This is a genomic window from Brevibacillus sp. AG162, from assembly GCF_006715575.1.
In the GTDB taxonomy this organism is placed as follows: Bacteria; Bacillota; Bacilli; order Brevibacillales; family Brevibacillaceae; genus Brevibacillus; species Brevibacillus brevis.
In genome coordinates this window covers 1-41,804 of record NZ_VFNO01000008.1, presented here as the reverse complement: position 1 = coordinate 41,804, position 41,804 = coordinate 1, and the positions used below count along the sequence as shown (strand labels likewise).

Genomic DNA, 41,804 nt, shown 5'->3' with positions numbered 1-41,804 from the left:
CAACGGGTGAGACAGGAGCCACCGGAATTACTGGAGTAACAGGAGAGACGGGAGCCACTGGAACAACCGGAGAGGCCGGAGCCACTGGAGTAACCGGAGAGACAGGAACAACTGGAACAATTGGAACAACTGGATCAACCGGAGCAACGGGAGAGACTGGAGCGACAGGAACAACCGGAGAGACCGGAGCCACTGGAGTAACCGGAGAGACAGGAACAACCGGAACAACCGGAACAACCGGAACAACCGGAACAACCGGAACAACCGGAACAACTGATCAACCGGAGCAACGGGAGAGACTGGAGCGACAGGAATTACCGGAGCCACCGGAGAGACCGGATCAACGGGAGTCACTGGAACAACCGGAACAACGGGAACAACCGGAGCCACTGGAACAACCGGAGAGACGGGAGCCACTGGAGTAACCGGAGAGACCGGAGCTACTGGAACAACCGGAGAGACTGGGGCCACTGGATCAACCGGAGCCACCGGAATTACCGGAGTAACCGGAGCGACAGGATCAACTGGAACAACGGGCGAGACTGGAGCCACCGGAATTACTGGAGTAACCGGAGAGACGGGAGCAACGGGAGCGACAGGAGCCACCGGAATTACTGGAGCAACGGGAGAGACTGGAGCGACAGGAGAGACTGGAGCCACCGGAGCCACCGGAGAGACCGGATCAACGGGAGCCACTGGAACAACAGGAGAGACAGGAACAACGGGAGAGACTGGACCAACTGGACCAACCGGAGCCATCGGAATTACCGGAGCCACCGGAGAGACGGGAGCCACTGGAACAACCGGAGAGACGGGAGCCACTGGAACAACCGGAGAGACGGGAGCTACTGGAACAACCGGAGAAACGGGAGAGGCCGGATTAACCGGAGCAACAGGAGAGATCGGGGCCACTGGATCAACCGGAGCCACCGGAATTACCGGAGTAACCGGAGAGACAGGATCAACTGGAACAACGGGCGAGATTGGAGCCACCGGAGAGACGGGAGCCACTGGAACAACCGGAGCCACTGGAACAACAGGAGAGATCGGGGCCACTGGATTAACCGGAGCCACCGGAATTACCGGAGAGACCGGATCAACTGGAACAACGGGCGAGACTGGAGCCACAGGAGAGACTGGAGCCACGGGAGAGACTGGAGCCACGGGAGAGACCGGGGCAACGGGAGCGACAGGAACAACCGGAACAACCGGAACAACCGGAACAACAGGAACAACCGGAACAACCGGAGAGACCGGCGCAACCGGAGCGACCGGATCAACGGGAGTCACCGGAACAACCGGAGCGACTGGAACAACAGGAGAGACGGGGGCCACTGGAACAACCGGAGAGACCGGATCAACGGGAGTCACCGGAACAACCGGAACAACCGGAACAACCGGAACAACCGGAACAACCGGAGCGACTGGAACAACCGGAGAGACGGGAGCCACTGGAGTAACCGGAGCGACTGGAACAACCGGAGAGATCGGGGCCACCGGAGTAACCGGAGAGACAGGATCAACTGGAACAACGGGCGAGACTGGAGCCATCGGAATTACTGGAGTAACAGGAGAGACGGGAGCACCGGGGGCGACAGGAGCCACCGGAATTACCGGAGCAACTGGAGAGACCGGGGCAACCGGAGCAACAGGAGAGACCGGAACAACCGGAGCGACCGGAGCGACCGGATCAACTGGATCAACCGGAGCAACCGGTACAGTCTTCACCAACATCAACGCCTTCGGAGCCAATACCTCAGGATCTCTCATAGCAGTAATCCTAGGAGGAACGAATATCCCTCTACCGAACAACCAGGTGTTAGCAGGTGGCATTTCCGTGAATGGCGCCAATACCGTATTTACGGTTCCGTCGGCTGGCAACTATCTGATTTCGTATTCCATCAATACAACAGCTGCATTACTGGTTAGCTCGAGGATCTTGATAAATGGGACGCCATACACACCAACCATCATCTCACCAACTTTATCACTTTCATCGTTCAATAATACCGTCATCGCCCCTCTCACCGCTGGAGCCACAATCACGCTGCAACTGTTTGGATTATTGGGAACCGCTACCCTTCTTACAGGGGCTGGAGCGACATTGACGATTATAAAAATAAGCACGTAGTAAGCAAAAGGAGCTACGATGACAAGTAGCTCCTTTCCCCTTGTCATTTCTTTTTGTTCAACTAGTAAAAATATTTAGTTAATTAACGGTGATGGTAGTATAATAGGTTGGAAGGGGATTTGCCTATTATTCGGAGTGGGGATAGATGCCGATGGATGACTTGGCAGTATATTTGGACGAGCACGAGGCAACGATCGTGAAAGAATTCAAGCGACGAATTGCCGTTTCGGACAGTGATCAATACAAAGGATTGATCCATCTGAATGGGCAAGCACTGTATCGTATGGTTATTGAATATTTTCGTTCGGAAATCACTCTTGAGGATATTAAAGAATTGGCTTACAAGGTCGCATATGAACGAAACCGGGCAGAGACCAACATTGGCGATTTCGTTTCCAACGTGTGCATGGGCCGGGAAATGGTTATCGATCTTCTCCAAAAAGGTCCGTTTACGCCTGCCGCTTTAATGCCTGCCTTATTAAAAATAAACGAATGCTTTGATGTCTTTTTGGTACACGCTGTTTTCAAATACACCGACCTCAAAGACAGCGATTTGGAAGAGAAGAAGCTATTTATCGAGCGTTCTCACAAAGACAGGCTCACGATTCTGGGACAAATGGCATCCAGCTTCGTCCATGAATTCCGGAATCCGCTTACTTCCATTATGGGATTCTCTCGTTTGTTAAAAGAAGATTATCCGAATCTCCCTTACGTAGAGATTATTGAAAATGAGCTGCGGCAATTGAACTACCGGGTTTCGCAGTTTTTGCTGGTCTCGAAAAAGGGAGCGGTCTATAAGCAAATGGAGGTTTTTAGCGTTTGGGAGTTGTTCGATGAGATTCTTTCCTTCCTCTATCCGAATATCGTTGACGTGAATGTGGATATCAAATGCAGTATCGATCCTACCTTTCAACTAAAAGGCTACAAGGATGAGATGAAGCAGGTGTTTATCAACATCATTTCCAATGCGCTGGATGCGTTACATAAAAAAACAGGCGAAAAGGAGATTGTCATTGAGGTGTCCCAAACGCCTGACAGTTCCTTGATTACCGTTTCCAACAATGGATCGCCAATTCCACCTGACCTGCTTTCGGTTATTTTTGAACCGTTTTTCACGACGAAGGAGCTCGGTACTGGAATTGGCTTATACGTCTGCAAAGAAATCATTGAGCGGCATGGAGGAACGATTACGTGCGAGTCTACTGATCAGCAGACGAAATTTTCCATGCAATTCAAGCCCTGCGACACGTGTACGAGTGGCTCGATGTCGATGAGCCATCATATTTAATGCCACAAAAAACGACCTATTCATGAAGGCACGATCGATACAGACGTGCACCATGAATAGGTCATTTTTTTGTGAAAAAGCTGTTTATTCGCTAGCGTGAAGCTGCCTGCGTGTTTGTCGTATGGTTTTGGAGATACGCTCCAGTTTGTTTACCAGCCAGACCAGCATGAGCGCCAACAGACAACTGCACCCGATAATGAGGAGCAAGTACAAGAGAGAGTACCACGTGTTTTCAAACAGCCAAGCGACCTCGCCGTATTTCGCAAACAGATAATCTTTGAACATGATCAAAAAAGCAGAGTGAAACAAGAAAATAAAATACGTCAGCCCTTTTCGAAACTTGATGTGCAAACGATCGACGCGTTCCAGAAAGAAGACCATGAGCACGAGAAACGATAGAAGCGTGGCGAACACAAAAGTCAAATGCACAGCCACATACAGCTTGTTTGAGACAACAAAAAACATCGCAGCCGCAGTGGAAACACCCGTCATCAGCGTCAGGATGGAGCGGTTGTTTCGCAAAAAGGAAAGAATCGATTCACGGTACCAATACAACACGTGCCCCATGTACAGGGTAAAAATCCAGCTCGGGAGCATGTGACGCGTGGTGAGCCCGAACCAGCCCTGATGGATGAAATTAATGTACACGTACTGAATACCGAGCAGAATCCAAATGACATACAAAATGTTGCGCTTCGTGATTACATGGCGAAACAGATAGGCAAAAACGTAATACTGGCAAATCATAAACACAAAGTACAGATGATCACCTGTTTTGCCGAGAACAATGTTTGTGAAGTCCTGGGCAGTATGAGGCATTCCTTTTTTCAACAAGTAATGGTACAGGACGCCAGATACTAAATACGGGACAAAAATATACAGGAGCTTCCCTGAAAAAAACTCGCGAGCAGTAGGGCTCTTGGCTTCAAAAGAATAAGCAGTCAAATAACCGGTGGCGATCGTCAACAGGACCGTGCCGTAGCGACTGATCTGATTGAGGGCCACGATCCAAAATGGATCCGTAAACGAAAGGGCAGAAGCCGTGAAATGACCGACTACAACGAGAAAACTTGAGAAGAGCTGGATGTAAAACAGAGATTTCAAGATTTTTGAATCTGTATACATTTCGATATTCTCCATTTCATCGTTTGTCGGCTGACGTTGTCGCTCAAACAATAAACTGTGAATGGTTTCATGATAATAAAGTTTTCTTTGATTCGTATTTGGACAGGGGAGGGGAGTTTTGGAAAGGGAAAAAAAGAAAGAAAGCCACACCCGAGTGCGCAGCTTTCGCACGAGTATGGCTTTCAGCATTATTTCGGATTCTTTTTCATTTCATCGATGGTCTCACTGACCACAAACGCCAAATCGTCATTGCCAAACAGCGACAATACACCAAGGAGAGTCGCATCAGGAATGTCCTCTGCTTCTTCTTTGGGAACGGTATTGTCCAGCATTTGAGCGAGTAACGTATTTTCCCCTTGAGCGGGATAAGCGCGACGGTATAATTCGCGTGCATCTAGACCGTGATTCACACACCATTGGGCAAAAACGAGAATCATCATGCCCTCGTCGCGCTGGTAGGCTTGAATCACTTGATCTTCCATCTCTTTTCGGTTCATGGGCATACTCCTCTAACATTCGTACGTCATGAATTTATTGTAGAGAAGAGGAAGAATACCCGCAAGAAAAAAGAAAAGAAGGGCTCAAGAGTTCCGCCTGCTGCTGTGATTAGTTATGACTGGCAGCATGCGCGTGTCTTTTACCATACGGGAATGGCAAAAGGGGCAGCTCGGGCTCTTATCAAAGGAAAAGTTATCTCTCATCCAGCACGTACAGCCCTCATTACTGCACGTCCATACATCTGTTTCCTCTTCTTCGATTGGAACGACTGCTTTTTTTGAGAAATACACATGAACTCCTCCTTTGCAGGGCAAAAGTGCACAAAGTAACCTCTATTAATGTGTGATGGAAAGCGCATGAATATACCAAGATTTTCTTTGGTAGAAGGTAAAAAAAGAGGCCGCGCTTTCATAACCGCAGCCTCTTTTGTCCATGGTCATCTTTACTGTTCATCGGGAATGAAGATCTGTCCCGTTGCTTCATGATTCGTGATGGCCAGCAAAATCGCTTTTGACAAGGTATCTGGATGATAAGGCTTGATCAGATAGCCGGTTGCCCCCAGATCAAATGCCTTTTTCTTTTCCTCAAAAGCACTGGAGATCACGATTGGAATGGTCCGTAAATCCGGGTTTTTGCGTATTTCCTCAATGACCTTCCAACCACTCTCGCCGTTCTTCAAGATAAGGTCAAGCACGACAGCATCCGGTCGCAGCTCCTCGATTGCTGCTACTGCCTCAGAAGCTGTAGAGAAGGAATTGACACGGAATCCAGAACTCGTCAGCTCATCACGCAACAGTTCGGTTAGGTTCAAATCGTCCTCGATGATCACAACGTTTCCATTGCATTGACCAGTTGGAGAGACTGCCTCCTCACTTCCCGCAGGATAGTCAGGGGACAAGGCGTGCTCAGCCAGCGGAAGGGTAACTGTAAATGTACTACCCTTGCCTGATTCGGACGTAACGGCAACTTCTCCATGGTGCATATGGACGATCTCCTGAACAATGGCGAGTCCCAGTCCTGTACCGCCAATCTCGCGGCGATCCGAGTTATCAACACGATAAAATTTGGTAAACAGATGAGGGATAGCTTCGGAAGGAATGCCTAGCCCTTCATCCTGGACCTCCACGAGCAAGCGGTTCCCATCTTGGCGACAGCTCACCCGGACATGGCCGCCATGTGGAGAGTATTTGACGGCATTACTGATTAGATTCACAAATACTTGACGCAGCTTGGCTTGGTCGCCATAAACAACGGTTTGCTCCGTTTGCAAATCGAGTTCGAATCTATGGAGAGGGGACTGGACTTGATAAAGTCCGAAAATGTCCTGAATCACTTGATCAATCGCAACGTTCTCTACCTCATACGTCTGTCTCCCGGATTCCATGCGTTGCAAATCCAAGAAATCGTTGATTAGCGCAGTCAGGCGGGTCGCTTCTTGATAAATGGTCGCTAAATACCGTTGTTGACGCTCGGGCTTGAGCTCCTTCGTTAATAGCAGCTCCGCAAAGCCGAGCACACTGGCGAGAGGAGTACGCAGCTCATGACTGACCGTACTGACGAATTCCGACTTCATTTGGTCGATCTCGTATTCCTTGGTAAAGTCACGATAAACGAGCAAGGTACTCCATTTCTCCTGATTCCGGAACAGAGGCTCTGCATAGAGCTGAATATAGCGTACTTCCGGCCCGGTCATCTGAAACACAATACTACCTGAAGGAATGGCGCCTTCGTCTAAAACGACTGCTCTGACATACTGAATCAGCCGATCGGGTTCTAAGGTTCGACTCTGTAGATGGGAAAGGAACTGTTCCAAGTCAAATCCTTGCGAAGCGAGCTGATTGTCGTAGATCAATAGCTCACAGAAATTCCGGTTTACTTGCAGCGTTTCTCCACCCAGATCAATGAGCTGAATGCCTTCTTGTACAGAATCGAGCATATCCTGTGTCATTTTCCGCTGACGCTCCGTCTCTTCAAACATCGCGAGCTTATCGAATGCCAAGGAAATCTGCTTGGCGATTCCGATGATGACTTGTAGCTCCTGATTCGTGAATTTTCGACCGATACGGGAGAGGATGATACATGCAACGATTGTCTGCTGGGCATCTAATACTGGGAGGTAAAGCTCACATGTTTGTGACATTTCCTCTGTGTAGCCGCGCTCAGCGTCAGTACTTTCACGCATCAGGACATACGGCAGGCCCGTTTCCCTGGTTCGCACGAATGGACCATCATCCAATCCTTTGCGCAATTGCTCCAGACCGTTCTGGGAAACGCCAAAACTGGCTGCATCCCTGTCAGTGTTCAGCATGACGATGACACCTTTATCGGCATCCATGACCTCGGTTATATTGCGAATGATACTGGAAAGCAGCTCACCTTTATCCAACGTATTCGACAAAGAGAGGATGAAACGGTTTTTCTTTTCCAAATACCGTTCGTTATCCTCCATCTTGCCCATTGCTTCTTGCAGCTCTTCTTGCTGCATCATCAGTTCATCCTGCTGGGCTTGTAGCTCTTCGTTTTGTGCCATGAGAACTTCTTCTTTGGCTTGAATTTGCCTGATCAAATAGTCGAGGGAGCGGGAGAGCCTGCCGATTTCGTCAATCCTGTTCAAATCCTGCAAAAGAGGTGTACCGCCATTGGCAAACTGTTCAGCATCTTCGGATAGACGAACCAACGGCCTGCCGATATCCCGTGTGGTTTGAATGGTGACTGCCACCATGATCACCAGCACCATCAGCGAGTACACGAGAAACCAGGTGCTTAGCTGTGACAGCTCTTCGAACAGTAGTTGGTTTCTCGTATATAAAAGCTGATCGTGCTCTTCCTGATACCGCCCGGCGTATGTAAGCAAGTTGTTTACTTCCTGATTCACGCCACTGGCCGAAGCTTTTCGCAGGGATTCAAAGTCTCCGTTCTTTGCATAGCTCGAAAAAGTAGGAAACACATTGGCGAAAAAGTTCGTGAAGAAAGACTCGATCGAAGCGACAAGCGCTTGCTCCTCATCATTGAGCGGAAGCTTCTTAAAATTATCCAGCGCTTGTTCCAGCTTCTTTTTTTCAAGAAATAACTCATTGTACTCAGATGGGCTCAAAAAAGCGTAATAACCCCTTGCGCGAAAAAAGATTTGGTTCGTGTGCTCAGCGATGTCTGCGACCAAATTTTGTTTTTCCTTGGTATGGTATATCGCCGTCTGATATTGGGTTAATGTGTTGCTATTCAAATATTGAACGATGGAAGCGCCCGCAATCAACAGTGACAGAAAAAGAAGCATCATCGCCATGAAGCGACGGGTGATGCTTTTTCTGATAAACGCCCAGAACCCGGTCATGCGAGCATTTCCTCTACTTTCCGGACAAGGTCCATCGGGCTAAAGGGCTTTGGCATGAAGTCATCGGCACCAGCTGCACGCATTTTCTCCTGTTCGGCATGTTGACTTTTTGCCGAGAGGATCAGGACCTTGACTGTCTTTTTATCGTCCATCTGTTTGAGCTGCTGCAATACTTCAAAGCCTGTCAGCTTTGGCATCATATAATCTAAAATAATCAAGTCGTACTCATTTTGACCGATTTTTTGCAGGGCTTCCTCTCCATCGCAAGCGATATCGAGCTCGTGTCCCTCGTCTTCGAGCGTGTCGCCAATCAACATGCGCAACACGGCTTCGTCTTCGGCCAGCATAATTGTTGCCATCTTGCTACCTCCTTACAACATTCGCTTAACCAGTCGCATAATGCGAGCCTCCAGTTCGCGTGTACGAAATGGCTTGGTCATATAGTCGTCAGCACCGAGCTGAAGGGCTCGGACAATGTCTTGCTCTTCAGTACGACCTGTCAGCATAATCACCGTATATTTCTTGGCATTCGGCAAATTCCGGATTTTCTGGAGAACCTCGAGGCCATCCATCTGTGGCATCATCCCGTCTAAAATGACGAGATATGGCTCTTGTCCCTGATGCCAGGTGGAGTCGAAGAAAGCTGCTCCTTCTTCGTAAGTCTGGATGTCGACGTGCATCCAACCGTCAAAACTGGTTTGGATGGAATCGGCCAGCATCACGCGAATCATCGGATCATCATCAATAATGGCGACCTTCAGTTTTACCTTGGGAGAGTCATGCGTCTCTGTGATTTGAGCGGTTTCAATCCGGCGCCGCCCCGCATTTTTCGCAGCATACAAAGCCGTGTCCGCAGCTTCTACCCAATACGTATGCGGTTTATGAGGTTCATCTACTTGTACGATTCCACCGGAAAAGCTCAAAGAAAACGTTCCTTCAGGAGCTTCGAACGCAAGCGAACAAAAAGCAGACAGCATCTGCTCCAGGCGCATCTTTCCTGTTTGTACACTCGTACGCGGCATCAACAGGATAAATTCCTCTCCGCCGTACCGGAATAATACATCCTGTTTTTCGGCGCTCTGCCCGATGAAAGCGGCAAAACGAGTGAGCACCTCGTCGCCGATCAGATGCCCGTATGTATCATTGACCCCTTTGAAAAAATCGATATCCAAAAATGCCAGTGAGAAGGGGGTGTTGGTTCGCTGGGCATCAGAAAGAAGCCGTTGGTACGTATCAACAAAAGAATTGCGATTGTTGACACCCGTAAGCTCGTCCAAAAACAAGATACTGTTCATCCAGCGCTTCCGGCGAAGCTGGCGTTCGAGGCGTACGACCAGCTCTTCCATATCAAGCGGTTTGCACATGACGTCATCTGCGCCCAAACGATAGGCATTCAGACGGGTCTCCCGTTCGCAATCGATGCTGATGATGGTCGTAGGCACGTATTGCTTCTTTATTTTTTCGCTGATCGTCTGCATCACTTGGAAGCCGCCTGTTTCCGGGATGTTCAAATCCAGAATGAAGCAGTCAGGATTCATGTCGTGAAAATAGTCGAGAGCCTTATGAGGATAGACCGTTGCGATAACAGACCAATTGCGTTTTTCTAAATATTCCTTTAGATACATAAGCAGGGTGACGTCATCATCCAGGATGAGGACCAAAGGTTGTTGCTCACAAGGGGTTTCCCGTTGAAGAGTGGAGTTCTCGATGAAAACTTCCGGTTCGGATCGCTGTTCGTAGCATAAGGTGATCAACTCTTGCAAAAACACTCGCCATTCACCGAGCGACCATTCCTTTACAGGCATGTCATCCATTCGATCCAGAAGGATCTGAGACAGATCAGACAAGTCGGTCAATCCAATTGTCCCAGATGTCCCCTTCAACGAATGAAGAAAGCGATATAACTCTTCATGAGAGACGGGAGACTTCTGGGCATACCACGTCTCAATCTGTTTATGGATATTTGTAAGAAGTGTATCTCTGTACTTGATCATGTCGCATCGTCCCCCTGTGTTGGGATGGCGCAAGCAGTCGGATCGCTTGCGCCAATTTGATCAAAACGTCTACGATTTGGTATGGTACATGTAGCAGGGAGGAGGAAGGACTTTATTGTTGCAGGGAAAATCCTTCTTCAATCAAATACTGCTCCGCTTCCACGTACGATTCAAAGGAAGCTTCCAGGTTCATCCCATGGTATACGTTCCACAGCGCGTCTTCCTGTTGCAGCAAGAGCGTGCGGTTTTGCTTGTCAATCCATGTTTGCTCCAATTGTTCAGCTGCACTCGTAGCTTTTGGAGCTGGTTCACGTTTCACGGAGAGGGATTGGATCGAAGCCTCGACTACCTTGCGCAGCTCGTCCGCCGAGAAATCACGGATGTTGACATAGCCCTTGTCGTCTTTTTGGTAGCCCTTCAAAAACGCGGCAAACACAAAGCCGTTGCCGTTCGGATGCAGATGATAGACGACTGTCTTTTTGTCATGAAGGCTTTCCTCATAATGAAAATTAACCCGTTTCAGGGAGACGTCATTCCGAGTCAGTTGTGGAAAAGATTCAATAATCGCTAGTTTTTCTTCAAAAGTAAGCATGGATTCCTCCGGTGAGATGGATTTGTTTGTCGATTATATCATAGGTGGGACATAGAACGAAAAAAGGAGAAGGGAAAAATGAACGGAAAAAACCGAAAAGACATCACAGCGGGTCTTGAAGTAGACATTGTATTGAAACAGGACCAACGCACGGGCAAGCGCACCCGTGGGATTGTCAAGGATATCCTGACGAATTCCAGTACACATCCACATGGAATCAAGGTTCGTTTGACGGATGGACAAGTGGGCAGAGTGCAAGAGATTATCAAAGAAGGGGAGTAATCTTCTTCAAGAAAAAACGGACAGGCCACATGGGCAACTGTCCGTTTTGTTTTTCATGAACGGTTCCGGTTTTGCAAATGCTCGATAGCTGGTACGGCGAAGCAAGCCAGATTCGACGGAAGTGCATCGAGTGAAAACCAGCGCATGTCTCCAATCGCCCCGCCTTCCTCTAAATTGCGTGCTTCTCCACTCAGGATTGTGACTTCGTAAATGACCGAAACCCAATGCTCGGCACTTTCCGGGCGGATGGTTTCTGCGGTGCACAGCAGGGCCTTTACCTCGACATCGAGATTGACTTCTTCTTTGATTTCACGGATGACACTCGTCTCCAGTTGTTCATAGGGATCAACTTTTCCCCCGGGAATGCTCCACGTATCTTTCTCTGGATCTCTGTTTCGTAAAACCAGCAAAAGCTCATTCTTGTCGTTTAGGATGACAGCTCCTACGCCCAATCTTGGTATAGCGATAGTAGTCGACATGGTTTCTCCTTCGATAGGCAGATTCGTTTCTTCTATTATAGCAAGGTCCAATCGTAAGTAGGACAAAACAAGAAACCGCCTGAAGAGACGGTTTCGAGAAGTTCAGCAAAACGTTAGCGGTAAGAATCATGGGTAGGCGCGAAGACATCCTCTGTTGATTCCCGCACCAAAATAAATGGCTCAATATTTCCCAATCCATGCAAGCACGTATTGTGATGGGCGATGATTTGTTCCGCTGACAGGGCCTTACTGTCCGATGTAGAGTGCCCGTCTTTGACGAGCGTCACATCATAGCCGAGTGTCGTCGCTTTGCGGCAGGCGCTGTCGATACAAAACTCGGTTTTGCAGCCCATGATGACGAGGTGGTTAATCCCGAGTGCTTGTAGCTTTTCGTGCAGGTCTGTTCCGTGAAACGAGTCTGTCGCCAGTTTTTGAATCACCGTTTCTGATGGCAGAGGGGCGATCTCAGGATGAATGGCAAAGTCGTCCGAACCGACTTCTCCGACATCCGCATCCTGAACGTACAGCACAGGAATATCCTTGCTATAGGCATCTTCTCTTACTTTTTTCAATGTTTGGACAAGTGTAGCCGGCTGAAAAACAGGACCAAATTGCCCTTCGATAATACCTACCTGCGCATCAATAATCAGTAGAGCTGTTTTTCGAATCAATCCATTTCCTCCTAAGTGAAAGGGGGCTAGTGTTGGTGTTCCCCTTTTTGGTTGTTTGGTACACGCACAGCTTTATAAGAACGTTGATTCATGTCCTTTTTCATAACTGACCACTCCTTTCATCATAGAAGAGCGTGAATCCGCTCTGGATAATTGTACCACAAAAAAGACTCATTCCTATTGGAAGGAACGAGTCTTTTTCGATCGCGAACTTCTTATGATTCATTTTCCTTTTTCGGTACAAACTGAAAGATATCATGTGATTCGAAGGAGTCGATCAAACGGGACAGCCACAAATAATATTCCAACCCATTTTCAATGCGCTTGATACTAAGTTCCACACGCTCACTGACTTCTTCCGTAAGCTCTTCGGATTGCTGGAGAGCGCGAAGCTCAAGGAGCGACTTTTTCAACGCATGTACATTATGTTCACAGGCGTGTCTCCACTTCACGGAAAAGAGGTCGATGAAGTTCTGGTACCAATCCAGATTGACCTCGTAATGATCCTTCCGTGTCCCTTTTTTCCATATCTTTTCTACCATATTTAAGTCCATCAATGTGCGGACGCCGGTGCTCATGCTGGTTTTGCTCATGCCCAGTGCTTCGCCCATCTCATCGAGTGTCATTGACTTGTCCTGAAAGAGCAATGTGCCATACAGCAGTCCCGTTGACATGGTAATTCCATACAGATCCATGTTGCGAGCCAGCGTTTCAATCACGCGTTCCTGAGCTTTTTCGAGGATTTTTTCCTGATTGGTATCCATTTTGAAAAAAGCAGCTCCTCTAGTCATAGTAACCTGACTAGAATTGTACGTCTCCAAAAGCAAAAAGTAAATGGAGATATTGTACAGTATATACGTGATAAACTGAGAATACAGGAAGTAAAGTACGTAAAGTTTTTTCTGAACGCTGAAAATGGCGGATTATCATGCCTCACCCAGTTTGAGGTAAAAAAAATGGCTGGTTACAATTGTAAGGGTAAAGAACAGTCCGGATGCCGGGCGTAAAAGTTGGAGGTGAACATATGCCCAAGATCAAAGTAGAGAATTTGACCAAAATCTTTGGACGCCAACCCCAACGCGCATTGTCCCAGGTGAAGCAGGGGAAGACCAAGCAAGAAATATTGAAGGAAACGGGTCTTACCCTTGGGGTGAATCAAGCGAGTTTTGAGGTGCATGCAGGCGAAATTTTCGTCATCATGGGGCTTTCGGGAAGCGGGAAGTCGACCTTGGTTCGATTGTTGAACCGGTTGATTGAACCGACAGAAGGCAGAATCCTGATTGACGGTACGGATATCGTCAGTATGAACACCGAGCAGTTACAGGATGTAAGAAGAAAGAAACTGGGCATGGTATTTCAAAAGTTCGCCTTGTTCCCTCACAGGACGGTACTTGAAAATGCGGAGTACGGCTTGGAGATTCAAGGGATGCCAAAGGCCGAGCGTGAGGCAAAAGCGAAAAAGTCACTCGCACTCGTCGGACTCGGCGGTTGGGAAGCAAGCTACCCGGATCAGCTGAGTGGCGGGATGCAGCAGCGTGTGGGGCTGGCCCGCGCACTCGCGAATGAGCCCGATGTGCTGTTGATGGATGAGGCATTCAGTGCCTTGGACCCGTTAATTCGCAAGGACATGCAGGATGAGCTGTTGGAACTGCAAAGCACCATGCAGAAGACCATTATTTTCATTACGCATGATCTGGACGAAGCATTGAAGATCGGGGATCGGATCGCTTTGATGAAAGACGGTGCGATCGTGCAAATCGGCTCGCCGGAAGAAATCATGACCAATCCGGCAAACGAATACGTAGAGCGCTTCGTAGAAGATGTGGATCGTTCCAAGGTATTGTCCGCTGAAAAAGTCATGAAGCGGGCAGAGACGATCACTCTGGACAAAGGGCCTCGCGTCGCACTGCAAATGATGCGTGAGCGCGGTGTTTCCAGTTTGTACGTGGTGGATAAACGAAAAACATTGCTGGGTGTGCTGACGGCAGACGCGGTAAACGGAGCCAAGGAAGCAGGACAGTCGCTGGAATCCGTGCTGCGAACGGAGGTACCGACTGTCGGACCGCAGACACTTCTCAATGAGATGTTTGACCTTGTTGCGTTTTCGGATATTCCCGTGGCGGTTATCGGGGAACAAAATCGTCTCCTGGGCGTGATTGTAAAAGGAGCCGTCTTGGGTGGGTTGGCAGGAAAAGTAAATCAACAAGTTCCAGAGCCAACGAATGAAGAGGGGCAGGTGAATCCATCATGAGTCAAAATCAACTATTTCCGAAGCTGCCGCTCGACAGTTGGGTAGAAACGATTGTAGATGGACTGGAAGAGAATTTGGGCTTCTTGTTCGACTTCATATCAGCTGGAATCGGTGGAACCGTTGACTTGTTTTCGTGGATTCTAACAGGAATCCCGTTTTGGGTCCTGATCATTTTGTTTACGCTGCTGGCTTATCGGGCTGGCAAAGTGGCAATTGCTCTTTTTACCTTCATTGGACTTCTTCTGATTCAGAATCTGGGTTATTGGGAGCATTCAATGGAAACACTTGCGCTGGTATTGACGGCAGGGCTGATCTCGGTGATTATCGGGATTCCCGTCGGTATCTGGTGCGCGAAGAATGATTCCGTGCAAAAGGTCGTCACACCGCTGCTTGATTTCATGCAGACGATGCCGGCGTTTGTGTACTTGATTCCTGCCATCTTTTTCTTTGGGCTCGGTAAAGTACCGGGGGTTATCGCTTCTGTCATTTTTGCGATGCCACCGACGATCCGGCTGACCAACCTGGGAATTCGTCAAGTTCCTGCCGATCTGATCGAAGCTTCTGAGGCATTCGGTTCAACCTACTGGCAAAAGCTGACGAAGGTACAGTTGCCGATTGCCAAGACGACAATGATGGCCGGAATTAACCAGAGCATTATGCTCGCGTTGTCCATGGTCGTGATTGCCTCGATGATTGGGGCGAAAGGCTTGGGGGCAGACGTGTATCGTGCCGTGACACAGATCAAGATCGGTGAAGGTTTTGAGGCGGGTCTGGCCATCGTTATTTTGGCGATTCTGCTGGATCGTCTCACGCAAAGTGTTGGAAAGAGAAAAAACGCGTAGGAGGGGTTTTCATGAAAATGAAAAAAGGCGCCTTGAAAGGGCTGGCAGTCGCACTCGGACTCAGCATGGTGATGGCAGGATGTTCAACCGCGGGAACACCGCAGGGAAATCAGCCTGCCGAGGGCAATGCGGGTACGTCTGCACCGAATAGCGTTGGAGCACAAGTGGATCATAAAATTATCGGAATCGATCCGGGCGCTGGTCTGATGAAAGCGACGGAAAAAGCCATGAAAGACTACGATCTGAAAGATTGGGAACTGGTAGAGGGCTCTAGTGCAGCGATGACGGCAGCACTGACACAAGCCTACAAAGACAAAAAGCCGATTATCGTGACTGGCTGGACACCTCACTGGATGTTCTCCAAGTTCGAGATGAAATATCTCGAAGACCCGAAAGGCGTCTTCGGGAAGGATGAACAGATTCATACCATCGTGCGCAAAGGACTGAAGGAGGAGCACCCAAGTGCGTATGCGTTCCTCGACAAGTTTTCGTGGACACCTGCGGACATGGAAAAAGTGATGCTCGATATCGAGAGCGGCAAAAAGCCGGAAGAGGCAGCAGCCGAATGGGTGAAAAACAATGAGGCTACCGTCAACAAGTGGGTAGAAGGCATCCAGCCTGCAGAAGGCAAAAAATTGACGCTCGCCTACGTCGCGTGGGATTCTGAGATCGCCAGCACAAATGTGGTGAAGACGGTTCTGGAGCAAAAGCTGAAATACCAGGTGGAAATGAGCCAAGTAGAAGCTGGCCCAATGTGGGTCGGTGTATCGAACGGCGATGTGGATGGAATGGTAGCAGCTTGGCTGCCAACCACGCACGCTGACTACATGGAAAAGCTGGGGAAAGACGTAGAGGACCTCGGTCCGAATCTGCAAGGAACCAAGCTGGGCTTGGCTGTTCCAACCTATATGGAGATCAACTCCATTGAAGATTTGAAGAAGTAACAGACTCAATACAGAAGGCACTGCTCACGATGGGGCGGTGCCTTTTTCGTTGTGTTAAGGTATTGGGTTGCTTTCCATGACAGCGGGCCAAGCGTGCTGTTTGTCCAGCGTTGCAGGCTCCGGTGCAAATATCCGCAAAACGAGATTAAACTCGCCTTCAGGGAGCGGGAGCCAGTTGCCTTCCTTGCCTTTGGGCGGTTGCTGTTGCAAATACAGATCGAGGGAGCCATCCGGATTGTACGCAAGTGTTCCTGTATTGCTGCGAACCGATGCGCGATCGGCTGCTGTTTTGGCTAAAAACAGCTGGTTGTCATAGACGTTGATCGACCAGAAAGCAGACGTCTTGGGAAGCTGTTCCTTTGTAAAATGCAGCGTATAGCTTTTGACTCCCGTAAGTGGTTTTCACGGTATAGTAGCGGTTTTGTGGATTGGCGGGGACAGTCAAGTGGACGGGGGTCTCTGACAAATCCAGCCATGCGCTCATATACAATGTATCGGAGTTCGGCGTCACGATATCCCGAAAAGTTGGGGAAGCGAGTGTGTCCGCATAATAAAACTGGTTGATCGGCGCCCGGTTTTTGACCATGGCTTCCATTGTTTTGGCGGACATCACTAATGGATAGTCATAGATGTATGCTTGAATGCCGAGCGAGTAGGCAAGCCTCTCCTGCGAATGAAGAAACGACCTCGATTGGAAGAGAGGTGACTGTTGGGCAGATGGAGTGTTTGTTGTCTCTTTTGCAAACGATAGACCGGACAGGTGAAGCGTCATGCAAAGCAGGGAAACGATCAGTGTCAGGCGCTTTTTCAATAATGGAAGCATAAAGCCCCTCCTCATTACCAGAAATGGGGGTTCGCACTGGTAGTTTTCTTCATAGGGAAAGGGGCTTTATGCAAGCTGAGCTGGAATATTTTATTCTCAATGCGGCTCCACAGAAATTTCAGGTGCCCGCCACTCTGGGCAGGTCGTATACAATTTCGACGCTCCCTGTAGCAATTCCCTATCACGCCATCGCTTGCCCACACACTGTATGCCGATAGGAAGACCTTGCTCATCAAAACCGATCGGCATCGTCACGACCGGACTTCCTGTGACATTAAACAGACTCGTATAAAAAGTCGTAGCGGCCCAGTAGTTTTGCGGGTTCTCGTCTACGTACAGCGGTTTGGTGTATATCGGCTTGTAGCCCCACATTTTCGATTTTGCCATATGAGGAAAGGCTGTCGTGCAGCTGACCGGACACAAGAACAAGTCACAGTCTGCCATGAATTGCTCGAAGCTGCGAATGAGCTGCTCCCGAATGGTTAAGACTCGCATGTAGTTTTTGAACGTCAACGGGATGAGCATGGTAGCCGTGGGAACCTGGCGATAAATCGGCATCGTAATGAGATGAGCAAAACCGCGAATGAGTGGAGACGTCGTTGAGTTTAACTCCGCGTCGATGATTTTTCCCCATGTTTCCCAGGTTTTGCGTACATCCAAGGGCGGTGCCGTCACTTGTTCAACATGCATCCCTTGTTGCTCCAGCATTTTGACGAAGCGGCGCAACTGATCCCGAATGGCTCGACTCGTCGGGTAGCCGGGCAGCTCCTCCATCCAGCGAATGTGCAGGGGCTGCTCCTTTAGGGGAGGGGGCAAGACTTGTGGTCCATGAGGCAAGCCAGCATTGCCGGTTCCGCCACTCATGATGGAAAACGCCACTTCCAGGTCTTCGATCGAACGGGCTACAGGGCCATAGCAGGCCAGGTGACGAGACGATCTATAATCAGACATTCCTTCAAAGCCGGGCATGTGTCCTGTTGCCGGAACGGCTCCTTCTGTCGGCTTCAAGCTGAATACACCACAATAATGAGCGGGGACGCGCAACGATCCTCCGATGTCACTCCCGATATCCAAATAAGAAAGTCCCGCGGCAACCGCAGCTGCCGAGCCTCCGCTGCTACCTCCCGAAGTCCTCGCCTGATTCCACGGATTATTCGTCCGACCGTAAATATCGTTGTCTGTTTGGAGATCCATGAGCAGAGTAGAGACATTCGTTTTGCCAATCAAAACGGCTCCTGCCTGTTTCAGTCTGCGGACGATGGCTGCGTCATGTTGCGGAATGTAGCCTTTTAGAGGGGGGAAGCCAGAAGTAGTAGGGAGTCCGGCTGTGGCAAAGGAATCCTTGATTGTGATTGGCACCCCGTGAAGGGGCCCCCGAATATTGCCTTCCGCCATTTCTTTGTCCGCTTGCTTGGCGGATTCGAGAGCAGCCTGCTCGTCATAAGCGACGATAGCGTTCATTTTGCCATTAAGCGAGGCGATTCTTTTAAAGGTATGCCGGGTAGCTTCTTCGGCACTTATTTTACGCTCTCGAATCCATGTGCCCATCTCCGTTGCTGTCAAATAGGTCAGTTCTTTCATTCGATTCACTCCTTTTCACATGTCCAGCGTACGACAGGAAAACGAGGAAAACTTGATCGAAAATGCGAACTGCCATCAACTATTCTCGGGCTAGAACGGGTATATATATGAAGCAAAGCGAATCAGGATGGTCACTTCCAAGAAAGCGGTGGTCGTAGTATTCAAAATCGTATCGGGCATAAAGCTGGTCGGATGTGGCTGCGTGTGTCATCCAGCTCCCGTATATGTATTGATACGTCAGTTTGAGATTTTGCACCGATCCTTTGTGAGGGAAGACAAGATAACCAGATGCAGGCAGAGTGAGCAATTCCAATCCGTCTGTACCAACATGCTCCGTAGTGTGTATGCCAGCAAAATAGGCAAAGCTTAACGAAAGCTCGAAAGCATCCGGGTAGCGAATGACCCCATATCGCTTCTGGTTTTTCTGCATGGAGATTTTCTGTCCCAAACGCTTCCAACAATGGACAATATCTGTTGTCGAACGGGTAGTGGAGGAGTAGCCTACCAGGTTCAGTTCTTCGTGGGCAGGGATGTAGACGGGCTCAATCGATTGCAGCTGAATATTTTCCAAATAAGGTAGCTCGATACGTTCCAGCATGGTGTACCGCGGCATTTTTCCTGATCGGCGAAGTGCAGAAGGAGGCAGACCAAAACGTTTCGTAAAGGCGCGAGTAAAGGCTTCGTGGGAATCAAAGCCATATGTAAAGGCGACTTCTGTCACGCTCTTTTGTTCGAGCGACAGCGCTTTGGCAGCTTCGGTCAAGCGTCTCTTCGAAATGTATTGGCCGACAGTTTCTCCTGTCACGTGAAAAAACAACCGTTGAAAATGGTACTTGGAATATCCGGCTGCTGAAGCCACTTCATCGAGTGTTACTTTTTCCGTTAACTGCTTTTCGATAAAAGAAAGGGCATATGTTATTTGTTCCATATAGTTCATGGCGTCACCTGAAAAAGGAAATAAGATCTTTTTAGGATACCATATGCCCTGGCCTGAATTTTTGTAAAAAAGCCAGAATGCCAAAGAATGGGGAGAGAATACAATGAAGTAGGACAACATTACTGGAGGTAGCCGTGGAGCAGCATCTGGATCTTTTTTTGATGAAATATGGATATGTCGGCATCTTTTTTTCGCTCACACTTGGTGTTGTAGGGCTCCCCATACCCGATGAGGTACTAATGACGTACGCTGGCTATGCGGTTTCCCGCGGTGTTTTGCACATGCCGTTTACGGTGCTGAGTGCCTTTTTGGGAGCGGCTGTAGGCATAACGATCAGCTATGCCATCGCATGGAAGTGGGGACTGCCGCTGCTTCTGAAGGTTGGACCGTACTTGCATATTACACCGAAAAAAATAGAGTCGACCCAAAAGCTGTTTGCCAAGTACGGTCCATACCTGTTGCTCATCGGCTATTTTTTGCCTGGCGTCCGTCATATTACCGCCTATTTGGCAGGAGTCTCTGCGATGGGGTTTCGACGATTCGCCTTTTTTGCTTACGCCGGCGCATTTCTTTGGAGTGTCACGTTTTTACTGTTGGGACAGGCGCTTGAGAAAGAGTGGCTCAAGGTCGTCGTTTATATACGTCATTACGGCATCACATTTTTGCTAATCGGTTCGGCGATTGGCTTGATGGTCTATATTTGGATGAGGTACAGGCGCGACACCAGAGTCTAGGAACAAGCATTAGTTCCTGCTGATTGCCATGCTGTCTTTAACCAAACGGACAAATTCGAGCTGTTCCTCTCCGGTGGCTGTGGCTTCCGCCAGTTTGAGTACATCGGCAAGGGAGCTTCTTTCGGCATACGGACTCTCCCGCAATATTTCCCCGTATTCTGCTACAGCAGCAAGGAACGCCACTTCTGGAGACAAGGCATTTTGCATCTTCACAGACTCGGAGATTTCCTCTACTTTTTGGGAAGAGGCATGATGATAGCGCACGCGAACCGTCCCGATATCTGCATGGGCAGGGGAAGCGAGCTTCACTTCATAAAGAGCGGTCACACTATGGCCAGCGCCGATCTCCCCCGCATCTGTCTTGTCGTTGCGAAAATCTTTGTCGCGGACATCGCGGTTCTCATAGCCGATCAAGCGATACGAGTCTACCTTCTTAGGGTCGAATTCCACCTGAATTTTTACGTCACGAGCGATCGTTTGGAGGGTGCCCGTCAATGATTCCGTAAAAATGCGGCGAGCCTCCGAAAACGTATCAATGTAGGCGTAGTTGCCTTCTCCTTTATTCGCCAGCTGCTCCATCAGAACATCATTATAGTTTCCCATGCCAAAGCCAAAGGTGCTCAAGTAAATGTCTTTTCGCGCATAGTCCTCGATCGAACGCAAAATGCCCTCGGCCCCTGTTTCTCCTACATTCGCCACCCCGTCGGAGCATAAAATCACCCTGTTAATGGCACTAGGCTTGAAGGAACGGGCCGCCATTTCATAACCGAGCACGAGCCCTTCTTCCGCATTGGTGGAGCCTTCGGGTTGCAGTTCATCGATGGCTGATAAAATCGCGTGTTTGTCTTCGGCAGAGGTTGGGGGCAAAAGAACGCGTCCCTCTGATCCGTAGACGACGATCCCTACTGAATCTGTAGGTTGGAGTTGATCGACAAGGACATGTAAGCTTTTTTTCACCAGTTCTAATCGGTTCTCCCGATTCATCGAGCCAGATACGTCAATGACAAAGACGAGATTAGCGGGCTTCCGCTCTTCTGCACTTAATTCCTTTCCTTTGATCCCGATTCGCACTACTTGAAGATTTTTTTGAAAGGGAGAGGGGCCACTATCGGCTTTGATCGCAAATGTCTGATTGGTAGGCGCGGGATACGAAGTGGGGAAGAAATTGATGAATTCCTCCACCCGAATGGCTTCAGCTGGCGGGAGAGTACCGTCTTTTATAAAATGGCGCATCATGGTGTAAGAGGCGGTGTCCACATCAGCGGCAAAAGTAGACAGGCGGTCCTTCGTCGTCGTGACAAATTGGTTGGTGCCGTAATCTTTGAAGTACATGTCATTGGGGAGGGGATCGGCCGATTTTTTCAGGGCGTAATCAGCTAGTTGGCTGGGAGGACTTGGACTGGAGGCTACCTGATTGTTTTGGCTTTGCGCAACAGATGCTGCTGGTTTGTTTCCGTTTTCGCTTCTTGATACGAACTGCTCGCTCGAGCTGCATCCGACCAAGGATACGACCAACATGGTGATGCCACTGGTTTTCACAATTTTTCTCATCTTTTTATTCCCCCTTTGCCTATGTGACGTGGTAAAAAAAGGAATGTTACATAAGGAGGAGTGCCGAGCTTGTCCGAAGTAAGAGCTTCACTCGCAACGACAGCCAGGATCGAGTCGTAGCTGTGCTCCGAGTGGCGTAATGATTTATGTTTGGTTTAGTCGGCAATCTTCACTAAAGTGAGGAAGCCGGTCACCGTCGTCGTTCCGTCTGCGAAGCTTTGCAAAAACTGGTCTGCGATACCTCCCATACGGAATATGTCTACGATGTCTCCTGCTACAAATCGGGTGAAAGAGGTAACCATACCGAATGCATTTCCATCCACTGCACTATCCGCACTGCTTGACGTTCCAGCAGATCCCGTAATATTGGTGCCATTCCTCCTGATAATGAATGACACTTCACTCTCCTGTGCAGTAGTAACACGATAGCTGATGAGGTAGATGCCGCTTGCAGGTACGGTCACTTGTCCGCCAGCGAGTAAAAAGCCAAGTGAATTGTCTGCATTCGATACATTAAGCGGGACGATCGTATTTGGCGAAATATCGATAGCGGAGGATAGCCAGAAGTTACCGAAAACACTGGAAATAGTCCCCGTCGCGCCTGTTACACCCGTGGCTCCTGTAGTACCAGTAACGCCTGTAGTACCAGTAGCGCCAGTTGCCCCCGTGACACCAGTACTTCCAGTATCTCCAGCTCCGGTCGCCCCAGTTGCCCCGGTCGCCCCAGTCAAGCCGACTCCTGTCGCACCCGTTATGCCTACTCCTGTTGCGCCAGTAGCACCCGTTGTTCCTGTTCCCACTCCGCCTGGTCCGGTTGCTCCTGGTAGTCCAGTCGCTCCAGTGGCTCCCGTTGGTCCTGTCTGACTCGCAATAAACGATGCTGTTAATACGGAATTCAGCTTGTTGTTCAGCAGAATGTCTTTCTTTGTGATCTCTCTGAGCGTATTTACTACGCTGGAATTCACGTTTAGCAAATCACTAATGGTTGCAGGGGGACCTGTCAATCCTGGAAGCGTGCCAAGGACATATTGAAGCTTCTCTGCCTCTGCGTTAATGATATGGCTTAAACCAAGTTCCTCCAAAGCGAAGGATGCGAGTAGCAAGTTTACGACTTGGCTTTGTGTAATGGTAAACAGCGGTGTAATGCTGGGGATATTTGCTTGAGACAAATAAAACGTCCTCCTTTATTTATGTCTTTTCATCCTATTCCGATATCATGCATAAGGGAATTGTCGGTTTTATTGTTTTTATTCAGGCACGGTTTACCATGCGGTGCCTTTCTTTCTTGCCCGTTATTCAATCTTCTTGTAATATTAGGAAATATTTGTGGTGTGACGGTCGCTCTAGTCAATGGAAATCCATCATGGAAAGAGGTAGATTGCTGCAAAAATCAATCAAACAAGAGAGGTTATGAAATGAATCTAGGAATTCAAGTAACGCAAAATCAACTGATGGATGTGCTGCTAAACGTTGCGGTAGCTCGTCCAGTATTTATTTGGGGCGCACCGGGTATCGGCAAGTCGTCTCTTGTCGAGGCGTTTGCTGAGCAGGTGGGCCTGCCTTGCGTATCGTTATTGGGTAGTCAGCTGGCACCTGAGGATATTATCGGTGTCCCACAGATCGTAGACGGGAAAAGCAGATTTTGCCCACCTGCGCAAATTGCGCGAGAAGAACCGTACTGCTTGTTTCTTGACGAATTGAATGCATGCTCGCAAGAAGTGCAAAAGGCGTTTTACAGTCTGATTCATGAGCGGAGAATCGGGGATTACCATCTGCCAAAAGGGTCTATTGTGATTGGAGCAGGAAACCGCGCGCAGGATAGCGCCATTGTCAAACCGATGTCGTCTGCTCTGATCAACCGGATGTTCCATGTGCAATTGCTAGTCTCGTATGAACAATGGATGAATTGGGCGTACAGCAACGGCATCCATTCCTACGTGCTGCAATTTTTGGAGGTGCGCCCGGACTATTTGTGGTCGCAGCCACCGAAGAGCGAGGAACCGTTTTCTACTCCGCGTTCCTGGCACATGCTCTCAGATGCCCTGAACGAATTCGGTGAGAACTTGACGACAGAGATGGTGGGGGTACTGGCCTTCGGATGCTTGACGCCACAGCATGCTGCTCAATTTCGGGCTTTTCACAAGAACATTCAAGGCAAATACCAGCTCAACCGTATTTTGGAGGGAGAGGCTTCTTTCCCTACGGCTCCAGAGGATCGGGACGTACTGTATTTTCTGTCCGATTCATTCCGTTCGCAGATCAAAAAAGAACTGCCAGCGGATAAAGCCTCCTTGGGGGAGCAGCATAAACGGTTCGCGCACCGGGCGAAAGCTCTCTTGAAGGAGCTCTCTTCCATCTCTTTGGAAATGGCGCAAATGGTAGTCGCGCGGCACGAGGATGGCGACGGATTGCCAGACTGGTTCGTTGTGGAGGTCATTCGTGATTTACCGCGTCTGGCTATGGACAGGAAGGGAAAATAGCCAATGGCCAGAGGAGTTCAAAACGACCCGTCGACGCAAAATTACGAGCAGGCCGTCCATTTTTTGAGTCATCACCCGATGTTTGGTCCGCTGTCCTCCCGAGCGCACTTTATTCGTTCCGAGCGAAGTATTTGTCCGGATAACGGTTGGGTAGTCGCGACCCGGGAAGGCAGCTTGTACGCGCATCCGAAGCGCAGAGGGGAAGTCGGGGAATGGATTTATGTTCTCGCACATGCGCTGCTGCATTTGGGCTTCGGACATTTTGTGGAAAAAGAGCAGCCGATTTTGTGGAACATCGCATGCGATTGCTATATTACGCGTTTTTTGAGAGACATGAAGCTGGGGAGGCCTCCTGCTGAAATGGCCTTTGAGCTGGATAAATCGGGAAAGAGCGAAGAAGAGCTGTATGACTGGTTCGTAGAGCACGGGGTGCCAGAGCATTTGAAGCTGTTTGGAACGGGCGGAGAAAAACAGGCAGATATGCTGTTCGCGGATAAATACGTCCGGTACACCTACAATCGAGATGTAAAGTGGGAGCGGCTCTTGGGGATCGGGCTGGCGCAAGCTGTGCAAAGTGCTGTCAGCGTAGCGGGCGGCTATTCTGATGCTCTCGGGAATGAAGAGAACCAGTTGTCTGAGGCACAAAAGGCCAAGCGCTGGTTCATCAATCATTATCCATTGCTGGCTTCCTTAGCGAGTCATTTCACGATTATCGAGGATTCACAGATCTGTCAGCGGCTGCAAATCTCGGTGGCAGCCATTGATGTAACATCCAACGAAATCTTCATCAATCCTGCGGCGGGTTTGGATGAAGAGGAATGCAAATTCGTGATGGCACACGAGCTGTTGCACGCAGGGCTTCGCCACCATGAGCGTTGCCAAGGCCGGGACCCGTATTACTGGAATGTCAGCTGCGATTACGTGATCAATCAATGGCTGATGGAGCTCGGTGTCGGACGTTTTCCGCAAATTGGCGGACTGTACGACCCAGACTTGAAGGGACTTTCGGCAGAGGCCATTTACGATCGAATCGTGACGGACATGCGTACGTATCGCAAGCTCTACACCTTACGAGGAATCGGGATGGGCGATATTCTGGATGGAGACGATCCGCGTTTTTGGGAAAAGGGTCCGGGAACGACGTTGGATGACTTTTATCGCAATGCGATGTCGCAAGGCTTGATCTACCACCAAGAGAAAGGGAGAGGGCTTTTGCCTGCGGGGTTGGTAGAAGAGATTCGCGCCTTGGGACAACCGCCGATTCCGTGGGATGTTCAGCTTGCCCGTTGGTTTGACGAGCATTTTCCTCCGTTGGAAAAGAGCCGCACCTATGCAAGGGCAAGCCGTAGACAGTCCTCTACGCCTGATATTGCCCGTCCTGCCTGGAGCTTTCGGGAAACGGATCAGCTGGCACGCACGTTTGGCGTCGTGATTGATACATCCGGCTCGATGGATACCAAGCTGCTCGGCAAGGCATTGGGGGCGATCGTGAGCTACAGTGAAGCGCGAGATGTTCCGTATGCGCGCGTGGTCTTTTGTGATGCGCAGGCGTATGATGCGGGCTACCTTTCTCCCGAGGACATTGCAGGCCGCGTCAAAGTAAAAGGACGCGGGGGAACGATCCTGCAGCCGGGCATTGACATGCTGGAGAAAGCAACCGATTTTCCAAAGGACGGACCGATTTTGATCATTACCGATGGGGAATGCGATCGGATCAAAGTAACCCGGAGTCATGCCATCATGCTGCCGAAGGGGAGTAATCTGCCGTTCGTGGCGAGAGGACCGGTATTTCGAATGGAATAGCAGGGTTTAGGCTCCGTATCGATGCGGAGCCTTTTTTTACGAATTTTTTACAATGAACACAATAGTAAAAGCGATAAATAGCCTGTATGATGAAAGCGGAAACTGGAGGTGAGCAGCGAAGTGGAATATAAACTCCCAGAAGGAATAGAGCCCCAAAAAAGTAGATGGGGGTCTGTGATGGAAGTTTTGCTTGTTTCTACCAAGCTCGGTTTGACTTCATTCGGCGGTCCCATCGCGCATCTCGGTTATTTTTACAACGAATACATTCGACGTAGAAAATGGATGGATGAGCAAAGCTACGCAGATTTGGTTGCGCTTTGTCAGTTCCTCCCTGGTCCCGCAAGCAGCCAGGTAGGGATCGGAATTGGGATCATGCGAGCCGGATTGTGGGGAGGGGTTGCTGCATGGATCGGCTTCACTCTGCCTTCGGTGTTGGCGCTTCTGATATTTGCTTTCACTTTACAAGGTGTTGACAGTGGCAGTGCTTCTTGGATTCACGGTCTAAAAGTAGTAGCTGTTGCGATTGTTGCTCATGCCGTATGGGGGATGGGACAAAAGCTGGCTCCGGATCGAACGCGGGTGACGATCGCGATCAGCGCTGCTACCATCACGTTACTGTGGCATTCTGCATGGAGTCAGGTCACAGTCATGATCCTAGCAGGAATAGCAGGACTGCTTTTTTTCCGGCAGCAAAAAGCTTCGGAGCTCCCAGAATTTCGTGTGCCGATCAGTCGTGCACTAGCAATTGCCTGCTGGATTGTTTTCTTCGGACTTTTGCTTGTGCTGCCCATCCTCCGAGAGAGCACAGGCTTTTCCTTGCTAGCGTTGTTTGAGAGCTTTTACCGTGCGGGCTCACTTGTTTTTGGCGGAGGTCATGTTGTACTGCCTTTGCTGGAGAGAGAGGTGATCCCGACAGGCTGGGTAACGCAAGAAGCTTTTCTGACGGGCTACGGGGCTACACAAGCGGTACCGGGGCCATTGTTTACGTTTGCCGCTTATTTGGGAGCAATGATTGCAGGAGGAGTCGGTGCAGTAGTAGCTACGATTGCGATTTTTCTACCGGCCTTTTTACTCGTCATCGGCGCATTGCCGTTCTGGAATTCCTTGAGGAGAAATTCCAAAATTCAAGGAGTGCTGGTGGGTGTGAATGCAGCAGTCGTCGGTATTTTACTCGCAGCCCTGTACGATCCGATTTGGACGAGTACCATTCTTGCTCCTCCGGATTTTATCGTAGCGGCTATTTTGTTTATCATGCTGGAGCACTGGAAGCTGCCGCCATGGGTGGTTGTGGTTACGGGGGCTTTGTGCGGTCTGTTGCTGGCTTAGACTGACGCCAGCTTTTTTATCATATTGGAAAGTATAAATTCCGTGGGTCCATACTTTAGATAGGCAGGCAGTCATTATCATCCTAAGTTTTAAAAGGCCTTAAACGAACCAATAAAGCTAGTGAGAAGAAAAAGCACAGGGCTCCTAGACCTTGACAACGCCAACCCAGTCGGAACTTTAAAAAGGGGACCACGCTTGTCGAACACTTCTTCCATGAGAAGCTTCCGCCCGTAGGGTGGCTTTGGCTCGACGGTCCCCTTTTTAAAGTGGAGACGACCAGTGAATCCCCCAGCTGGCGTGTCAGAGTCGAAGAGACCTGTGCTTTTTCTTCTCCTCCACTATGTTGACTCAAACTAAAGAAGGTTTGCCAACTATGTTTGTAACCCTTATAATACTGAATGAAAGTTCAGTATTTCTGGATGGGAAGTTGGTGAAGGACCATTGAATAAAAAGAAGCAGCAAACGGAGCAGACAAAGAAGAAGATAGCGGATGCATCCAGGATTTTATTTATGCAAAAAGGCTACAAGGCCACATCCATAGAAGATATCGTGAAAGCTACTGGATACAGCGGCGGTAACATTTATTATCATTTCAAGAGCAAGGAAGGGCTATTTTTACATCTGATTGAAGCTTGGAACAGCGAATGGGAAGAGAAATGGCTGACCAAAGAACAGCTCTACACGACTTCGATCGATAAATTGTATGGAATGGCTGAACATTTTGCGACCGATTTTATGAACCATCCGCTGACCAAGGCTGCTGATGAATTTTTCGACATGTCGGATAAGCCTTCGGATGTGGAGGAGCGCATCAACGAAATGATCCAAGGTTATATTGACTTTAATCAACAGCTGCTCCAGAAGGGGATTGATAACGGCGAATTTGAAATGACGAATGTAACCGGAGTCGCCATTATCCTGGACAGCCTGATGTTTGGTTTAAATCAACACTCGCGGCGAATGGAACGAGAGGAAGCGCTGGCAACTTTTCGGTTAGCGATGGATGTGTTTTTATTTGGCATTGTCAAACCGTCCCGCTAGCTTTTTTTACACGATTATCTAGAATGGATATTCAGTGTTTTGGTACTAGATTGGAGGAATCGTAAATGGCATTATTATTAAAAAATCAGGGAGCCCTACTGATTCTGATGTTCAATATTTTCCTTGTCTTTACGGGGATCGGGCTTGTTATACCGATTATGCCAAAGTACATGGAGAGTTTGGGAATTACTGGGGGGACAATCGGCCTGTTAGTTGCAGCCTTTTCGCTGACGCAGCTTCTTTTTTCCCCAATTGCCGGGCGATGGGCCGATTCATTCGGAAGAAAAAAGATCATTGTGATTGGCTTGGTCGTGTTTGCTATCTCAGAAGGGATGTTCGGTATAGCGAATTCTCCGGTCCTGCTGTTTGTTTCTAGGTTGTTAGGCGGTATTAGTGCCGCACTGATTATGCCGGCTGTAATGGCTTACTCAGCAGATATTACAACGAATGAAGAACGAGCGGCCGGGATGGGGTATATTACGGCAGCCATTACGACTGGTTTTATTATCGGTCCAGGCATAGGAGGATACATTGCTGAATTTGGTATTCGCGCACCTTTCTATACCGCGGGAATTGCAGGACTGATTGCTGCATGCATCACGTTGTTCATCCTCAAGGAATCGAAACCGTCGGAAGAAGCATTATCTGACTCACATTCTAGTGAAAAACAACGAAGCAGTCTTCTTTCCCAGTTAATGTACTCCTATCGAGAGCCTTATTTTTTCAGTTTGATCATTGTGTTTGTCATGTCTTTCGGACTGGCTAATTTTGAAACGGTCTTTTCATTGTTTGTCGACCATAAGTTTGGATTTGAGCCGAAAGATATCGCGTTTATCATTACATTCGGGTCAATTGCAGGCGCAGTGGTCCAGCTTACTGCCTTTAGCTGGATCATGAATCGCTTTGGCGAGAAAAAGGTCATTTCGGTCTGTCTGCTCTTTGCTGGCTTGTTTATTGTTCTGACGCTGTTTGTTCACGGATTTTGGATGATTTTTGCGGTTACCTTTATCGTATTTCTGGCGATCGATATTTTGCGACCGGCCATCAGTACCCAAATGTCGATGCTTGCAAAGGATCAACAGGGGTATGTTGCTGGCCTTAACTCAGCCTTTACCAGTCTTGGCAATATTGCAGGTCCGATCGTAGCTGGATTTTTATTCGATATAGATATCAACTATCCGTATGCGCTAGCGTGTATGATTTTGCTTATCTGTTTCGTCTTATCGCTAGGAGTGAAAAACCGGAACCTAAAGGATGCCAATGCGGCTTCCAGTCAAGCGTCCATTCATGGATGATGAAGTGAAAGGGATACGATAGCTGAATAAAACAGCGGCGAGTCTAAGACTTTATGTTCAGGTCTTAGCTCGCCGCTGTTCTATTATTCGGGTAAATAAATCTTTTATGATTACTTAATAGAGATAGGAATAGAAATTTACATCATTCATTTATAGTGAAAACGGTAAGCCATACTTTAAGGAGTGAAGCAAATGATGAGAAACAAAGTAATGATAGCAACTGCTGCCCTTATGGTGTGTGTAGCACCAATTGCTTCTACCGCTGGCAATCCTCACTGGTCAAAAACCTCTCCAAAAGAGTTCGATCTTCAAGCTCACCGCGGCGGACTCGGGCTCACGGTAGAGTCCACATTGGCGTCGTTTTCCCATGCCCTTGAATTAGGGGTGAGCACGCTCGAGCTCGACGTGCAAATCACGGAGGACAAGCAGGCAGTGATTACGCATGACCGCAAGATTTCGGGTGCCAAGTGCCGGGACACAGGCCCACTTTTCGTTGGTGATCCTGAGTATCCGTACGTTGGCAAGTACATAAAGGACCTCACACTCGACCAAGTACGCACGCTGGACTGTGGCGCACAGACATTGCCGCAATACCCAGAGCAGCGTCCAAGCCCAGGTGCCGGGATGCCGCTGTTGAGTGATGTATTTGATCTCGTCAAAGACTACAAGGCCAATCATGTGTGGATGAATATCGAGACGAAGGTAGAGGCGGGAGCACCGGAGCAAACCGCTCCGCGTGAAGATTTCGTGCAGATCGTCGCTCGCGAAGTCCGCGATGCCGGGATGCTTGATCGGGTATCGATCCAAAGCTTTGACTGGGGGGCGCTTATGCGCATGAAAGAGGTTGAGCCGCGCTTGCCGATTGTGGCACTGACGAACGGTGCGCAATTCTTGCAGCCAGGTCAACCGGGAGCTTCACCGTGGTTGGGCGGAATCGACATTGACGACTTTGGAGGAGACCTCGTGGCGGCGGCACACTCGTTCGGTGCAGATGCCATTTCCCCCGTGCATGGCTCTCCACAGAACGGCAAAGTCACCGACGAGAATTACGTGCCCTATGTCACGAGGAAAATGGTAGAAGACGCCCACAAGGTCGGGATGAAGGTAATTCCGTGGACGGTCAATGACGCACCTACGATGAACAAGTTGATTGACGATGGCGTAGACGGGATCATCACGGATTACCCAGACCGTCTGCGAAAGGTCATGGAGCAGCGTGGTCTGAAGCAACCGAAGAGCTACAAGACCCCAAAAATAGAGAAGTAGTAAGAAGACCAGTCCATTCGGGCTGGTCTCTTCTTGTAGTCACGGGACATAGCCATATCCAGGATATTTGACGACGGGCCATTTATCCTTGCGCAAAGCATCCAGCAATTCAGGATCTACACACAAGTTGGAAGCGACGAGTTCATGCGGGGTGAGCGCCATCCATTGATTCAGCGAAACGTCGACAAAGCGGTCACTCTTGAACATTTCCAAAAACCACACCGTTTCGGTCCCGGTATTTTGGATGTAATGCCCCGTTGCAAAAGGTACGTAACCGACGTCACCTGCTTGGTAGTCAAAAGTTCGGGCGTTTCCGTTTCCGGTAAAAACGGTCATCCGCGCTTGGCCTGAAATGTAATATTGCCACTCGTCGGTATTGGGATGCCAATGCAGCTCTCTCATGGCACCGGGACGTAACTCTACGAGTGCTGCCGCGATTGTCTTCGAGATCGGAAAGTTGCGGGAATCGACGATTCGCACGCTGCCTCCAGGTGTAATGAGAGGGCGTTGGGCGAGTAAACGATGGGAAAAAGGGAGGGGGACGGTTCCGTACGGAGATTCTACTTCATCTGCTTCGATGGAACCAGGAACCTCGTCCTGATATATGTACACTTGCTTGCAGGGAATATCGGCAAAAGCTGATTCAGGCACACCGAAATTCGCGGAAAGCACATCTGGTGGCGTATGAGCAAACCAATCAGAGATCGATAGTGTATTCAGATCGGAAAAATGCCCATCGTCGAAAACGAGCAAAAACTCGCAGCCTTCCTCAAGTCCCTGAATCGAGTGGGGGATGCCGGGAGGGAAATACCATAGATCGCCTTTGCCGATATCTGCGATAAAATTACGTCCGCGTTGGTCAACGGATGTAATTCGTGCACGGCCGAGCAGCATGTAGGCCCATTCCGCCTGCTGATGCCAGTGCAGCTCGCGCACACCGCCTGGCGTCAGGCTCATGTTTACACCCGCAAGCGTAGTGGCGATTGGCAGCTCGCGTATGGTGACTTCACGGGACCACCCGCCATGATTTAATGTCATAAACGCATCTGAGAAGGAAAATTTCAGATTGGGCAGCAAGCCCGCATCTGTGACGGGAGGAACTAGCATATTCGGATTTTGCCGATCACGCATGACGTTCCGTGGACCGAGATCGACCCATCCGGTCCCGTCACTTCTCATCGGCTGAGGAATTTGATTCCCTTTGTCTGGCGGATTCATTCGGGGGCAACCTCCTTCATCCTTGGACAGGCATAGGTTTTGTCGTACTTCATCCACTAAACATGCCTATGCATCGGCTTGCCCGTTATGCAAACAGCCAAGCCGTTCTACCGTTTCTGTGGGTGATTTTGTATAATTTTAGAAGTGATTTACAAATAGACAATTTTAGGATGGGTATAAAGATGAATAAGATTCCGAATGAGCAATGGCTAGCACGATATGAACAAAATAAACAGAAGTTAGCGCCTCTTGTTGATTTACACACCTATTTCACATCAACGGAGATCAGTGGGAAACCAATCAACTTGCTTTCATTGGGAGAAATAACGATTCCCACTGGAGACATCATGGTTCGTGATCCGCTTGTGTATCTGGAGAAAAATAGTGCCCCGTATTTTCAAAAAGTCCCTACAGGAACCTTCCCATTAACCGTTTGTGTGGTAACAGTCGAAGAAGACCATTACCGGTATGCAGCTGCTAAGGTAGAGTTTACAGATAAAACTCCCCAAAAATTTACGGAAGCCCTCATTGGAGACGAGGATCTCGAAAACCTAGAGGAAGGTGAATATTTTGGCTTTAATGTGGATGCAGGCCTTGCTACTGTGGTAGATGTCAAAACGAGAGATGCTTATCTGGAATTTTATGATAGGTGGAAAAAAGAGAATCCAGAGGGCAATATTTATGATGATTATTTTGCTGATGTTTTCGCACAAAGTTACAAAGACCATCCAAAATACCAAAGAAGCGCTGGAGACTATATAAACTGGACGATACCAGGCACCGATTTATCGATTCCGATGATTCAGACGGGATTTGGAGACGGAGCCTATCCTGTTTATTTTGGGTTGGATGAAAATGATCAAATATGCCAGCTGGTGATTCAATTTATTTACATTGAATTTGCATTTGGTGAGGATGACAGCGAAGACGAAAGCTAGCAGATAAGCCTCTCACCAATCATTTTTAGAAACGGTGCCTCGATTATCTTTCTTTGGAAAGAGAAAATAGCTGGCTGTAATCAAGAGATCAATCCCCAGAACAACGGTCCATAGCCGGAGAATATGCCACAAAGAAGCAGTTCGTTCCGTATCATCGATAAAGTAGATGGTCCCTGCTAAGAGAGCCGCCCCAATTACATAGGAGAAGAGATGTCTAAACCAGCTTTTTGCGTAATGCTTGGCATACTCCATGCCGTATAACTTGGGTTTAGGCGTACCTTGCTTTGTGACGTACTGCTGAAATTTTTCATCCGCCCATTGAATCATGCTTTTCCCAAACGCAAGCGATACCCCGATATAAACAGCAGCCAGCGCATGAGGAATCGTAGCGGTAGCCCCACGATACAAATCCAAGCTCGTAACGATGAGCAAAACTACATCAACAACAGGCGTCAGGGCGAGAAGAAAAAGCCCGGCCTTTTTTTGTTTGAGCACGTACCTTGTGAAAAGGCCAAGTACAATGACCACCCAAAATGCAATTTCGCATGCGACAATCATCCATGCAACAAAATTCACTAGTATAGGTCCCCTTTTCGGAAGTTTCTTCTCCTATATGAGAAGTTTTTGTAATACAGTTGTGCTAACAAAAAGAATTTTATCATCGATTTTAAAATAATACAACTGTACCATTAAGGTTGCTTGTCCCTTGCCAATCTTGTTAAAATACAACTATGCCAAAAATAATCGATCATGAGAAAAGAAGAGAACAAATAGCAGAAGCAACGTGGCGTGTCATTGTCGAGCAAGGAATGGAGGGGGCAACGGTAAGGGGCATTGCAAAAGAAGCGGGACTTTCATTAGGTGCACTGCGACATTACTTCGCAACACAGGATGAACTGCTGATGTATGCCATGCAGCTCGTAAAAGAGAGGGCGACAGCTCGAATTGCCGAAATCGCCGCCAATGAAGAATGGGCGCCAAAAGAGAAAATCACCAAAATCTTTTTGGAGCTTCTCCCTACGAATCAAGAAAAGATGGTCGAAATGGAAGTATGGTTTGCTTTTACCGTGTACTTCCGACACAAGAAAGAAGGCTTTGACGCACAGCATGACGGGATCTATGCCGGCGTCCGCAAGCTGTTGGACTCTGCTGATCAACTGAATTTATTACGCAAAGAGCTGGACAAAGAGATGGAAGCAGAGAAGCTCTATGCCGTCATCGATGGTCTGGCACTGCATGCCTATCTCGAGCCAGAGCGTGTCAATGGGGAACGGATCACGAAAGTGCTGGAGCATCATCTTGCATCCTTGTTTCATTAACTTGCTTTACAGTTCTTTTAAGGAAAAGACGGTCCATTCTTCATACAAGATAAGAAACACATACAAGCACTCCCATAAAGAAAAGCAATCGGATCAAGGGAAGGTTGATCTGATTGCTTTTTTTCGTCGGCACGCAGATGGGAACGAACAAGATTCTTCTCATAGCGATTTTTAGAAATAGCTTTTAACGCTTTTTCAATTCTTCTAGAAGTTCAATTATTTTATCATTTTGCACTGTAATTTTTTTTACACCGAATGCGATAGGTAATAGCAAAGCAAATATCAAAGGGAGAATTACTAATTCTACGATCAAGGGTAATCATCTCCAATTAATCATGATAGAGATTGAAAAGCTAATCTGCCTTAAACTCGACTTTCGCATATTAAATCATTTTAGAGCCTATTTTTTCCAGTATCTATACTGCTCCATGTCGTCCACAACTTGAGTTCAACGTGTGGATCATTATTCCATGTTTACATGCCGAACGTCCATTCGTAAAATGGTAGCAAGAAGGTGACGAAGATGAATGTGAAAAAAAATATCGCAGCCATATTGGATCACATAAAAACAGACGAACGATTTCGCGATAACATTGCGCATTGGAGGGTCATTCCTGCTCGTGAAGCAAAGTCTGTTCCATTTCCGAGTGAACTGGACGGACGCATTCGAGATGCCCTGACGAATAGAGGCATTCCCTCCTTATACACGCATCAAGAAACGTCTTTTCGCCATGTGCGCGAAGGCAAACACATCGTAGCGGTTACGCCCACGGCTTCAGGCAAAAGCATGTGCTATCATTTGCCAATTCTCCAGACGTTATCGGAAGACACGCAAGCGCGGGCTCTTTACTTATTCCCAACCAAGGCCTTGGCGCAGGATCAAAAGTCAGAGCTGCACGAGCTGATTACGGAAATGGGCCTTTCGATCAAATCCGAAACATATGATGGTGATACGCCTGCAAATATCCGGCAGATGGTACGCAAGGCAGGAAATATCGTCATTACCAACCCAGACATGCTGCACTCCGCCATTTTGCCCCATCACACCAAGTGGGTGTCCTTTTTCGAGCATCTCAAATACATCGTCATTGACGAGCTGCATACATATCGCGGCGTTTTTGGCAGTCATGTCGCCAATGTCATTCGGCGGTTGAAGCGCATTTGCACCTTTTATGGAAGTCATCCGCAATTCATTTGCACATCGGCTACCATCGCCAACCCGAAGCAATTGGCGGAAGCCCTGACAGAAGAAGAGGTAGAGCTGGTCAACAACAATGGAGCTCCGTCTGGCATCAAGCATTTCCTTTTCTACAATCCGCCTGTGGTCAACAAGCAGCTCAATATTAGACGCAGTGCCACATTGGAGGCGCGAGACATTACCGAGCAGTTTTTGACCAATGGTATTCAGACGATTCTGTTTGCTAGAAGCCGTGTACGTGTAGAGATTTTGCTCACGTATTTGCAGGAGTTGATTCGCCGCAAGCTCGGGCCAAAAACGATCCAAGGGTATCGCGGCGGCTATTTGCCGAGCCAGCGCAGAGAGATCGAACGCGGCTTGCGCAATGGCGACATTATGGGCGTGGTCAGCACCAATGCGCTGGAGCTCGGGGTAGATATCGGGCAGTTGCAGGCATGTGTCATTACTGGCTATCCGGGCTCGGTCGCAAGCACATGGCAGCAGGCAGGACGGGCGGGAAGACGGCAGGGAGAATCCGTCGTCGTTATGGTCGGCAGCTCCACGCCGTTGGATCAGTATGTGATTGCCAATCCGGAGTACTTTTTCGACCGCAGTCCTGAGACAGCGCGGATCAATCCCGATAACCTGATCATTTTGGTCGATCATCTCAAATGTGCGGCATACGAGCTGCCGTTTCGTGAGGGAGATACATTCGGTCGCGCGGAAATCGTAGAAATTCTGGAGTTTTTGACCGAGGAACAGGTCTTGCATTACTCGCGGGGCAAGTGGTTCTGGATGAACGATTCGTTCCCGGCCCACAACATCAGTCTGCGGTCAGCCTCGCAGGAAAATGTCGTGATCATCGATATCAGTGAACGGGGAAATGAGCGTGTCATCGGGGAAATGGACCGGTTCAGCTCCATGACGCTTTTGCATGACGAGGCTATCTACCTGCATCAGGCGACGCAGTTCCAGGTGGAAAAGCTGGACTACGAAGAAAAGAAGGCGTATGTCCGGGAAGTCCAAGTCGATTATTACACGGACGCCAACTTGGCCGTCTCGCTGAAGGTATTGGAGCAGGATCAGTCCCGTCGTCATGCGCAGAGCACCTTGGCTTATGGCGAAGTGGCTGTGAATGCGATGGCGACGATCTTTAAGAAAATCAAGTTCGAGACGCATGAAAACATCGGCTCGGGACCGATTCATTTGCCGGAAGAGGAGCTGCATACAAATGCGGCGTGGATCGGTTTTTCTGAAGCGCTGCTCGGCGAGATTGGGGCAGAGGATGTGGAACGCGGCTTGGTCGGTTTGGCGCATGTGTTGCAGCACGTAGCTCCGCTGTTTGTCATGTGCGATCCGATGGACCTGCACGTGATACCGCAACGAAAGGCCGTTCATTCGCAGGAGCCTACGATTTTTCTGTACGACCGTTATCCGGGAGGCATCGGCTTGAGCGAGCAAGTGTATAAGGAAATGGAGACGATTTTGACACAGGCAGAGCGGATGATTGTCTCTTGCCCGTGTGAGTCAGGATGTCCATCTTGTGTGGGAGCGACAGATGACGGCAGCAAGGGGCTAGCCATGACCTTGCTGCGAATTGCTCAAGGAGGAAGTACTTATGTCTCTTAAATCCAAGCTGCAACGGATGAAGGGACATCTCTCTCTGGAAACGGACAAAGCAGTAGCGCCAGCAGTCGAATCGGAACCGCCCATTCACGAGAAAGATCCGGGGGAAGAGTTGAGGGCAGCTGTACCAGCGGCTAGCAGCGCAGAGCTACAGATCCCTTTTGCCGACAAGTGGAAGGAAATGCAGGCATCGCCCTACATCTGGGATGACGAGTACGTTATGATTCGCGAGGTTCGCTATCCGATCGATCAGCAGCATGGGGCTTACGCCTTTTCCGAGCTGCATGAGGCGATCCGTATGTGGGAAACGGCTGGTCGAGAGCATCCGCTGTCCGCTGCGGGCAGGAAACCAGAAGACTTGTTGTTTTTCGATACGGAGACGACAGGGCTGTCAGGTGGGGCAGGCAATGCGATTTTTCTTTTGGGATACAGTCGCTTCGAGGGGGAACACGTCGTGGTGCGCCAGCATTTTCTCCCGGGCCCGCATGCAGAGGTGACGTTGTACCAATCGTTTTTGGAGCAAGCACAAAGGTCCTCGCATCTGGTGACCTTTAACGGGAAGTCCTTTGACTGGCCGCAAGTGCGAACGAGACATACGCTGGTGCGCGATCAAGTGCCTGCTCTGCCTACCTTTGGTCATTTTGACCTGTTGCACGGGGCGAGGAGACTGTGGAAGGCGGAGCTGGAATCGTGCCGATTGGGCATCATCGAGCAGGAAAAGCTGGATGTTTTTCGCGAGGATGATTTGCCCGGCTATTTGGCACCGGTGCGGTATTTCGACTTTTTGCATGCCCAAGACCCTGATGTTATCGAGGGCGTGCTGCGGCATAACGAGACAGACGTCCTGTCTCTGATCACGATGTATATTCACATGACGCGGCTATTGGTAGGGCAAGGGAGTGTAACGGTATCTCCCGAGGAAAGCTACGAAATTGCCAGATGGTACGATGCGCTTGGGGATCAGGAAGCTGCGATGGCAGGCTATCGTCTCGTCGCCGACAGCGATCATGCGTGGAGTAACCGGGCCAAGCTCGCTATCGGTTATCTGCACAAAAAGCAAAAGGATTGGCAGCAAGCTTTAACTGTTTGGGAGTCGTGCATTCAGTCCACGGGGTATGTCCCGGAAGAGGTGTATATTGAGGCTGCCAAGCTGTACGAGCACCAGTTGAAGGATTGGGAGAAGGCTTTGCACTATACAAGGCATGCGTATGAGCAGTGGAAGAAGCGCGGGAGTCTGTTGCGAAACAGGTCCAAGGCCGACGCAGAGGCGTATCGCAAGCGGATTGATCGGTTAGAAGCAAAGCTACGCGGGAATGAAGCGGAAGAAGAGAGCCTGTTGTCCGGATTTTTGGATTGGGCGGATGAGCAAGAGTGATGGGGACCGTAGTCTGAAGACCTAACCATCTAAGGGGGATTGGGATGAGGCACATTGTCTTGTTTCTGATGGTGTTTCTACTTCTTGGCGGTTGCTCTGCGAATGATGATTGGGTGCACACGTTTACGGGGGAGAGCGACAATTGGATCGTGGTCATGGAAATCAGGCCGATTGAGAATGAGCACACAACAGTTGTCTATCCATTTTATTTGACAAAGAAAATGGATAGTGAAGTCACGAAGCTGTATTACCAGGCTCATCTAGTCAATGGCAAGCCGAGCGGAAATATCGAACACATTGACTTTGAAGAATTCAATCAAAAGCAACCAGTACTGCTTTTTCGTGAATATCCGAACCTCCTCTCACCCGACTTTCCAGCAAAAGATACACCGAATGAACAGCTGGAATACTACTTCTCCGAATTGAAGATGGATATAAAATGGACAGATGATCGGGGAGAGCATCAAGAACAAATCCCCCTGAAACTGCAAAAAGTTCCCTGATGAAAAAAGGGGGAAAACTGGAGGTATAGATTAGCGCCCCACCAATCAGTCCAAGATTACATGACTTAAGTGGGATGCCATTAAGGTTACCTTATCTAAGCTTACTTATTGACTATAACGAAAATACGGAACGAACGCGTTCGATAGTTAAACAAGCACAACGGATAGCTGCGAAATCTGTTGTGTTTTTTTATTTTTCGGTATCGTGATCATTTATGGTGCCGATTACTTTTGCTAGTTGATTTGCTAAAATATTGAAAAAGAGTGAGGGGAGATAGATTTATCATGTTTCGGTTGATGCTTGTCATGGTATCCGTTTGCTTCGCCTTATTTTCGACCTTCCTTTCAGTACAGGCTGCTGAGGCACCAGGTAAGAAAACCCCGAAAATCGTAGCAATTGCTACGGGTGCGGGTCATTCGTTGGTGCTTGACGAGCAAGGTGACCTCTGGGGATGGGGAGATTCTTATTATGGACAAGTCGGGAACTGGGCGGATCTGGAAGGCAAGGGGGAAGAGTGGCATATTCTTCGTCCAGCGAAAGCGAAGCATCGTGTGGATGGGGCCGTTTCCCTTTCAGCAGGAATTAATTTTTCTACTGCCTTGACCAAAGAAGGGGACGTCTTCTCGTGGGGAAGCAATCAAAATCTAGCTCTTGGCTTCTTACCAATTGAGCTTGAAACCAATCCGATCCCTGAAAAACTGAAAGAGATTTCAGATGTAAAGCAAGTAGTCGCTTCTTATGCCCGCACGACTGTTCGAAAAAGTGATGGTACCGTTTGGGTTTGGGGAAGCAGAGTGTGGGGACAGCAGTTAGATGATCCAGGCACTACTCAGGAAAGCTATAAGGAGTTTGAAAAGAGACTGGCCGAATACAGAGCGGCCCTTTCCACATGGGGAGAAAAGTCGATGTATGAGTATATTGTGCAGGTGAAAGGGGTTGATCGTGTCGTTTCCATAGCGGACGGTTTTTCGCATACACTTGCGCTGAAAGAGGACGGGACTGTCTGGTCATGGGGGCAAGAAAGCCGTGGTCAATTGGGAAATGGCTCAACAAATCACAATCTTCTCCCGACAAAAGTAAAAGGACTTGAGAATGTAACCGCCATTGCGGCAGGCTTTAGTTTGCACAATCTAGCCGTGAAAAAGGATGGGACAGTCTGGGCGTGGGGAAATAACAATTATGGGCAACTTGGCGATGGTACGAAGACCAATCGCTTTCTTCCCGTACAGGTAAAAGGATTGACGGATGTTGTCTCCGTTGCAGTTGGCAACGAGCAAAGCTTTGCGATAAAAAAAGACGGCTCAGTTTGGGCGTGGGGGAGAAATACACAGGGAAGGTTAGGGCTCGGTACCAATACCATGGAAAATATGATCCCTGCAAAAGTCGTTGGGCTAACGGATGTGATAGCCATTTCTTCAGGTTATCATCATGTTCTCGCCCTCAAAAAAGACGGGACGGTCTGGTCTTGGGGAGTAAATGAAAGTGGTCAAATTGGCGATGGAACCCAAACGAGATATGGAACAAGTCCCGAGACGAGTGACTATCACGATAAGAAGATACCGGTAAAAGTGGAGTTTGGTTTACAGATGTTGACAACAACGAAACCAACATAATACATAACCTTACGTAAAAATAAAATTTTACATAGGTCTGATATGATGGGAATTTCAAAGGGAGTAGAAATGCTTTATCTAGATTTTCATGGGAATACCACCCCATTCTTTTGTGGGATCCGGAAATGGCTGTTTTAATAGACACCGGATTCCCAGTACAAATGAAAGATTTCCGTGTGGCGATGGAAAAGGTAGGAGTATCGTTCGACAAGCTAAAAGCTGTGATTTTGACGCATCAGGATGTGGATCATATAGGCAGCCTTCCTGAGATTTTGCAGGAGTGCGGGGATCGTGTTCGCGATTTATCGCTACATAGTCAATATCCTTCAGATAATTTCCTAGGTATGATTCCAACAAATATTGATTGGGTCGATGATCTGAAAGAAAAAGAATTTCTTAGATGAAGGTTCAATTCAGCAGGGACGATTGCGATCTAATTGTGTACTGTAATGGTTGCAAAAGTAGTAAAATCCGATGGATATATCATCTGGAAGCAACTCGGAATTGATAGGAGTAATAAGGTATTTAAGCTTTTGGGATAAGAGATCACTCTAATGATGGAACGAACAGGATCGATAGCTTACCAAAACATCAGAGGCTGCTGGAGATGATCAGGCTGCCTCATTAAGCTATTGGGCAGTTTAATCTGACTTAAAGGTACTGAAGTATAATTTCCAATTATTTCATTTGATCAAGCGAACCGTTCATGTTATATTAAGAGTCCGCCTTTCAAAAACAGGCGAAATAAAGGAACAAAACGAACCACTCC

36 protein-coding genes and 2 pseudogenes are annotated in these 41,804 nt (G+C 48.7%); 20 read left to right on the top strand and 18 right to left on the bottom strand.

Going from position 1 to position 41,804, the window contains the following annotated elements; all coding sequences use genetic code 11:
• Nucleotides 1-2,131 (top strand): annotated as a pseudogene (locus FB479_RS21860) (BclA C-terminal domain-containing protein); the annotation flags it as partial.
• A gap of 145 nt (nucleotides 2,132-2,276) precedes the next feature.
• Nucleotides 2,277-3,419, top strand: a complete 1,143-nt coding sequence (locus FB479_RS21855) for a sensor histidine kinase (RefSeq protein WP_106657341.1) — start codon at nucleotides 2,277-2,279, stop codon at nucleotides 3,417-3,419.
• 84 nt (nucleotides 3,420-3,503) lie between these two features.
• Here the strand turns inward: FB479_RS21855 and FB479_RS21850 are convergent, their stop codons facing one another.
• The 7 genes from FB479_RS21850 to FB479_RS21820 form a co-directional block, all read right to left on the bottom strand.
• Nucleotides 3,504-4,544 carry an acyltransferase family protein gene (locus tag FB479_RS21850; protein WP_142066692.1) on the bottom strand — a complete coding sequence of 347 codons (1,041 nt, stop codon included), beginning with the start codon at nucleotides 4,542-4,544 and terminating at the stop codon, nucleotides 3,504-3,506.
• 188 nt (nucleotides 4,545-4,732) lie between these two features.
• Nucleotides 4,733-5,041 (bottom strand): hypothetical protein, encoded by a 309-nt coding sequence (locus FB479_RS21845; RefSeq protein WP_016741286.1) that lies wholly within the window; start codon nucleotides 5,039-5,041, stop codon nucleotides 4,733-4,735.
• 84 nt (nucleotides 5,042-5,125) lie between these two features.
• On the bottom strand, nucleotides 5,126-5,332 hold the full coding sequence (locus tag FB479_RS21840; RefSeq protein ID WP_106657343.1) for a cold-shock protein: 207 nt from the start codon (nucleotides 5,330-5,332) through the stop codon (nucleotides 5,126-5,128).
• A 152-nt stretch (nucleotides 5,333-5,484) separates the two neighbouring features.
• The gene (locus FB479_RS21835) at nucleotides 5,485-8,373 is read right to left on the bottom strand and encodes an ATP-binding protein (protein ID WP_142066691.1); all 2,889 of its coding nucleotides are present in this window, start codon (nucleotides 8,371-8,373) and stop codon (nucleotides 5,485-5,487) included.
• Nucleotides 8,370-8,732: a response regulator transcription factor gene (locus FB479_RS21830; RefSeq protein ID WP_106657345.1), complete on the bottom strand. Its 363-nt coding sequence runs from the start codon at nucleotides 8,730-8,732 to the stop codon at nucleotides 8,370-8,372. The genes FB479_RS21835 and FB479_RS21830 overlap by 4 nt, the downstream gene beginning before the upstream one ends.
• 12 nt (nucleotides 8,733-8,744) lie before the next feature.
• Nucleotides 8,745-10,367, bottom strand: coding sequence for a response regulator (locus FB479_RS21825; RefSeq protein ID WP_142066690.1), 1,623 nt, complete (start codon nucleotides 10,365-10,367; stop codon nucleotides 8,745-8,747).
• Between the two features lie 112 nt (nucleotides 10,368-10,479).
• Nucleotides 10,480-10,959: a hypothetical protein gene (locus FB479_RS21820; RefSeq protein ID WP_142066689.1), complete on the bottom strand. Its 480-nt coding sequence runs from the start codon at nucleotides 10,957-10,959 to the stop codon at nucleotides 10,480-10,482.
• A gap of 78 nt (nucleotides 10,960-11,037) precedes the next feature.
• Between FB479_RS21820 and FB479_RS21815 the strand changes: the two genes are divergently transcribed.
• A complete protein-coding gene (locus FB479_RS21815) occupies nucleotides 11,038-11,241 on the top strand; it encodes a YwbE family protein (RefSeq protein WP_142066688.1) in 204 nt (67 codons plus the stop codon).
• Between the two features lie 53 nt (nucleotides 11,242-11,294).
• On the opposite strand, the gene FB479_RS21810 is transcribed toward FB479_RS21815, so the two are convergent.
• The 3 genes from FB479_RS21810 to FB479_RS21800 form a co-directional block, all read right to left on the bottom strand.
• Entirely contained in the window at nucleotides 11,295-11,720 is a 426-nt protein-coding gene (locus FB479_RS21810; RefSeq protein WP_106657349.1) for an NUDIX domain-containing protein, read from the bottom strand.
• A gap of 113 nt (nucleotides 11,721-11,833) precedes the next feature.
• Nucleotides 11,834-12,391, bottom strand: coding sequence for a cysteine hydrolase family protein (locus tag FB479_RS21805; RefSeq protein ID WP_106657350.1), 558 nt, complete (start codon nucleotides 12,389-12,391; stop codon nucleotides 11,834-11,836).
• Between the two features lie 215 nt (nucleotides 12,392-12,606).
• Entirely contained in the window at nucleotides 12,607-13,155 is a 549-nt protein-coding gene (locus FB479_RS21800) for a GbsR/MarR family transcriptional regulator (protein WP_088909459.1), read from the bottom strand.
• 260 nt (nucleotides 13,156-13,415) lie between these two features.
• Between FB479_RS21800 and FB479_RS21795 the strand changes: the two genes are divergently transcribed.
• Genes FB479_RS21795 through FB479_RS21785 form a run of 3 tightly spaced genes read left to right on the top strand, consistent with a single transcriptional unit; the run spans nucleotide 13,416 to nucleotide 16,428 of the window.
• Entirely contained in the window at nucleotides 13,416-14,642 is a 1,227-nt protein-coding gene (locus FB479_RS21795; RefSeq protein WP_106657351.1) for a quaternary amine ABC transporter ATP-binding protein, read from the top strand.
• A complete protein-coding gene (locus FB479_RS21790; RefSeq protein ID WP_106657352.1) occupies nucleotides 14,639-15,484 on the top strand; it encodes an ABC transporter permease in 846 nt (281 codons plus the stop codon). The genes FB479_RS21795 and FB479_RS21790 overlap by 4 nt, the downstream gene beginning before the upstream one ends.
• A 17-nt stretch (nucleotides 15,485-15,501) precedes the next feature.
• Complete coding sequence (locus FB479_RS21785) at nucleotides 15,502-16,428, top strand: glycine betaine ABC transporter substrate-binding protein (RefSeq protein WP_106657372.1); 927 nt, start codon at nucleotides 15,502-15,504, stop codon at nucleotides 16,426-16,428.
• A 54-nt stretch (nucleotides 16,429-16,482) separates the two neighbouring features.
• Here FB479_RS21785 and FB479_RS31005 read toward each other — a convergent pair whose 3' ends face one another.
• The 4 genes from FB479_RS31005 to FB479_RS21770 form a co-directional block, all read right to left on the bottom strand.
• Nucleotides 16,483-16,800, bottom strand: coding sequence for a DUF1214 domain-containing protein (locus FB479_RS31005; protein WP_255438548.1), 318 nt, complete (start codon nucleotides 16,798-16,800; stop codon nucleotides 16,483-16,485).
• A complete protein-coding gene (locus tag FB479_RS21780) occupies nucleotides 16,739-17,251 on the bottom strand; it encodes a DUF1254 domain-containing protein (protein ID WP_255438500.1) in 513 nt (170 codons plus the stop codon). Before FB479_RS21780 ends, FB479_RS31005 begins: the two co-directional genes overlap by 62 nt.
• 96 nt (nucleotides 17,252-17,347) lie before the next feature.
• On the bottom strand, nucleotides 17,348-18,832 hold the full coding sequence (locus FB479_RS21775) for an amidase (protein WP_142066687.1): 1,485 nt from the start codon (nucleotides 18,830-18,832) through the stop codon (nucleotides 17,348-17,350).
• Between the two features lie 79 nt (nucleotides 18,833-18,911).
• Nucleotides 18,912-19,760: a helix-turn-helix domain-containing protein gene (locus FB479_RS21770; RefSeq protein ID WP_255438499.1), complete on the bottom strand. Its 849-nt coding sequence runs from the start codon at nucleotides 19,758-19,760 to the stop codon at nucleotides 18,912-18,914.
• Between the two features lie 131 nt (nucleotides 19,761-19,891).
• On the opposite strand from FB479_RS21770, the gene FB479_RS21765 reads away from it, so the two are divergent.
• A complete protein-coding gene (locus tag FB479_RS21765) occupies nucleotides 19,892-20,503 on the top strand; it encodes a DedA family protein (protein ID WP_142066685.1) in 612 nt (203 codons plus the stop codon).
• Between the two features lie 9 nt (nucleotides 20,504-20,512).
• On the opposite strand, the gene FB479_RS21760 is transcribed toward FB479_RS21765, so the two are convergent.
• A complete protein-coding gene (locus tag FB479_RS21760) occupies nucleotides 20,513-22,054 on the bottom strand; it encodes a vWA domain-containing protein (protein WP_142066684.1) in 1,542 nt (513 codons plus the stop codon).
• A gap of 155 nt (nucleotides 22,055-22,209) precedes the next feature.
• Nucleotides 22,210-23,223 carry an alpha-helical endospore appendage domain-containing protein gene (locus FB479_RS21755; protein ID WP_142066683.1) on the bottom strand — a complete coding sequence of 338 codons (1,014 nt, stop codon included), beginning with the start codon at nucleotides 23,221-23,223 and terminating at the stop codon, nucleotides 22,210-22,212.
• A 246-nt stretch (nucleotides 23,224-23,469) separates the two neighbouring features.
• On the opposite strand from FB479_RS21755, the gene FB479_RS21750 reads away from it, so the two are divergent.
• From FB479_RS21750 to FB479_RS21720, 6 genes are all read left to right on the top strand, one after another.
• Nucleotides 23,470-24,534 carry an AAA family ATPase gene (locus FB479_RS21750; RefSeq protein ID WP_142066682.1) on the top strand — a complete coding sequence of 355 codons (1,065 nt, stop codon included), beginning with the start codon at nucleotides 23,470-23,472 and terminating at the stop codon, nucleotides 24,532-24,534.
• 3 nt (nucleotides 24,535-24,537) lie between these two features.
• Entirely contained in the window at nucleotides 24,538-26,337 is a 1,800-nt protein-coding gene (locus FB479_RS21745; RefSeq protein WP_142066681.1) for a vWA domain-containing protein, read from the top strand.
• A 177-nt stretch (nucleotides 26,338-26,514) separates the two neighbouring features.
• Complete coding sequence (locus FB479_RS21740) at nucleotides 26,515-27,663, top strand: chromate transporter (RefSeq protein ID WP_106657361.1); 1,149 nt, start codon at nucleotides 26,515-26,517, stop codon at nucleotides 27,661-27,663.
• Between the two features lie 441 nt (nucleotides 27,664-28,104).
• A complete protein-coding gene (locus tag FB479_RS21730; protein WP_106657362.1) occupies nucleotides 28,105-28,704 on the top strand; it encodes a TetR/AcrR family transcriptional regulator in 600 nt (199 codons plus the stop codon).
• A gap of 65 nt (nucleotides 28,705-28,769) precedes the next feature.
• Nucleotides 28,770-29,999 (top strand): MFS transporter, encoded by a 1,230-nt coding sequence (locus FB479_RS21725; RefSeq protein ID WP_142066680.1) that lies wholly within the window; start codon nucleotides 28,770-28,772, stop codon nucleotides 29,997-29,999.
• A 192-nt stretch (nucleotides 30,000-30,191) separates the two neighbouring features.
• Entirely contained in the window at nucleotides 30,192-31,265 is a 1,074-nt protein-coding gene (locus FB479_RS21720; protein WP_142066679.1) for a glycerophosphodiester phosphodiesterase, read from the top strand.
• 39 nt (nucleotides 31,266-31,304) lie between these two features.
• Here FB479_RS21720 and FB479_RS21715 read toward each other — a convergent pair whose 3' ends face one another.
• On the bottom strand, nucleotides 31,305-32,483 hold the full coding sequence (locus FB479_RS21715; protein WP_142066678.1) for an oxalate decarboxylase family bicupin: 1,179 nt from the start codon (nucleotides 32,481-32,483) through the stop codon (nucleotides 31,305-31,307).
• A 182-nt stretch (nucleotides 32,484-32,665) separates the two neighbouring features.
• On the opposite strand from FB479_RS21715, the gene FB479_RS21710 reads away from it, so the two are divergent.
• Nucleotides 32,666-33,421 carry a DUF4241 domain-containing protein gene (locus FB479_RS21710; protein ID WP_106657366.1) on the top strand — a complete coding sequence of 252 codons (756 nt, stop codon included), beginning with the start codon at nucleotides 32,666-32,668 and terminating at the stop codon, nucleotides 33,419-33,421.
• Nucleotides 33,422-33,433: 12 nt separating this feature from the next.
• Here the strand turns inward: FB479_RS21710 and FB479_RS21705 are convergent, their stop codons facing one another.
• Nucleotides 33,434-33,997 carry a YEATS domain-containing protein gene (locus FB479_RS21705; RefSeq protein ID WP_142066677.1) on the bottom strand — a complete coding sequence of 188 codons (564 nt, stop codon included), beginning with the start codon at nucleotides 33,995-33,997 and terminating at the stop codon, nucleotides 33,434-33,436.
• Between the two features lie 155 nt (nucleotides 33,998-34,152).
• Between FB479_RS21705 and FB479_RS21700 the strand changes: the two genes are divergently transcribed.
• The 6 genes and pseudogenes from FB479_RS21700 to FB479_RS21675 form a co-directional block, all read left to right on the top strand.
• Nucleotides 34,153-34,740, top strand: coding sequence for a TetR/AcrR family transcriptional regulator (locus FB479_RS21700; RefSeq protein ID WP_106657368.1), 588 nt, complete (start codon nucleotides 34,153-34,155; stop codon nucleotides 34,738-34,740).
• A 523-nt stretch (nucleotides 34,741-35,263) separates the two neighbouring features.
• Nucleotides 35,264-37,546: a DEAD/DEAH box helicase gene (locus FB479_RS21695; protein WP_142066676.1), complete on the top strand. Its 2,283-nt coding sequence runs from the start codon at nucleotides 35,264-35,266 to the stop codon at nucleotides 37,544-37,546.
• Nucleotides 37,536-38,918 carry a ribonuclease H-like domain-containing protein gene (locus tag FB479_RS21690; RefSeq protein WP_142066675.1) on the top strand — a complete coding sequence of 461 codons (1,383 nt, stop codon included), beginning with the start codon at nucleotides 37,536-37,538 and terminating at the stop codon, nucleotides 38,916-38,918. Before FB479_RS21695 ends, FB479_RS21690 begins: the two co-directional genes overlap by 11 nt.
• Nucleotides 38,919-38,962: 44 nt before the next feature.
• A complete protein-coding gene (locus tag FB479_RS21685; protein ID WP_142066674.1) occupies nucleotides 38,963-39,421 on the top strand; it encodes a hypothetical protein in 459 nt (152 codons plus the stop codon).
• Nucleotides 39,422-39,706: 285 nt separating this feature from the next.
• The gene (locus FB479_RS21680) at nucleotides 39,707-41,035 is read left to right on the top strand and encodes an RCC1 domain-containing protein (protein ID WP_142066673.1); all 1,329 of its coding nucleotides are present in this window, start codon (nucleotides 39,707-39,709) and stop codon (nucleotides 41,033-41,035) included.
• 45 nt (nucleotides 41,036-41,080) lie between these two features.
• Nucleotides 41,081-41,334: pseudogene (locus FB479_RS21675) on the top strand (MBL fold metallo-hydrolase); the annotation flags it as partial.
• Between the last annotated feature and the right edge of the window lie 470 nt (nucleotides 41,335-41,804).

Coding starts and splice junctions, on each gene's coding strand:
- FB479_RS21855 (WP_106657341.1), top strand. CDS start 2,277: ATGCCGATGGATGACTTGGCAGTATATTTGGACGAGCACGAGGCAACG.
- FB479_RS21850 (WP_142066692.1), bottom strand. CDS start 4,544: ATGTATACAGATTCAAAAATCTTGAAATCTCTGTTTTACATCCAGCTC.
- FB479_RS21845 (WP_016741286.1), bottom strand. CDS start 5,041: ATGAACCGAAAAGAGATGGAAGATCAAGTGATTCAAGCCTACCAGCGC.
- FB479_RS21835 (WP_142066691.1), bottom strand. CDS start 8,373: ATGACCGGGTTCTGGGCGTTTATCAGAAAAAGCATCACCCGTCGCTTC.
- FB479_RS21830 (WP_106657345.1), bottom strand. CDS start 8,732: ATGGCAACAATTATGCTGGCCGAAGACGAAGCCGTGTTGCGCATGTTG.
- FB479_RS21825 (WP_142066690.1), bottom strand. CDS start 10,367: ATGATCAAGTACAGAGATACACTTCTTACAAATATCCATAAACAGATT.
- FB479_RS21820 (WP_142066689.1), bottom strand. CDS start 10,959: ATGCTTACTTTTGAAGAAAAACTAGCGATTATTGAATCTTTTCCACAA.
- FB479_RS21815 (WP_142066688.1), top strand. CDS start 11,038: ATGAACGGAAAAAACCGAAAAGACATCACAGCGGGTCTTGAAGTAGAC.
- FB479_RS21810 (WP_106657349.1), bottom strand. CDS start 11,720: ATGTCGACTACTATCGCTATACCAAGATTGGGCGTAGGAGCTGTCATC.
- FB479_RS21800 (WP_088909459.1), bottom strand. CDS start 13,155: ATGGATACCAATCAGGAAAAAATCCTCGAAAAAGCTCAGGAACGCGTG.
- FB479_RS21795 (WP_106657351.1), top strand. CDS start 13,416: ATGCCCAAGATCAAAGTAGAGAATTTGACCAAAATCTTTGGACGCCAA.
- FB479_RS21790 (WP_106657352.1), top strand. CDS start 14,639: ATGAGTCAAAATCAACTATTTCCGAAGCTGCCGCTCGACAGTTGGGTA.
- FB479_RS21785 (WP_106657372.1), top strand. CDS start 15,502: ATGAAAAAAGGCGCCTTGAAAGGGCTGGCAGTCGCACTCGGACTCAGC.
- FB479_RS21780 (WP_255438500.1), bottom strand. CDS start 17,251: ATGCTTCCATTATTGAAAAAGCGCCTGACACTGATCGTTTCCCTGCTT.
- FB479_RS21775 (WP_142066687.1), bottom strand. CDS start 18,832: ATGAAAGAACTGACCTATTTGACAGCAACGGAGATGGGCACATGGATT.
- FB479_RS21770 (WP_255438499.1), bottom strand. CDS start 19,760: ATGGAACAAATAACATATGCCCTTTCTTTTATCGAAAAGCAGTTAACG.
- FB479_RS21760 (WP_142066684.1), bottom strand. CDS start 22,054: ATGAGAAAAATTGTGAAAACCAGTGGCATCACCATGTTGGTCGTATCC.
- FB479_RS21750 (WP_142066682.1), top strand. CDS start 23,470: ATGAATCTAGGAATTCAAGTAACGCAAAATCAACTGATGGATGTGCTG.
- FB479_RS21745 (WP_142066681.1), top strand. CDS start 24,538: ATGGCCAGAGGAGTTCAAAACGACCCGTCGACGCAAAATTACGAGCAG.
- FB479_RS21740 (WP_106657361.1), top strand. CDS start 26,515: ATGGAAGTTTTGCTTGTTTCTACCAAGCTCGGTTTGACTTCATTCGGC.
- FB479_RS21725 (WP_142066680.1), top strand. CDS start 28,770: ATGGCATTATTATTAAAAAATCAGGGAGCCCTACTGATTCTGATGTTC.
- FB479_RS21720 (WP_142066679.1), top strand. CDS start 30,192: ATGATGAGAAACAAAGTAATGATAGCAACTGCTGCCCTTATGGTGTGT.
- FB479_RS21715 (WP_142066678.1), bottom strand. CDS start 32,483: ATGAATCCGCCAGACAAAGGGAATCAAATTCCTCAGCCGATGAGAAGT.
- FB479_RS21710 (WP_106657366.1), top strand. CDS start 32,666: ATGAATAAGATTCCGAATGAGCAATGGCTAGCACGATATGAACAAAAT.
- FB479_RS21700 (WP_106657368.1), top strand. CDS start 34,153: ATGCCAAAAATAATCGATCATGAGAAAAGAAGAGAACAAATAGCAGAA.
- FB479_RS21695 (WP_142066676.1), top strand. CDS start 35,264: ATGAATGTGAAAAAAAATATCGCAGCCATATTGGATCACATAAAAACA.
- FB479_RS21690 (WP_142066675.1), top strand. CDS start 37,536: ATGTCTCTTAAATCCAAGCTGCAACGGATGAAGGGACATCTCTCTCTG.
- FB479_RS21685 (WP_142066674.1), top strand. CDS start 38,963: ATGAGGCACATTGTCTTGTTTCTGATGGTGTTTCTACTTCTTGGCGGT.
- FB479_RS21680 (WP_142066673.1), top strand. CDS start 39,707: ATGTTTCGGTTGATGCTTGTCATGGTATCCGTTTGCTTCGCCTTATTT.